Genomic DNA, 41862 nt, shown 5'->3' with positions numbered 1-41862 from the left:
CTTTCGTGCGTTTGGGCCCGCTCCCAATCCACAGCAACCGCACGACAGAACCGCTCGACATGCGCGGTAATGTCCGCGGGGCGCGCCTGACTTGACAAAGGAACTGATCACCCACTTGAGGTGCCCAAAAGCGCCACGCCGCCAGACAACGGCCACCACCATCGCCGAACGTCACGGCGGCCGCACCACGGCCGTTTAAAAGCTATAGGCGAGCCCCAGCGCCCCCAGCCACTGGCCGCGAGACCCGGCCTGCGCGACGATCGGACTATCGCCGATGCTGCCGGTCATCGTCCCGTACGTGCCAAGCGCGACGAGTTGGACGCCGTGCAGGAGATTGCCGCGCAGCGTCCGAAAGCCGATCAGGCCTATGGTCCAGCTTTTCATCCCTCCCTTCGCATCATAGACGGGCAGGCCGCTTCGGATACTGTCGGCGGGTGAGATGCTGTAATAGGTTCGGGCATAGCGATCTTCGGCGATGTCGGCCGATGCCGTAAAGGCCACCGCCGCATGAAGCGAGAGCGGCGTGAAATAGGTCAGGCTCGGCTGCCAGACCCCCGCTTCATGCACGCCGGAGACGTCATGCCGATAAGACAGCGCCATGGTGAGCTTGTCATAGGAGCTGGTCACGACCCCCGTCTTCTGAACCCCGACATAGCCGCCCATTTCGACGGCGAGGCCAGTGCTCCGAGTGCCCGCACACGAGGATCGTGAATAGCGCCCATGGCGCTGCGATTGAAATTGATCTGGGCAAACGGCCCCACTTGTACCTGCCAGACCGGCCCGGTTCGATCGCGCAGTAGATTGAGGCTGGCCTGGTTGCCGGCGACGACGAAGCTGTGCCCCTTGACCGATCCGATCGCGGCGGGCGCGACGACCGGGCGGTAATGATCCGAACCCTCATAGTCGGGAACGACCGCCAACCCCGCACCGATTGCGACGATGTCGCGATCGAGGGGGTCGGTGTCCTGACGGGACTGGCCTGTGACGGGTGCGGGGAACAGGCAGGCGGTCAGCCATGCCGTCGCGCTAAAGACAGGAAATTTCGCCACAGGAAGAACCTTTCGATCAGCCGCCGAGGGCGACGTGCAGCTGGATGCGGGCGAGCGCGCCAGCGATGGTCTGGCGGAGCAGCGCCCGCTCGGCGGCGGTCTGTGCGGCTTGCGCCTCGATCAACGGCCCGGCGGCGATGTCGCCACGCCGATATCGAGCCTCGATCGCGGCCACGGTTTGCGTTTGGGAAAGGCTGTCGATCGTCGCCAGCGCCCGCCGTCGGTCGAGCGTCCGCACCATGGCCAGCGCATCGTCCACCTCGCGCCAGGCATCGCGCACCGTTTTCTGATAGGTAAGGGCGGCGCTGCGCTCTTCGGATCGACGGAGCGACAATTGGCGTTGCAGCCGCCCACCCGCAAAGATCGGGATCGACAGCACGGGGCCGACGCCGGTGGTACGCGAATCCCACCCGAAATCGGCCAGGTTCAACACGTCGATGCCGAAGAGGCCGGAGAGGTTGAGGCTGGGATAGAAATCGGCCTGCGCGGCGCCGATTGCGGCAGTTGCCGCGTGCAGCGCGGCCTCCGCGGCCAGAATGTCCGGTCGGCGGCGGGCGAGATCGCTGGGAATGCCGGGCGCGGGGGCGGCCAGCATCGGCATGGCGGACCGATCGGTCGCGTCGAGAGGTGGCGTATCCGGGTTGCGGCCGACCAGCACCGTCAAGGCGCGGGCGGTGCGCGCGATATCGGCGTCGAGCGTCAGCAGCGCATCCTGTCTCGCCCGCCGCTCCCGATCCGCCGCGCGGACGTCGATGCCGGTGGCGAGGCCGCGCGCCTGGAGTGCGGTGGCGATGGCGAGCATCCGGTCGCCCAGCGCCTGCTCGCGGAGCGCAAGCCTGCGCTCCTCCCCCAGCCCGCGCCATTGCCAATAGGTCTGCGCGACCGCCGCCTCGACCGACAGCCGCGCACCCTGGGTGGCGGCGTCCGCTTGCGCGGCCCCGGCGGTGGCGGCCTCCACCTCGCGCCGGGTTTTGCCCCACAGGTCGATCGCCCAGCTGGCGCTGATATCGGCCTGGTAGAGATCGAACGCATAGCCCTGGGGAACCGCGGCGTCAGCGGCATTCGGCGACTGGCCCAGCAGCGGCGCCAGGACGCCGGCCAGTCCGGCGGTGCCGATGCGGTTGCGACTATAGCCGAGCTGTGCGCCCACCTGTGGCAGGCTGTCGGCAGACTTAGCATTGCGGGCGATCCGCGCCGCGACCAGCCGCTCCTCGGCGATGCGCAGGTCGAGATTGGCGGCGCGCGCCTGATCCTCCAGCCGGTCGAGCAGCGGGTCGCCGAAGCTGCGCCACCAAGGCGCATCGGGCTGGGCCGGTGCTGCGACGCTCCCCTGCCACCGCGCGGGCAGGTCGGCGACGGGCGGATGGAAATCCGGGCCGACCGTGCAGCCGCCCAACAGCAGCAGCGCGGCCAAGCCCGCGCCGACAGTGCGGCGATCAATCATGCGCGGTCTCCTTGGCAGTATCCTCGCGGCCGAAGAGCAAAAGGTAGAAGGCGGGCAGCGCGACCAAAGTCAGGATGGTCGCGCCGATCAGTCCGCCGATCATCACGATCGCCATCGGCCCCCAGAAGATGTTGAAGCACAGGGGGATGAAGGCGAGCACGGCGGCCAGGGCGGTCAGTACCACCGGGCGGGCGCGGCCGATCGTTGCCTCGATCACCGCGGTACGCACCGTCATCCCCTCGGCCCGGTGCGTCTCCACCTGATCGACCAGGATGATGGTGTTGCGCATGATCATCCCGGCCAGCGCGATCAGCCCCAATAGCGCGACGAAGCCGAACGGCGCGCCCGTCAGCAGCAGCGCCGCCACCGCGCCGATGATCCCCAGCGGCGCGGTCGCCAGCACCAGCAGGGTTCGCGGCAGGCTCTGCAACTGGATCATTAGCAGCACGAGCATGATCCCGATCGTGACCGGCAGCAGGCGATAGATCGCGCGGTTGGCGTCGGCGGACAATTCGCCGTCGCCGCCCTCCGCGATGTCATATCCGGGCGGCAGCGCAGCGCGGATACCGGCGATGCGCGCAGCGGCGGCATCGACGATCTCGGCGGCCTGGACGTCGCCGATCATGTCGGCCTGCACCGTGATGGTCTGCGCGGCATTGCGCGTCCAGACGATCGGCTGTTCGGTGGTCGGCGACAGCGTCGCGACCTCGCTCAACGGCACCATGCCGTGCGGTGTCGATACGGGCATGTCGATCAGACCGCCCAGGTCGTGCCGATCCTCGGCCCGACCGCGCACCATGATGCCGATCCGCTTCGTCCCACGCAGCACCGCGCCGCCGGGCGCGCCCGACAAGGTGGCGGCAAGATCGCTCGCCACCTGCGCCCGGTCCACCCCCAGCGCCGCCGCACGCGCCGGATCGATCCGGTAGCGCGCGACCGGTGCGGCGATGCCCCAGTTGATCTGAACTGCCGTGGCCGATGGGATGGCGCGAAGTACCGCCGCGATCCGCTGTGCGATCGCGCGTAAGCGGGCGGGATCGGGGCCGGTCACCCGGTATTGGACCGGCGATCCCAGGCTCGGCCCCAGCGACAGGCGACGCACATGCAGGCTGGCGCCCGGAATGCCCGGCATCCGCTCCAGCTTATCGATCAACGCATCGCGCGCCGCCAGATCGTGGGCCACCAGCATCACCGTCGCGGTCGCGGGATTGGGCAAGGCCGGACCATAGGGAAGATAGAAGCGCGGCGCCCCGCGACCGACGAAGCTGTCCATGCTGCGGATAAGCGGGTCGCCGTGCAGCAGATGTTCCAGCCGCCGGGTCGCCGCCGCGGTCGCCTCGATCGAGCTGCCCGGCCGCATCGCGAGGTCGACCATCACCTCGGGCCGGTCGGAATAGGGAAAGAATTGCTGCCGCACGAGTGTCGCGCCGAGCAGGCCGACCGCCAGCAGCGCGATCGTGATGCCTGCGACCAGCCAACACCGGTTCACCGCCCACTCGATCGCGGCGCGCAGTCGCCGGTATAGCCCGGACGGCCCGGCGGCATGGCCATGCCCCCGCGCCATGTCCGGCAACAGCTTGACGCCCAGGAACGGGGTGAAGACCACGGCGACGATCCAGCTGACCAGCAGCGCCGATCCCGTCACCCAAAAGATGCCGCCCGCATATTCACTGGTCGTCGACTGGGCGAGACCAACCGGCAGGAACCCGACGACGGTGATCAGTGTGCCGGTCAGCATCGGAAAGGCGGTGTGCGTCCAGGCATAGGCTGCGGCCTGATGCCGATCGACGCCCTGCTCCATCTGGACCACCATCGCTTCGACGCTGATGATCGCATCGTCGACCAGCAGGCCGAGCGAGAGGATCAGCGCGCCGAGCGAAATCCGCTCCAGCCCGATTCCCGCCACCCCCATGTGCAAAGCGACGATCGCCAGCGTCAGCGGCACCGATAGCGCCACGACGATCCCCGTCCGCCAGCCGAGCGTGACGAAGGCGACGATCAGCACGACGGTCAGCGCGCAGAAGAATTTGATGAGGAAGGTGTTCACCGCCTCGCGGATATTGGCGCTCTGGTCCTCGACCTGCGTCAGCCGCGCACCGGCGGGCAGCGTGCGCCGAACCTGCTCGGCGGCCGCGCGGATTGCCTTGCCGAAGCCCAGTCCGTCCGCGCTCGGCCGCATCGACACCGCCAGGATGACCGCCGACTGACCGTCGTGGCGCACCACCGCCTCGGGCGGTTCGGCAAAGCCCCGCGCGACCGTCGCCATATCACCCAAACGCATCGCGCCGGACGGCGTCGGGATCGACGCGCTTTCCAGATCGCGAACATCGTCCACCTCGCCGTCCAGCCGGACGGGCGTCTGCATCGCACCCTGTACGCCGCCCGCCGGGGCGATCGCCTGACGCTGCGCCAGTGCCTGGGCCAAGCGACCGGGCGACAGGCCCACGCCGGCCAGCCGCCGCGGGTCGACATCGACGAACAGCCGCTGCGGCAGTTCGCCGATGATCTCGGCCTTGCCCGCTCCGGGTACGCGCAGCATCGTATCGCGCGCCTGCTCCGCCAGCCGTACCAGCCGGGCATTGTCCGCGCCGGTCAGGGCAAAGACGTACCCATAGACGTCGGCATTGTCCTCACTCGCCGCCAGCGACGCGCCACCCGGCAACGCGGGCTCGATGTCCTTCAGCTTGCGCCGGACCTGTTGCCAGACATCCTTGATCTGTCCCGGAGGGGCTGCATCCTTCAGCTCGACGGTGATGACGCAGGCTCCGTCGAGACAATAGGTCTGGAGATAGTCGAGATAGTCGATTCCGCGCAGCGTGCGCTCGACCGGATCGGCGACCTGCGCCTGCATCTGCGCCGGGCTCGCGCCGTCCCAGCGGGCGGACACGATCATTTCCTTCAGCGTGAAGCCGGGATCTTCGTTGCGCCCCAGCGCCAGGAACTGCGCCGCGCCCGCTACGAAGAGCAGCGCGATCAGGAAACCCACCAGGGCGGGGTGTCGGATCGCCCAGCGGGAGAGGTTGAGCCCGTCCATGGCTTAGTGGAACCCCGGCTCGATACCGGCATCGACCACGCTCTGTCCGTCGACCAGCGTGTCGGCGGCGGTAGCGACGATCGACTGGCCGTCGCGAAGACCCGTGACCAGCGCATCGCGCCCCAGCCATGCCGCGATCCGCACCGGCTGACGCCGGATGTGGCTGTCGGGCTGCAGCGTCCAGACATAGGGGCGCCTGTCCGCGTCGCCGATGGCGGACAGGGGGACGCGGACCTGCTGGTCCGGCGTGGGCGTGCGCAGGGTAAGCGTGACGATGCTGTTGTAGGGCGGCGGCGATCCCGTGCCGCTCAGGACGAAGCGGGCATCGCGCAGATGCGATGTCGGATCGCCCTCCGGCGCGAGGCGGCGCAGCCGGGCGGTGAACGTGCCCGCGCCGCCCGGCATGCCGACATCGGCCATCATCCCGGACGTCAGGCGCAGATCGGCCGGCGCGTGAATCTCCGCCTCCGGCGCGCCGCTGGCGAGTTTCAGCACCGCCCCGCCCGCCTCGACGACGCTGCCCGGCTCGGCGATGCGCGCGGTGATGACCCCATCCTGCGGCGCGACCAGTACCGCGTCCGACAGCATGTCGCGGCTGCGCCGAACGACCGCCGCGGCAGCGGCGACCTTCGCGGCCGCCGCCCGGGCGGCCAGTGCCCGCTGGCGGACCTCGGCACTCGACAAGGCGCCGACGCCGTCCAGTCCGCGCGACCGGTCGGCTGCATCCTGCGCTGTCCGCGCATCGGCGGTGGCTGCGGCGAGCTCGGCCTCGGCCTGCGCCGCTCCGGCGTCGGCGTCGGCCTTGCCCAGGCGCCCCAGCACCTGACCGGCGCGCACCGTATCGCCGACCTGAACGGTGAGCGTCAGCAGCCTTCCGGGCCGTTTGAACGCAAGCATGGTCTCGCGATAAGGGCGCACGACGCCGCTAAACTGGCGCAGCGCGCCGCCTGCGGCATGGACGGGCACGACATCGACGATCGCCGTATTGCGATCGGGCTGCTGCGACGGTGGCGACGCACAGGCGGACAGGGGTAACAGAAGCGCGACGAAGTAGCGGTGGCGAGCGAACGGCATGATGGCCCCTTGAAAGCGAATGGGGGGCGCCATGACCCGCGAGGCGCGCCGCGCCTCCCGGATTTCCGATTTCGACCGATCGATTTCGAAATCGATCAGTCCGACAGGGGCGGAGTCTCCAGATGCCGGCGACGGTAGGCGCTGGGCGTCTCGCCGAGCCGCGCCTTGAAGCTGCGGTTGAAGACCGCCAAGCTGCCGAACCCTGCGTCCATCGCAATGGTCAGGATCGGGACGTCCGCCTGTTCGGGATCGGCCAGCGCGGCGCAGACCTCGGCCACGCGCAATCCGTTCAGATAGTCGCTGATGTTGCGATGCCCGAAACGGCCATTCACCAATCGGCGGACGCGATATTCGGGCACGTCGAGCCGCGCGGCGATGGCGCCGATGGTCAGCTCGGGCTCACGGTACAGGCGGTCCTGCATCATCGCCCTATCGAGCGCACGGGCGAGCGGCTCGTCCTGCTCCTGCGGCGGGGACGGATCGGTGGCGATCACCAGGGGCAGCGTGCTGTCGGGCGCAGCGGATGCGAACATGTCCCGATGCCGCAGGCCGAACAGCAGCAGCGCGAGACCGAACGTCCCCGTCACCATGCCGATCGCGCTCGCGATACCGGCCATGGCAAAGCGGCCGAAGGCGCGCCCAGCGACCTCCGCGCCGATCGTCCAGAGCACGACGATCGTGACGATGACGACGAACGCCACGCGCGCGCGCCGCCGCGCCTCCACCAGATCGGTCGCGCGGTTCTGCCAGGCATGGCGCAGCGCATCGACGGTAAGCGCGATGCCCGCGACATATAGAATCCCATCGAGCGGATGGAGCGGTGCATGCGTCCCCCGCTCGCCGCCGATCACGGCCGCGCTGACGCCGAGATACCCCAGCGCCATGGCCAGTTCGGCAACGCCCGGGCGGAAATCGTCCTCGAACCACGAACGGGCAAACAGCCAGAACAGCGGCAAACTCGCCGATCCGGCGAGTTGCAGCAGTGTGACGAGCGCCGGCCTAAGCTGGACGAACGGCAAAGCGGCCGCTTCCGTCAGTAACGCGGCGCATGCCAGGGCCGCGCCGTAGCGACCGGCGCGGGTCGGCGCTTCGCTGAGGAACAGCGCGACCGCCAGTGCGAGCAACGTGGCGATGCCGCCGTGCAGCCAGGCTTCGATGCTCAGCACGCGGGTCTTTCTGCGGTGGCGCCGATCGCGTGCGACGGCACGCTGTCGGTCGGGTGAAAGGTGGGAGGCAGGGTCTTCCGCGCCGGCCTATTGCGGCGATCCCGGCTTGCCAAGCTGCAAGCGGTGGTCGGGCGGGACTGTCGATTACCCATTGCACCGCGATGCAGGGCGCGGCGCGATCTTGTGGCGGCGTTACGGCTTTTCGATCGTGCCTTGTCGTATCCCAGGACGAGAGGTCGCGGGGTTGGGGAGTAATGCGCATGGCGCGGGGAGTGCGATGGGTGGCGCTGGTGTCGGTGCTGGTCTGCACGGCGTCGGTGTACGCCGGGCCCGCCTTCGCTGCGGCGTCGTCCGGGTGTCGGAGCCACACGACGCTGGCGCCATGGGGGCGTTATCCGATGCGACGCTGGACGCCGATCCGGCCTGTCCGCCAGCCCGCGACGATCGACGATGACGGCAGCAAGCGCGAGGGGCTGGCGATCGGTGCGCCGTTCCGCGCGCGCATGGTGCAGGCCTATGGCGTCGACGACGGCGAGGCGCGCCGGATCGTGGAGATGGTGACCGCGGAGGGCTGCTATCGCGCGTTCCGGGCGGATTCGTTCGTGGCTGCCGACCAGGCCGTCATCGCCGCCGAAGTCGCGCGGCATCCCTCCACCCCCGATCCCAACCGCTATGCGACCGTGCTGGAGCCCGGGCAGGTGGAGCCCGGCGACATTGAGGCGGGCAGGATCGCCAAGTACGAGACTCAGCATTTCGTCTTCTGGTACGGCACGAACACCAAGGGCGACAGCTATGCCTATGCACGCGACACCGGGCAGGACTGGCGCACCGTCCTGACCCGCGCGGGGGCGTGGGCGGAGCAGGTGTGGCATCTGAGCCGCGATCTGACGGGCGCACCGATGCCCTATGCCGACCGTCCGGCCGGCGAGCGCCGACGCATCGCGGTCTACATCTCCGGCACCGGTCGCCCCCATGTCGCGGACGGCGACCTGATGTCGGGCACGCCGGTGGCCTCGCCCGCCATCTGGATCGCCGCGAGCATGCTCAATTATGGGTCCAAGACGTTCGCGCATGAATTCGGCCATGTCCTGCAATTCTACTCGGGCGGCCTGCGCGACAGTCCGAGCGCGGGGGCGATCTGGGAAGCGGGCGGCAACTGGCTCGGAAACCTGCTCGTGCCGGGTTCGACGACGTGGATCGGGAGTTACGGCAACCGCCAATATGTGGGGCCTTTGTGGCCCGATGCGCGCTACGGTGCGTTTCCGTTCCTCAACCTGCTGTTCGAAGATCCGCGCACGCGACCGCTCGTCTGGGCGGGGTGGACCCGTAATGCGCGGACCGCCGCGGGGGCGTCTACCGAGGATTTCGTGCCGACCATCCTGCGGCTCGGCACGGCATCGGGCGCCTATCCGAAGGGCCTGCGCTCCTTCGCGGACGACATGGGATGGTATGGCGCGCGGCTCGTCACGCTCGACTTCATGAACCAGCGCGCGCTGCTGGACGCCGTTGCGCAGTCGCGGTTCGTCTTCGGCGGGACGCGCTTTGCCGCCTTGGTTCCGGGCGACCGGCCGGGCCGTTTCGTGCCGCAGTCCGACCAAGTGCTGCACCAGTTCGGCACGGACATCATTCCGCTGACCCCGACCGGCCATCGCGACACCGTGTCCGTACGCCTGACCGGCGCCACGACCGCCAAGGACTCGGCATGGCGTTTCGCGCTGGTGGCGGTGCGGGGTGAGACGGATGCATCCTATTCCCGGCTCGGTGCGGTCGAGGGGACCGGTAGCGCCACCGTCTCCTATCGCATCCCCAAGGATGCGCGCCTGTATCTGGCGGTGACGGCGACGCCGGGCGTGTATGAATCGCTTGGCTGGCAGAAGCCCGGATCGACGGAGGGCGCGCGCTTTCCCTATGCCGTCGATATCAGTGGCGCGACGCCGCGGCTGAAGGGCGAGGTCGATTGCCGGATGCCGCAAATGACGCTGAAGGGGCCGCCGCCCGCCTGCTGACGCGGAGCCCTGCGCCTTTTATTGGGCAGGGGGCGCCGTGGTGTCGGACGTGTACACGACGGTGTCGTCGGTCACCACGGCCGTTCTGTCGTAGCGACGTCCGCCCGCACCCGTGTCGTGTGCGGTCACGGTCACCCGGTTCGGCGTGGGCTGCGGCGCGGTGAACAGCGAGAAGCTGGGGGCGAAGGTCGTCAGCGTCTGTGCCGTGCGGCCGTTGTCGGGGCCATCGCCGCTGATCGTGCGCTCGCTGGCCTGCGCGATCTGCGTGCCGTTTTTCACCCCATAGAGCGGTGGCTGTACGCCGATGTCGATGGCCAGCGTGTCGCGTTCGGCGATGCGGCGCCGCGATGGCGTCGCGCCGCGCGTCGTGACGGTCATCGTCTGGCGCGCCACATAGCGCTTGCTCGACACGCCGGTGTCGCGGGTGTTGGTCAGCCGCTGGTTGAGGTCATAGGCGACGCGGGTGACCACGCGACCGTGAGGGGTGTCGACATAGCCCTCGACACGGTCGGCGCGCGTGGCGACCGTCTCCACCGTGCCGATCGCGCCCGGCCCTCGTGGCGCGCGAAGCTGTCGTGTGACGATGCGCGCGGGGGCGAGCGTGTTGGCGGTCAGCGCTCCGGTCACCACCGGACGGGTGGGATCGACCGTCCCGATCAGCGTGCCCGACACGCGGAAGAACGTGCCGGCGGTCGGCATCGCAAGTGCGATCACATGCGGCTGGCCGTCGTTGAGCAGCGCGGCGAACGGCGTGAGGTCGACCCGGGCGGGCGGCAGGTTCAGCGCGCGCAGGGCGGGCACGCGTCGCCACAGGCCGGGATTGATGCCGCCGGTGAAGATGTCGGGCTGGACGGAGCGGACGCCCGCCAGCCGTCCGTCGATCCGTACCTCCACCTCGCGATACGGTGCGTCGCAGGGCGGCGGCCCGAAGATGTTGCGCTGGGCGAGATTGCCGGGCGCACAATCGTACCAGAATTCCTCGCGTTCCTGCCCGATGGCGAACAGGTCGATGGCCAGGCTCGTCAGGTTGCGCGGGAAACGGATCGTGCGTGACACCATCGGCTTTTGCGTGTCGAGCCGCGACAGTCCCGCTGTCACCGGCAGGACTACGCCGTCCGGCCGGGGCGCTTCCCCGGCGTAGAAGACCAGACGGGCGCCCCAATGGACATGCGCGTCATGATCCTTGTCGAGATAGTTGACCAGGATCGCCCGGCCTTCGGTCGGCGTGCGAAGCAGCGCGGCATAATCGGTCACGTCGCGGGCGACCTGCCAATGCGGGGCATAGGTCTCGCCGGGCTCCATCGTCGTGCCGAGGAAGAGGGTGGCACCGCCCAGCGTCAGGTCGGCGGAGCGATCGAATTGCGTACCCGTGGTGACGTCGAAGTCCGCCTCCAGCACCACCTTGCGCCACGGGCCGGGACAGTCGGCGGGCGGGCGGTAGGCCAGTGGCAAGGGTTCGTCGCCCTGGAACTCGCGCCGGTCGAACAGGGTGACGGTGCAGGATGGACCGCTGGGGCGGGGCAGCGGCGGGCTCAGGTCGACGACGGCGTTGCCGATCGGTCGTGGCGCGGTCTGGCCAGCGGCGGGTGCGCCGATGCTGGCTGATAGCCCGGCGGCGAGCAGCGCCCGCCCCATGGTGCCGCAAAGGCGGACGCGCGGCATATGATCGATGTCCATGGCCTGTCCCAGGTCAAAAGAGGAGCGCGTCCGCGCCGATGGCCGCCCGGGGCGAGGCAGGATCGGCCCCGCCCCGGTGCGCCTCAATGCTTGGCCAACACCTCAGCCGGGGTCACCACCTCGACCGGCAGGCCCAGTCCTTCCAGCTGCGGGCGGATCGTCTTGGCATCGCCCACGACGGTCCAGACCCATTTGGCAGGCTGCAGATACTGTCGCATCGCAGCGTTCGCGTCCCGCAGCGCTACCGCGCGGATGCGCGCGTCGAAGGTGCTGAAGAAGTCGTCCGGCCAGCCGTTGCGCTGGAGCATGGCGGCGGCGGCCATCACCTGCCCGCCGAAGCGGAACGAGGCGACGTTCTTGCGCAGCGTGTTGGCGACGGCCTCGTCGAACTCCTCCTGCGTGATCGGCCGGTCGGTGACGATCGCGTTCAGCTCCTTCTGCACCTCCTTGATCGCAGGGCCGACCTTGTCCGGCTGCAACTGCACCTCGACCTGATAGCTCGACCCCAAATCGTTGACGTCGAAATTGCCCGACGCGCCGTAGGTCCAGTGCTTGTCCTCGCGCAGGTTCATGTTGATGCGCGAGGTGAACTCGCCGCCCAGCGCGATGTTGGCGAGACGCGGTGCGACGCCCTCATAGCTGCGCGGCATGTCGACCAGTTGCCCGCCCCCCAGGAACGCCTGGACCTGGCCGGGCATGTCGACCAGCACGATCTTGGGCGGTCCGGTGACGAGCGCAGGACGCGGGTCCAGCGCGACCGGGGCGGGGCCGCGCCCCTGCACGCTCCAATGGCCCAGCGTCGCGTTCAGCTTCGGCAGGAGCGTGGCGAGCGGCTCGTTCGAGACGATGACCAGCTTGGCCTCTTCGGGGCGAATCCAGCGACGGAAGGCCGCCTCCAGATCGGGGCGGGTGATGGCGTCGACCTCGGCCACGCTGGGCACCTGCGATGCCTTGGCGAGCAGCGTCCCGGGCGCGAGCGCTTGCGTGAAGGCCGTGCCCAACAACGTGCCGGGGCTGGTCGGCGCGGCCGTGACGCGCGACAATTCCTGCCGCCGATATTCCTCCAGCCGATCCTGCGGAAAGTCGGGACGGGTCAGCATCAGCATCATCGTGTCGAGCGTCGTGTCCAGGCTGGCGCTGGGCGCCGCGAACGAGACGCCGGAATCGGTGTTCTGCGCGCTGCCGTAGATCGCCGCGCCGGTCCGTTTGCGCAGCTGCTTGAACCAATGGTCGTCATGGCCGCCCGCACCTTCGTCCAGCATCTGGAACATCGCGCGGATCGTGCCGGGCTTGCCGGCGGGATCGTCGACGCTGCCCACGTCGAACGACAGCTCGGCGGTGGTGAAGGGGACGGCGTCGTGCTGGACGTAGAGGACGGGAATACCGTTCGCCAGCTTGGCGTGCTGCACCGGGGGGAAGCGGGCGGCCTGGGGCTCGCCGACGCCGGGGATGGGGCCGCGCGTGCCGCTTTGCGGGGCGACGACGGCGGTCTTGGGTGCGTCGGGCACCTCGGTCCCCGCGACGCTTTCGTCGCCCGCCGCGGTCATGCGCGGTCCCGGGACGATCATGCCGCGATAGCCCGGACGGCCCAGCCACTTGCGCGCATCGGCCATGACCTTTGCCGGGGTCAGGGCGAGATACGCCATGAGGTCGTCCTTATATTTGGCGGGCGAGCCGAGTACCGAATTGGCCTGCATCAACAGGCCGCCGCGCGCCTCGATCGTCTCGTTGTTTCGGACCGCCGGAATGATCCGCGTCGCCTTGTAGCGCTCCAGCGCATCGGCGGACGGCGTGCTGTGCAGGAAGGCGGCGATCGCGTCGTCCAGCGCCTTTGCCGCGACGTTCGGATCGACACCCTTCCGGACCGAGCCATAAATGGTGAATTCGCCGACGCCGCGATAGGTCGTGTTGTCGGCGCTGAGATTGTTGAACAGCTTGTCCTGACGCACCAGCTTGTCGAACAGCGGTGCGCCGTCGATGCCGGTCATCAGGCCCGATACCGCGTCGAGCGAAAAGTTTGCCGGGTCGCGCCCGCCGGGCACGGGCCAGGTCCGGGCGATCTGTGCCGTCGAGACGGGGCCGGTGAACGATTGGTTGATCGGCGCGGTCAGGACCGGCGGCTCGGCGGCGGGCGCGGTGATCGCGCGCCCGCGCGGGATGTCGCCGAAATAGCGCATCGCCTTTGCCTTGGCGGTCGCGAGATCGATGTCGCCCGCCAGCAGGAGCGTGGCGTTGTTCGGACCGTAATAATCCTTGAACCACTGATGCACGTCGGCGAGCGACGCCGCGTTCAGATCCTTCATCGATCCGATGACGCTGTGACCATAGGGGTGCGAGGCGGGATAGATCGCGCTGCGGCGGCTATAGCCCAGGATGCTGGCGGGGTTGTTGTCGTTGTTGCGCTTTTCGTTCTGGACGACGCCGCGCTGCTCGTCGAGCACGCCCTGGGTGATCGCACCGAGCAGATGCCCCATCCGGTCGCTTTCCACGAACAGCACGCGGTCCAGGCTGCCGGTCGGCACCGCCTCGTGATAGTTGGTGAAATCATAGCCGGTGCTGCCGTTGACGCCGATCGACCCGGCGTCGCGCAGATATTTGAAATAGTCGCCCGGTGCATTCTCGCTGCCGTTGAACATCAGATGTTCGAACAGATGGGCAAAGCCACTGCGCCCCGCGGGCTCGAAGGTGGAGCCGACGGCATAATTGATGCTGGTATAGACGATCGGCACGCTGTGATCGGTGAGGACGATGACCGTCAGGCCGTTGGGCAGCGTGAACGTCTGATAGGGAATGGTGAAGTCGCGGACCAGCTTGACGAGCTCCGCCGGGGTGGTGTCCGGGCGGGATGCCGTGGTCGTTGCGGCGTTCGCGGGGCGTCCGGCCAAGGCCGGGACGGGGGCCAGGACCAGGGCCGTACCGGCCATCCACATCATACGCAGGCTCATCGACTTATCCTTGATCGGTTGGGGAGGCGCTGGTCGAGCGAGGGTTCGGCACCGTGACACGGATGCGGAACCGTCGCGGGACAGGACAATCGGGGGTGGGAAGCCCGTAATGGCGAGGACCGTGTCTGGGGCGGCGTCCGGCCGCGCTGCGCCTGTCGACGGTCCGCCGCACCCCGTCGTTTCGACGGGATGCGGCGGCCGGGGTCAGAACGACTTGCTGACCCCCAGATAGAAGTTGCGCAGCCGCGGATCGCCGTACGGGCTGTAATAGAGCGGCGCCTGCGTCACATCGAGCGGCGGCATCTTGTTGAAGATGTTGTTGATGCCGAAGCGCACCGTCATCTTCTGCGGCAGGCGGTAGCTGATGTTCATATCGTGATACATCTGGCTGGCGACCTTCGCCGACCCCTGCGCGGCCACGACGTTGCGATCGAGCGTCAGGTAATAGCCGCTGAGATAGCGCGTCTGCCAGCCGAGGCTGAGCCGGTCCTTCGTCCATTGCAGCGACCCGCTGCCCCGGAAGCGCAGGGACCCGGATGCACTGGTGCCGGCCGCGAAACCGGCCGTGACGACGCCGGCGTAATTCTGCGCGGGCGTGTCGGCGAACGGCTGGATTACCAACTGATCGACATAGGTCGCACGGCCGACGGCCGACAGCTGACCGCCGAACAGGTTCGTGTCGTAGTTGAGCGTGAAGTCATAGGCCGAGGTGACCAGCGACGTCAGGTTGATTAGCGATATGTCCAGCGCGGTGATCGGCCCGACGGCAAAGCCCCCCGATGCCGGGCCGCGCGTGACGCGGTCGGGGTTGGATGTGATGAACTGGTTGAACTGCGACTGCACGGCACCGAAAAGCAGTAGCAGCGGATCGAAATACATGTCCCGCTTGTGGATGCGCGTCCAGTCGACCGAGAATCGCAGGCCGTCGATGAAATGCGGCTTCAGGATCAGGCCGGCCGTCCACGTCTTGGACGATTCCGGCCGAACGGCCGGATTGCCGCCCGAAAATCCCGAGATGACGCCAAGGCCGAACATCTGGGTGCCGATCAACTCGTTGTTACGCTGCGGATCGCGCATCTGAAGGGTGATCTGCGGGCGGGGGACCTTGACCAACTGGCTGAGCTGCGGCGGCAGATAGCCGGTCGTGTACGAGCCGCGCAGTGTGACGCCATCGATCGGCGACCAGAGCAGGCTGATGCTGGGATCGGTGTGCGCATTGGTGGTTGTCGACCGCTCGATGACGGTTCCTGCCGGCGGGCAGTTGTCGAAATAATTATATTGTTTCGCCTCGAACGGTGCCGTGCAGGATACCGGGTCCGACGTATCGGTGCCGTCGCCGCTATAGGATTCATGCCGCGCCGACAGGCGCAATTCCAGCAATCGGATCAGCGGCAGTTGATGCTTGTCGCCCAGGATCGGGAACACGACTTCGCCATAGACGGACTTGGTCGTCTGGTGCGCGGTGGGGGTGAAGGTGGTGACCGCGCCATCGTCGGTCAGCAGCGTGAGAAGGCGCGAATCCAGCCTCTGGGTGTTGATCTCGGCGTTGACGGTCAATTGCGGTTTGCCGCCCGGCAGCGAGACCGGCAGCGGCCCGGCGAGCCGTAGCGAGGGCGCGACGTTGCTCGATTTGCCGTCCTGCTGGCGCTGATAATAAGGCGTCTTGTCGTAGGTGAAGGGAAGCGGATAGGTCGAGGTATCGACCAGCGCGTTCAGAACCCCGGACTGGAGATCGCCGGAAGCGAAGGCGCTGATCGCCGGCGGGCTGTTCGCGACCGAAAAGTTGGACTTGGAATAGGAGACTTCGGCGACCGCCTGCCAGTCCGCCGGCAGCCGGATGATGGCTCCGCCCAGCGTGCGCAGCGTCGACGACACCTGCTTGATCGGGGCATCATAGGCGGGATTGGCCGGAAACGCGATCGCGAGATCCTGCGTGAACGGGTTGCTGGGGGCCGACGCGAACAGGAAGACCGAGTTGAGCGTGTTGGAGAAGGTGTTGACCGCCGAAGAATGTGACATGCCGATTTCGGCATAGGCGGTCAGCCAGCTGTTGAACGTGCGCCGCACCGCGACCGAACCGCTGTACTGATTCATCGGATAGAGCAGCGGCGCGCGGGCGCCGGTGCCGGCGGCGGTATTCGGCTGGTCAAGGTTAAAGGTGCCGAGCGACGAGAGCAGCGGAGCCAGGCCGGCCTTCGCGATCCCCGCATAGCCCTTGGGAATGGTCCCCAGGCCGCTCGACAGCGTCTGGCCGCCATATTGGGGCTTCAGCTGGAGCGGCGAGCCGTCCTGCGTCTTGAAGTTGACCAGCGAACCCTGCGGCGGATTGGTGAAGCCACCATAGAAAGAGCCGGGGTCGTTGGCGAGGATGTCATCCAGCCCACGGCGGCGCAGATTGTCGCGGTCGCCGTAGCGCAGCGCCAACTGCTTAGTCCAATTGCCGGTAAAGGTCAGGCGCGTGCGTCCTCCCTCCAGCGGCAGGCCGCCGGTGAGATCGATCGAGCCGCGACCCTGTTTGAAATCGCTGGTATTGTCGTAGTTCGCCGACAGTTCGGCGCCCTTGAAGTCGCGGCGCAGCACGATGTTGATGACGCCCCCCGACGCGCCGCTGCCGTAGATGCCAGAGGCCGACGAGGCGAGAACCTCGATCCGCTCCACCGCAGCGATCGGGATGCCGGTGATCGACGGCTGGGTGATGTCGCCATTGCCCAGGTTGATGCCGGGCTGGCGCCGCCCGTCGACCAGGATCAGCGTGTCGCGCAGGCCGATGCCGCGCAGGTTGATCGCGCTGACGCCGATCGGGCGGCGGGGATCGGCTGCGGTGCTGCCGCCGATCGCCTGATCGCCGACGGTGGGCGAGGTGTTGACGTTCAGCTGGTTGCGCAGGAACGTTTCGAGGTTGGGCGCGCCGCTGCGCTCGATCTCCTTGCGGCCGAGCACGATAAACGGCTGGCTATCGTCCTGCGTGCGTTCGATGCCGGTGTTGAGCGACCAATTGACCTTGCCGTTGACGAGGATGTCAGGCGTGGCGCTGGTGTCGACCTCGTCGCCGGCCAAAGGGCGGAGGGCGACCGCACCATCCTCCGTCGTGACGATCTTCAGACCGGTGTCGATCAGCAGGCCCTGCAACGCCAGCAACGGGGCATAATCGCCCTGGATGCCATTGGTCCGCTTGCGGCCGACATCGTCCATCCGATACACGATCTGGAGTTTGGTCACCTTGCTCCAGGCTTGCAGCGCCGCCGCCAAGCTCCCGGCCGGAATATCGAACCGCTGGGCGGCCCGTACACCCTGCGTGGTCTGCGCCGCGACATGGCCTGGCACAAAGGCCGTCAGCATGCTCGCCCCCAAGGCGATCGCCACACCCCTTCTCTTCATCTGATGCCCCCTTGTTGCGGTCGCTCCCATCACGCCGCTCGGCAAGATTGTCATTCGAAGGCAACGAACCCGTAACATCAGATTTCAAAAAAGTTTGCGATCGTGGAACTTTTCGCCAAAAGCGGTCGAAGCGGGGCTTGTCGCGTTTTTCCGTTAGGGTTTTGACGCGGCCGATTGTCATGACGGCCGAACCCCTTTGACCAAGGAGTGTCTCGGGCGGGCGATGGTAGACGACAGGCAGTTGGAGCGGTGGTTTTGCGAGGAGGTGCTTCCGCTGGAAGCGTCGCTGACCCGCTATCTGCGTCGTAACTGGCGGACGGCCGAGCAGATCATGGATATCCGGCAGGACATATACGAGGCGGCGCTGACGGGCGGGCGGCAGGAATTGCCGACCAACACCCCAGGCTATGTCTTCACGATCGCGCGCAATATCCTGGTCAATCGGGCGAAGCGCGAACGGATCGTGCAGTTCGAACATTATGCCGACATGGAAAGCGTCGACCAAGGCGTGGATCTGTCCGCAACCGACCGCCATCTGGATGCGCGCGACGCGCTGCGCCGGGCGCAGGAGGGGATCGAGCGGCTGCCTCCGCGCTGCCGCGAGGTCGTGCGTCTGCGCAAGATCGAAGGCTTGTCGACCCGCGAGGCGGCGGCGCGCATGGGCGTCGGCATCGATACGATCGAACGCCAATTGGTGCTCGGCATCCGTGCGATGGCCGATGCGATGCTGGGCGGTGCGGGCAAGATCCGTCGCAGCGGCGCGGCCGGCACCGGCAAGGCGCGCCGCCAATGAACCGCGCGACGATGATCGAAGAAACCGCCGCGCGTTGGATCGTCCGCCAGGAAAGCGGGGAATGGTCCGCCGAGGACGACGCCGCGCTGACCGCGTGGCTTGACGAGCAGATGGCGCACAAGGCCGCGTTCTGGCGGCTGCGCCACGGCTGGGCGGCGGCGGATCGCGTCGGGGCTTTGGGATTCCAGACCGCCGCCCCGCGATCGCGCGCGCGGCGCGGCTGGCAGGCTGTGCTGCGCGCCCGCCCTCGCGCGATCGGGGCGATCGCCGCCGCGCTCGCGGTGACGGTGGGGATCGGCACCACGGTGCTGCGATCGCCGGCGGGTTTTGGTCTGGGCCATGGTGCGCAGGACACGGCGTCGCCATCGCAGTCCGCGCCGGTGCGCGTACAGACGCCGGTCGGCGTTCGCCACGCGATTGCGCTGCGCGATGGCAGCCGGGTGGAACTGAACACCGCGACCGTCGTGCGCACCGCGGCCGCCGATCAGGGGCGCGAGGTCTGGCTGGATAAGGGCGAGGCCTATTTCGACATCGTCCACCGCCCCGACGATCCCTTCGTCGTGCATGCGGGGCCGCGGACGGTGACTGTCCTGGGCACGCGCTTCACGGTTCGCCGCGATGGGGACAAGGTGACGGTGGCGGTGCTGTCCGGCAGGGTGCGGATCGAGGATGCGACCGCGGGTGCGGGCACGCGCTCCGCCGTGATCGGGCAGGGCGACATCGCCTATGCCCAATCGCACGGCACGCTGGTGGCGCTGGCGGCACCGGCGCGGGTCGAAGCGATGACCGGATGGCGCGATGGCCTGCTGGTGTTCGACAACCAGCGGCTGGGGGACGCGGTGGCGGATTTCAACCGCTACACCAACCGCCCGATCCGTATCGCCGATCCTTCCACCGCCGACATCCGGATCGGCGGGACGTTCCAGATCGATAACAGTGCGGGGTTCCTCGATCTGCTCCACTCCGCGTACGGGCTGAAGGTGCGATCCGACGCGAACGGTACCCTCGTCGAGCCGTGACCGGCGCGCGCGGGGCGGGGGCGCCGGATGCCAGCGCGGCCAGTCGGCTTCGAGCGTCCGAGCTCGCTAAAACGTCGCCATCGCCCCTTCCACCATCGGCCGGACGGTCAGGTCCACGAACCGGTCGATATCCTCGCTGCGGCTGAGGTCGATGTCGAACTGGCCGGCGCCGATCGTTCGCGCCAGGCCGATGCACAGCGCGAAACAGCTATAGGCCAGCGGGCAGTTGCGATGCGCGGCGGCGGTGTCGCTGAGGTCGAACCCGCCCTCGCCATAGATCAGTTCGGCCATGCCGACGAACGCGCGCAGCGAGGCGGCGCGAAACCCCGGGTGGATCGTGCCCCGATCGGTGCGCCCGAACATGACCCGGACCAGCTCGGGCTGGGCAACGCCGAAGCGGACGTAGATCTGGGCGTGACTGATCAGCCGATCGACCTTCGTATCCTTGGTCGCGGCCGCGGCCTGCAACACGACCTCGAGCCGGTCGAACGCCTCGCGTGCGATGTCGAGCACGAGGAAGTCGATGCTGGGATAATGGTTGTAGAAATTGCCGGGCGTCACGCCGAGTTCGCGCGACAGGCGGCGCACCGTGACATGTTCCAGCGTTTCAGTGGCGAGGATATGTTCGGCGACCTTGCGCAGATCCTCGACGACGTTGCCTCGATGATAATTGGCGCGCGGCGCCGCCGGTTCGGGTGCGTTCTTCGAAGCCGCCATGGTGCCGGCTCTAGCCTTGGTGCGATACCCTGACAACCGACGTCGCCGGGACCGGCGCTCGGGCAACCATGGCACCGGCAGCGCTCCCCCCGGCGGGTGCCGTCACATCCGGTTGGTCCGCAACGGAGACTGTGGGGTGAGATCGGGATCGGCGGTCGGATGGCCGAGGAGATAGCCCTGCACCTTGTCGACCCCCAGCACGCGCAGGATATCGAGCTGCGCCTGCGTCTCCACCTGTTCCACCACGATCGGCGTGCCGACCGCACGGCACAGCTCGACGACGCCGATCAGCAACTGACCGGCGAGCGGACATTCGGCGATCGACTGAACGAGACCGCCGTCGATCTTGATCAGGTCGAACCGGATGTGTTTGAGGTATCCGATCGAGGCAAAGCCGGCGCCGAAATCGTCCAGCGCCACGCGGACGCCGAGCGCCTGCAATTCGGCGATGGTCCGTCGCGCCACCTCCAGGTCCCGCAGCAGCGCGGTTTCGGTGATTTCGACGATCAGGCGATCGAGCGGGAAGCCGTGGCGTTCGCAGGCGGCGGCGACCATGGCGCACAGATGCGGCCCGACCTCGCCCGCGGTGACGTTGAACGAAAGCGCGAGGTGCGACGGCCATTGCGTCGCCCTGGCGAGCGCGCGGGCGAAGAGATGGTCGGTGAAATGCGTCGCGACTCGTGCCCGGTCCGCGACCGCGAACAGCTCGTCGGGCGGCACGTTGCCCAGGTGCGGGTGCTGCCAGCGCATCAGCGCCTCGAACGCGACGACCTCGCCGGTGCCGGTGCGGACGATGGGCTGGAAATGCACGTCGAGCTGCGCGAGCGCGGTCGGATCCTGATAGGCGGTTTCGATGATGCGGCGCCGATCGCTTTGCTGCTGCAGACCGACGTGGAAGGTATAGGGCTGCGCCTGCTTGAGCGCCTTGCTCTCGTACAGCGCCAGATCGGCGCGATGCATCAGGTCGATCGGATCGCCGGGCCAGACGTCGCCCGTCGACAGGCCGATCGATCCGCGCGGCTGGATCACGTCGTCGCCGATCGTGATCGGCTGGTCGAATATCGCCGCGATCCGCTGCGCGGCCGCTGCGACCTCGGCCGCGTCGGCGGTGGGCAGCAGCACGGCGAACTCGTCACCGCCCAGCCGTGCGCATAGCGCCTGGGGCGGCACATGTTGCGCCAGGCGATCCGACACGCGTCGCAGCAGGACGTCGCCGACGCCATGGCCCAGGCGGTCGTTGACCGCCTTGAACCCGTCGAGGTCCATCAGCACGACGGTGGTGTCCAGCCGTTCGCCGGCCGGCCGCTGTGCTTCGTCCAGCCGGGCGAGGAAGGCGCGGCGGTTGGCGAGGCCGGTCAGCTGGTCGTTGAAGGCGAGGTGGGCGACTTCGCGTTCGCGCTCGATCGTCGTCGCATGTGCCTGCACGATGTCGTGGAATTGCTGGTGCTGGCGCTGCATCCAGGCGAACAGCAGCACGGCGATGACCGACAGGTTCGCCGCCGCCGCCATCAGCGCCGGATTGCCCGTCGCGATCATCGCGACGACCATCGGGACCGTTCCCGACCAGATCACGGCATAAGCGGCGCGGGGCAGCGAGACCATGCAGACCGCGCAGGCGATCGTCGACAGCGCCGCGAAGAACGGGATGAAGGCGGCGACATCCGCGCTGCGGGTATAGAGCACCCAGGCGCTCCACGCGGACAGGCTCAGGCCGAACAGCAAAGAGGTGCGGACCGTCGAGGCAAACATCCGCCGGGCCGCCGCCGCACCGGCATAATGGACGCGCCGCCATTTCAGGATGCGGACCACGCTGGAGCAAGCGAGGACGCATGAGGGCAGATAGGTGACGGGCGCGGCGCGCGCGGACGAGGTGATGAAGGTCAGGAAGGTGACGTTGATCAGCAGGATCAGGTGCAGGCTCGGCACCTGATGACGCAACGCCCGGAACTGCGCCGCGGCGAGCATTTCGTCCAGTTCGCTATCGGCGGGATCAGGCGCGTGTGACGTCGGCACGGTGCCGGACCATTGGAAGCGCGCGAGAGTCGCCACGACTCGCGACAACCGCCCCCGCACGGCCCGCGTCACGGGCGATGCGGGGGGCGAGGGCAGGGGCGCGATTGTAGCCATAACCGACTGATTAGCGGCTAAAAGTGAATCCCTTCCTCTGGTGGGCGGAGCCGCGGCATTATTTGTTGAAGAGTGGGGGCTGCGGCGACGGTCGTCGGGTCGAGGGGGGAAGGCGCGATCACCCCTGCGAGGTGCGGCGGTCGATCAGACCCGCGCGCGGAATGGCGTGAAGTCCGTACCCCGGTCGAACACGTCGACGCCCTCGGCCCGTTTCAGCGCGCCCACGACGACATAGGTCAGCGGCGTCAGCACCACCTCCCACGCCACTTTCAGCGCCCATTGCGTGAACAATACGGTGACGACCAGCTGGGGCGTGAAGCCCTCGGCGCCCAAGAAGGCGACGGGATAGAAGATCAGGCTGTCCACGCCTTCGCCCAAGATGGTCGAGCCGATCGTACGGGTCCACAGATGCTTGCCGCCGGTCCACACCTTCATCCGCGCCATGACATAGCTGTTGACGAACTCGCCCGCCCAGAAGGCGAGAACGCTCGCCAGCACGATCCGCGGCACCTGGCCGAAGATGACGGCATAGGCCGCCTGGTTGCCCCAGGACGGCGCCGGGGGCAGGGCGACGACCACCCAGCTCATGAACGCCATGAACACGACCGCCGCGGTGCCCGCCCAGATCACGCGGCGCGCGCGGGCATAGCCATAGACTTCGGTCAGCACGTCGCCGATCACGTAGCTGACCGGAAAGAACAGGATGCCGGCGCCGAACGGCCATGGTCCGATGCCGGGCAGCGTCACCTGCGCGACCTTGCCCGCGCCGATCACGTTCGACAGCAACAGGATCGCGACGAACGCCGCCATCACGAAATCATAATAGCGAAACGCCTGCCCCGGCAGCGCGCTCGCATCGACCGCCCGTTCGTGCCCCGTATCCATGGCGGCGCACTCTATGGCTTTTCCCGGCCCACGCAACGCGCTACCGGGGCTGCCTTGCGCGCCCGTAGTTCAACTGGATAGAGCACGAGCCTTCTAAGCTTGGAGTTGCAGGTTCGAATCCTGCCGGGCGCGCCATTTTAGAACAGACCTGCGAACCGGCAAGGCCGGCTTTACGCTTGAGGCGGTTACGGGCTGCTCGATGCGGCCCTGAGCTGCGGCTGTCCTAGCAAAACGCCGCCGCCGACTGCTCCGGCCATCCGCATCGCGGCTTGACATATATCAACACATGAACATATTAGGATGTGTTCATGTGTTGAAGGATGTATGACAGCGGACGAGAGCACACAGCTAGCCGAATTGTTCCGACTGTTGGGCGAACCGAACCGGCTGCGGCTGGTTGCGGCATGCCTCGACGGGCCGCGTACGGTCGGCGATCTGACGGCAGAGGTTGGCATCAGTCAGAGCCTGGTGTCGCAGCATCTTCGGCTGCTGCGCGCAGGGCGCTTGCTGAAGCAGGAGCGTAGCGGGCGGAACGTCTTCTACGATCTGCCCGACTGCCACGTGCGCACCATGCTCACCAACATGATGGACCACGTATTGGAACCCGAAGACCACATTCACGAGGAATAGGATCATGAGCGTCAACGTCGACATGGTGAAGTGCGCCTGCACGGACTGCGTTTGCATCGTCAGCCCGGAAGGCGCCGTGCAGGCCGAAGGCCGCGCCTATTGCAGCGACAATTGCGCCAACCACCACGCGCAGTCGGCCGGCTGCGACCACGCCGGTTGCCCCTGCCACGGCTGATTGGGAGAGGGGGCGGGTGGCCGCCCCCTTGACCCTCTTCCTGCGGTGATCGGCGCAGGCTTGGGAACAGCGTTAGAGTTCCAAAAATTCGATCATTCGAGGAAACAGTCCGCAATCCGGACGGCTGACGAGCGTCCCGCTCTCCCGACGACGCTGCTCTTTGGCATTTGGGCGGTGGTGAGCCCGTAACGGAATTACGCGCCGATCGTTTCCAGCACGCCTTCGAACAGGCGGCGGCCGTCGGTGCCGCCGTGCGCCGATTCGATCTTGCGTTCGGGGTGGGGCATCATGCCGAGCACGTTACCGGCAGCGTTGAGGATGCCGGCGATGTTGCGCGCGGAGCCGTTGACGGCCTCGCCATAGCGGAAGGCAACGCGGCCTTCGCCCTCGAGGCGGTCGAGCGTGTCGGCGTCGGCGAAATAATTGCCGTCGTGGTGCGCGACGGGCACGCGGATCGTCTCGCCCGCGTCATAACGGCTGGTGAAGGCCGATTGCGCATTCTCAACGATCAATGCGACGTCGCGGCAGACGAAGTTGAGGCCGGCGTTGCGCATCAGCGCGCCGGGCAGCAGGCCGGCTTCGGTCAGCACCTGAAAGCCGTTGCACACGCCGAGCACGGGCAGGCCTTTGCCCGCCTGTTCCACGACGGCCTGCATGATCGGCGAGCGAGCGGCGATCGCGCCGGAGCGCAGGTAATCCCCGTAAGAGAAGCCACCGGGCACGGCGACCAGGCCGACGCCATCGGGCAGTGCCGTGTCGGCGTGCCAGACCATCGCGGGCTTGGTGCCGGTCACCGCCTCCAGCGCGACGGCGAGGTCGCGGTCGCAGTTCGATCCCGGAAAGACGATGACGGCGGTCTTCATCTTAAACGCGCTCCACCCGGAAGTTCTCGATGACGGTGTTGGCGAGCAGCTGGCGGCACATGCCGTCGATCGCTTCGTCGGTCGTCGTATCGGCGACTTCGAGTTCGAACATCTTGCCGGCGCGCACGTCCTCGACGCCAGCGAAGCCGAGCGACCCGAGGGCATGATGGATGGCGCGGCCTTGGGGGTCTAGAACGCCGGGCTTAAGGGTCACGAAAATGCGGAGTTTCATCGGTTACTTGCCCCGGCGCTTGCGGTGGGAATCGAGGTCGAGCACGGCGCTGTCCTCGCCTTCGGGCATCAGGCCCAGACGGCGCGCGACCTCCTGATAGGCCTCCGCCTCGCCGCCCAGGTCGCGGCGGAAGCGATCCTTGTCGAGCTTCTCGTTCGATTCCATGTCCCACAGGCGGCAACCATCGGGGCTGATCTCGTCCGCCAGGATGATGCGGCCGTAGTCATTGTCCCAGATGCGGCCGAATTCGAGCTTGAAGTCGACCAGACGGATACCGATCCCGGCGAACAGGCCGGTCAGGAAGTCGTTCACGCGGATCGCGAGGTCGGCGATGTCGTGCATTTCGTCCTGGCTGGCCCAGCCGAACGCGGCGATATGTTCGTCGGAGATCATCGGATCGCCGAGCGCATCGTCCTTGTAATAATATTCGATGATCGTGCGGGGCAGCTTGGTGCCCTCTTCGATCCCGAGGCGCTTCGACAGCGAGCCCGCCGCGACGTTCCGCACGACGACCTCGATCGGGACGATCTCGACCTGACGGATCAACTGCTCGCGCATGTTGAGGCGGCGGATGAAGTGCGTCGGCACGCCAATCGCGTCGAGCAGCGTGAAGACATGCTCGGAGATGCGGTTGTTCAGCACGCCCTTGCCGCTGATCGTGCCCTTTTTCTGGGCGTTGAACGCGGTGGCATCGTCCTTGAAATACTGGATCAGCGTGCCGGGCTCGGGGCCCTCGTACAGGATCTTGGCCTTGCCCTCGTAGATCTGGCGGCGGCGAGCCATGCGCGACTTCCCCTGAAAGTAGGCAGCCCCGGCGGCGCGGGTGAGCCGCGCGCCGGGGCCGGAATGGGCGGGCCTATAGGGGAAGGGGGCGGGAGGTGCAATCGCGCAAGGGACGCCTCAGTCGTCCGCCTGCCGCCGCCAGCGCGCGACGGGCCTGCGCATCCGCCGCCACAGCAGCAGGCCGATGACGAAGACGATCGCCGGCGGGCCGAAGATCGCGACGATTCCGAGCAACACGGCGAGCGTGACCTGACCCGACGCGACCATGGTGTCGAGGGCACTGGTGAGCGGCGCGCTGGTGTCGAAGCCGCGGACGGCATCACCCGATTCATAGTCGAAGGTCATGGGCGTGCGGGCGAGGCTGGCGCGATTGTCCGCAGCGGTCGCGGCGGCATCGCGCGCGGCGGTCGCCGCGGCGGCGCGCTGGCGTTGCAGTTCGGCGCGTTCTTCCGCGCCCGCGCCGCTGCGGGCCAGTGCCGCGTCGGCGCGGGCGACCGCCGCGGCGGCTTCGGCCTGGGTGCCGCCGGCGCGTTCGATCGCTTCGGCGGCGTCGGTGCCGGTAATCTCGGCGCTGACCAGCGTACCCTTCGCGTCCTGTACGATGTCGATGCCACGCTTGCCGAAGGCACGGGCGATCGCAGGGTCGAGTTTGAAGTGTAGGCTGCCGCGAATGTCATTCTCGCCGACGACGCGATAGTCCATGCCGGTGATGCGGCAGCGTGCGATCCCCAGCTTTTCACAGGTGCTGGCATGCGCTTCCTGCACGGCGGCAATGGCGCGGGGCGGTAGGCGGAAGCCGTACCGATAATTGAATGCGACACCCGGCGCTGCGGTGACGGCGATGCCGGGGGCACCCGCGGTGTCGGACGCGGCGGGAGCGTCCGTATTGTCCGGGGCCTTGCTGCACCCCGCGAGCATGGCGATGGCGATACACACGGCTGTACCAGATGCGCGCATAGTGGCGATCCTCCCCCTCTGATGCGATACACCATCTGCCTGGTAGGATTTGCCGTCAAGATGGTCATGACATCGGCCCCATCATCGCCTAAGCGCCGCCGATGTTGCCGCAGCGCGTCCACTTTCGATCATTGTATGTCGTGACGGCCTGTGCGTACCTGGCCGCCGCCAGTCCCGCGGCCGCGCAGCAGCAGGATGCGCAGCTGTGGACGCAGGTGAACACCAACGTGCCGCTGACCGACGAACTGCGCGTGACGCTGGAGCAGATTGCCCGGTTCAGCGATCGTCAGGATGGACTGTATCAGACCGAGTTCGGCGCGCTGCTGGGGCTGAAGGTGACGAAGCAGCTCGAACTCGGCTTCGGCTACCGCAAGGTCGGTGCGCATAACGGCAACACCGGCGCGAACGAGGATCGCATCCGCCAGCAGGTGGTGGGCACGTTCGGACCGGTGGTGACGCGGTTCCGGGTCGACGAACGCTTCAACCCGCGCGGGCCCGGCGTCGGCATCCGCATCCGGCCGCTGGTGCGCTACAATCACAAGTTGCGCCCCAAGGGCTGGGCGCTGTTCGTCAGCCACGAAAGCTTCTACCTGCCCAATTCCACCGGCTGGGGACAGCGCAGCGGGTATGAGCGCATGCGCAATATCGCCGGCGTCGTGGTGCCGATCGGCAAGCGGATGAGTATGGACGTCGGCTATCTCAACCAGTTTCGCCCCGGACGCACCAACGCGCGGGCGCAGATGGACCATGCGCTGACGATGCAGCTGACGATCAATCTGCGCGGCTTCGCCTTTCCGAACGTCAACGACTGATGACGCTGGTGCGCAGCGTGTCGTCCTGGGTGCGGCGGCGGGCGCGCGCGAGCGAGGCGGTGCTGATCGGGCTGGCGGTCGTGGTCGGCGGTGTCGCCGGACTGCTCAGCGTCGTACAGGGCGCGATCGCGCGGACGTTGCAGCATTGGCTGTTCGCGCTGCCGAACGGCGGGCGGCTGAGCGCGGCGGAGCATCTGGCGCCGCTCGCGCTGCTGGCGCTGCCGATGGGCGGCCTGGCGCTCGTCGGCTTTTCCTGGATGACGCGCGCGCGGACCCGACGGATGATCGACGCGGTCGAGGCGAATGCGCTGCATGGCGGGCGGATGTCGTTGACCGATAGCCTCGTCATCTCGGGACAGACGATCCTGTCCAACGGCTTCGGCGCCTCGGTGGGGCTGGAGGCGGCCTATGCGCAGCTGGGCGCGGTGATGGCATCGATCGCCGGCATGCGGCTGCGCCTGCGGCGCGGCGACCTGCGCGTGCTGGTGGGCGCGGGGACGGGCGCTGCGATTGCTGGCGCGTTCGGGGCACCGCTGGCGGGCGCCTTCTATGCGTTCGAGATCGTGATCGGGGCTTATACGCCCGCCGCCATCGCGCCGGTCGCGGCGGCATCGTTGTCGGGCGTGCTCGTGGCGCAGGCGTTCGGCGCGCAACCCTATCTGGTCAGCGCCAGCGCGGGCGAGGCGGTGGCGACGCATCATTACTTGATCTACGCCGGACTGGGCGCGATCGCCGCGCTGGTCGGCGTCGCGCTGATGCGCAGCGTCGCCGAGATGGAGGCGCTGACCCGGCGGCTGCCGATCCCGTCGGCGTGGCGACCGGTATTGGGCGGAGTGCTGCTGATCCCGCTCGCGCTGCTGACGCCGCAGGTGCTGTCGGCGGGGCATGGCGCGCTGCACCTCGACCTGGAATATGGTTTGCCGCTGACCTTCATCGCGGCGGTATTCGTGATGAAATGCGCAGGCTCGATCGTGTCGCTGGGCTTCGGCTTTCGCGGCGGCTTGTTCTTCGCGTCGCTGTTCCTCGGCAGTCTGCTGGGGCATCTGTTTGCCGGACTGCTGGCGCTCGCGGCGGGGCAGGCGGTGGTCGATCCGCAGAATGCCGCGCTCGTCGGCATGGCGGCGCTCGCCGTAGCCGTGGTGGGCGGGCCGATGACGATGGCGATGCTGGTGCTGGAGGCGACGCATGACGTGCCGCTTGCCGCGGCGAGCCTGGCCGCGGTGCTCGTCGCCTCGACGATCGTGCGCGAGACGTTCGGCTATTCCTTCTCGACCTGGCGGCTGCATTTGCGTGGCGAGACGATCAAGAGCGCGCGCGATGTCGGCTGGATGCGGACGCTGACCGCAGGGCGGATGATGCGCCGCGTGGAGCGGGCGACACCGGCAGATATCAGCGTTGCCGAGTTCCGGCGGACGTTTCCGCTCGGGTCGACCAGTCGCGTCGTACTGGCCGATGCCGACGATCGCTACGCCGGGATCGTGCAGACCGCGCGCGCCTATGGCGAGGAGGCGGCGGTCGACGCACCCGTCGGCAGTCTCGCGATCCATCGCGACCTCGCCTTGCCACCCGACGCGGACATCAAGGCGGTGATGGCGGCGTTCGACGCGGCAGGCGCGGACGAGCTGGCGGTGGTGGGCGAGGAGGCGCGGGTGCTCGGCATCCTCTCCGAACCGTATGTGCGCCGCCGCTATGCCGAGGAGCTCGACAAGGCGCAACGCGAGCTGTTTGGCGAGGATTGAGCGGCGCAGGCCGGCCCCCATGCGGTCCGCTTGCCGCCGATGGCAGCGCGGGTTACCTCTGATGCCGAAGGCAGGGGAGGGGACGATGGTATCCGGATCGTGGCGCGCGATCGTGAGTGTCGGGTTGGTGCTCAGCCTCGTCTGCGGCGCCGAAGCGCGGGACATACCCGTGCCCGGATCCAAACCGACCACGATCGTGCCGGATACGCTGCCCTTCGCTTTTGCCGGGGACCCGACGATCCGGCAGCGTGTCGGTCGCGACGAGCCCTTCGTCGAGGGGGACATCGCCTATGGCTATCAGGGCCATCTGGTGACCCCGCTGTTACGTGGGAAGGACGTTGTCGCGCCTGCCGGGGCACCGGCCTATGGCGTGCCGATGATGACGCCCAGCGGACAGCTGCATCTCGTTTGGTGCGCGGTCACCCGCAAACCCGACAAGCCGCGCCGGGATGCGGTGTGCATGTTTGATCCGGGGCTCGGCTCGAGCGCGAACGACAGTCTGATGATGACATCTGCCTTCGTCTTCGACCACGATCTGCATGGCGGCGGGGAGATCGCGCCGGGCGACTTCGACCTGGGTGGCACGGCGCATGTCCGATATTTCATCCAGAACCTGGGTAAGATCGCGCGGGTCAAGGCGCAGATCACGATCGGCGACGTCGTCGTCAATCAATGGGGCTATGTATTCGGCGATATCCTGCGCGGCAGCCAGCCTGACGAGCGTCTGTTCTCGGTGGGCGGCGGGACGATCGGCGTCATGCCCGATCCCGCGGCAAAGGATCGCTACGTCGTGCGCATCGTGACGTCGCCCAAGGCGGGCGGGGCGGTCCCGCTCGCCGAAGTGCGCAACGATGCGCACGCGACGGGGCATTAGGTCACGACGTTTCGCGTCGCATAGGCGGGGTCGCGCCAGCTTTCGTCGGCGATCACCTGGGCGAGGGTTTCGCCGGCCTGCCACACGTCTTCGTGGCTGAGGTATAGCGGCGTCAGGCCTAGCCGCAGCACGTCGGGTGCGCGGAAGTCGCCGATGACGCCGCGGGCGATCAGCGCCTGCGTCAGTTCGTAGGCGTGGGGCGCACGGAAGCTGATGTGACTGCCGCGTTTCGCCGGGTCGGTAAGGCTGACGCATTCCAGGCCTGCGGCGGTGCCGGCGGCGTGGAGGATGTCGAACAGCGCGGCGCTCTTCGCTGCGACCGCCTGCTGGTCGATGTCGGCCCATAGGCCGAGCGCGGCCTCCAGGCTGGCCATGGCGAGGATCGAGGGCGTGCCGACCAGCCAGCGGCGCATCCCCTCGGCCGGGCGATAGGCGTCTTGGAAGGCGAAGGGCTCGGCATGGCCCATCCAGCCGCTGACCGGGTTGGCGAGCGCGGCCTGCAGGCGCTCGGCGACGTAGAGGAAGGCGGGGGCACCGGGGCCGCCGTTCAGATATTTGTAGGTGCAGCCGACCGCGAGGTCGACATGCGCGGCGGTGACGTCGAGCGGGACGGCGCCGACGCTGTGGCTGAAGTCCCAGAGCATCAGCGCGCCGGCGGCATGGGCGCGCGCGGTCCAGTCGCCGAGGTCGAAGCGATCGGCGGTCTTGTAGTGGACGTGGGTGAGGAGGAGCAGCGCGGTATCGTCGTCGAGCGCGTCGGCAAGCTGGTCACGCGCCACCACCTTGAGGCGCGCGCCGGCGACGCAGCCGACCGCGCCTTCGGCGATATGCAGGTCGGTGGGGAAGTTACCGGCTTCGCTCACCACGGTGCGGCGCTTGGGATCGTGGCGCAGCGCGGCGACGATCGCCTTGAACAGGTGGGTCGAGGTGGTGTCGCCGACGATCACCTCGTGCGGCTGTGCGCCGATCAGCGGGGCGATCAGGCCACCGAGGCGCTGCGGCGCGTCGATCCAGCCCTCGTTCCAGCTGCGGATCAGCCGTTCGCCCCATTGCCGCTGCACTGTGTCGGCGAGCGCGGGAGTGACGGCGCGGGGCAGAACGCCAAGCGAATTGCCGTCGAGGTAGATCACGCCCTCCGGCAGCGCGAAGGCGTCGCGGTAGCGGGCGAGCGGATCGGCGGCGTCGAGGGCGCGGGCCTGGTCGCGGGTCATGCGGGTTCCTTTGCGAGGGCGGCGAGGATGAGCGCGCGGGTGGCGGCCCAGGCAGCGGTGCCGGGGGCGATCAGCGCGACATGCCCGGTGTCGGGGATGGTGTGGAGGTCGACGGGGTCGCCCGCGGCTTGCGCCTGCGCCACATAGTCGGTGGCGAGGCGATAGGGGACGATCACGTCCTCGCGCCCGTTGACGAGGATTTGCCGCACGCCGATCGGCAGCAGCGGGGGGATCGACGTATCGGCGAACGGGTGCGGGCGGTTACCGACCAGTTGCGCGATGACGTCCGTGCCGCAGCCGTTATCCGGGCTGGCGGCGACGGCGGCGAGGTCGGGCAGGCCGCCGAGGCTGATGACCTTTGCGATCGGCAGCGGATCGGTGCTGGAAAGCGGGCTGTCTGCCGGCAGGCGGTGCCGCGCGGCGAGCCAGAGCGCGAGGTGGCCGCCAGCCGAATGGCCGACCGCGATCATGCGGGTGAGGTCGAGCGCATGGGCCCGCGCCTCCTCGCGCAGTTGGTCGGCGGCGGCGGCAACGTCGCGGAACGTGCCGGGATAACCGCCGCCCTCGCGATCGACGCCGCGATAGTCGATGTTCCACACCGCGACGCCCGCCTCGCGCAGGTCGGCGGCGACCCAGTCCATCAGGCGACGGTCGGCGATCTCCGTCTGCCAGCAGCCGCCATGAACCATCAGGACGACGGGATGTGGACCGTCCGCGGCGGGGCGCCACAGGTCGATCACCTGCAGCGAGTCCGCGCCGTAAGGGATTGTCGCATCAGGCGTCTGGCGCGGGCGGTCGGTCAGGTCGGGCCAGGTGAGGGCGGCATCGTAGGAAGCTGGCATCGACCGGGCGCTACCGCATCACTTGCCTCCGCGCCACCCGCCCTGCCGATCCGGTTGGATCGTGGGCCGTCCCCTGCTATCGTTCCCGATATGGCCACCGATTTTCAGGACTCTCCGGTGGGCGTGCTCGACGCGCCCTTCGATACCGCGCTGTCGGACCGCTACCTCGTCTATGCGCTGTCGACGATCACCGCGCGCTCGCTGCCCGACGTGCGCGACGGCCTGAAGCCGGTGCATCGGCGGTTGCTGTGGGCGATGCGGCTGCTGAAGCTCGATCCCGCGCAAGGCTATAAGAAATGCGCGCGCGTCGTCGGCGACGTGATCGGCAAGTATCACCCGCACGGCGACCAGTCGGTCTATGACGCGATGGTCCGCCTCGCCCAGGATTTCGCGCTGCGGTATCCTTTGGTCGACGGGCAGGGCAATTTCGGCAACATCGATGGCGATAACGCCGCCGCCTATCGATACACCGAGGCGCGGCTGACGCAGGTCGCGATCGACCTGATGGACGGGCTGGACGAAGACGCCGTCGCCTATCGCCCGACCTATAATGGCGAGGAGCAGGAGCCCGAACTGTTTCCGGGCCTGTTCCCCAATCTGCTCGCCAATGGCGCCGCCGGGATCGCGGTCGGCATGGCGACCAGCATCCCGCCGCACAACGCCGCCGAGCTGCTGGATGCGGCCATGATGCTGGTCGACAAGCCCGATTGCCCCGACGCCGCGGTGCTCGACTATGTGAAGGGGCCGGACTTTCCGACCGGCGGCATCGTCGTCGATCCGCCAGCGGTGATCGCGGAGAGCTACGCCACGGGACGCGGCAGTTTCCGTGTCCGTGCGCGCTGGGACATCGAGCGCGAGAAGGGCGGCGGCTGGCAGATCGTCGTCAGCCAGATCCCTTATGGCGTGCAGAAGGGCAAGTTGATCGAACAGATCGCCGGTCTGATCAACGACAAGAAATTCCCGATCCTGGCCGACGTGCGCGACGAATCGGATGCCGAGATCCGCGTCGTGCTCGAGCCGCGCAGCCGCACCGTCGACCCGCAGGTGCTGATGGACGGGCTGTTCCGCTTTTCGGACCTCGAAACGCGCATCAGCCTCAATCTCAACGTGCTCGACAAGGAGCGGACGCCGCGCGTCATGTCGCTGGGCGGGGCGCTGAAGGCGTGGGTGGAGCATCAGTTCGTCGTGCTCGATCGGCGCACGCGGCATCGGCTGGGCAAGATCGCCGACCGGATCGAACTGCTTGACGGCTATCTGATCGCCTATCTCAACCTCGACCGGGTGATCGAGATCATCCGCACCGAGGACGAGCCGAAACAGGTGATGATCGCGGAATTCAGCCTGACCGACCGGCAGGCCGAGGCGATCCTCAACATGCGGCTGCGCAGTCTGCGGCGGCTGGAGGAGTTCGAAATCCGCGGCGAGCGCGACAAGCTCGACAAGGAGCGGGCCGAGCTGGAAGGGCTGCTCGCCGATCCCGCCAAGCAGAAGCGGCGGATGAAGCGCGACCTGAAGAAGATCCGCGATCGCTACGGCCCGGATACGGCGCTGGGCGCGCGGCGGACGGGCATCGAGGAAGCGGCGCCGACGCGTGACATCCCGCTGGAAGCGATGATCGAGCGTGAGCCGATCACCGTCATCCTGTCGCAGCGCGGCTGGATCCGCGCGATGAAGGGACATGTCGACCTTGCCGCCTCAGATACGCTGAAGTTCAAGGAAGGGGACGGCCCCGCCTTCGCCTTCCACGCGCAGACGACGGACAAATTGTTGCTCGCGGCGGAGAATGGGCGGTTCTACACGCTGGCGGCCGACAAATTGCCGGGCGGTCGCGGCTTCGGCGAGCCGGTGCGCGCGATGATCGACCTCGACGGGTCGGTCGGCGTGGCGGCCTTCCTCAATGCGCGCGCGCAGGAGCAATTGCTGATCGCGGCGACCGACGGGCGCGGCTTCCGCGTGCCGGTGGCGGACGTGATCGCCGAGACGCGCAAGGGCAAGACAGTGATGACGCCGCGCGTCGGGCAGAAACTGCTGGTCGTGCGGCCGGTGGTGCCCAACGCGGATTACATCGCGGCGATCGGCGACAACCGGAAGTTCCTGGTCTTCCCGATCGCCGAGCTGCCGGTGATGACGCGCGGGCAGGGGGTGCAGATCCAGCGCTTCCGCGAAGGCAGCCTGTCCGACGCGACGACCTTCGTCTTCGCCGAGGGCATGAGCTGGCCGATGGGCGGCGACACGGGACGCACCCGGACGGAAAGCGACCTGTCGCTGTGGCGCACCGCGCGCGGTGCCGCGGGGCGGACACCGCCGACCGGCTTCCCCCGCGACAATCGCTTCGGGGGCTGAAGGGGGCGTTCCCCCACCGTATCGTCATTGCAGCGTAGCGAAGCCATCTAAGGCGTCTTGGTCCTGCTCTGGATTGCTTCGCTGCGCTCGCAATGACGGAGTTGATGAGGCGAACCCCGCTCATTCCGCTGAACGATTGATGAACAGTGGAAGCGCTGCTGTCATTACCGGCAAATAAAAGGACTGTGCTAAAAATAGCACTTCCATTCGAGCAAGGTAAGGCGTTGAAAGTCGGTGGGTTTTTCAGGCATAATAATGGACTGCAACACTGACGTAATCTGCTCGTCATCTAGTGAAAAATTTGTAATTTGAGCGATGTTACAGCGCTGTGACAGCGCTCGCGTCAGGAAAACAAAAGGGATCCTGTCGTGTTCACCAAAACCCTGCTCTCCACCACGAGCCTGTCGGCGTGCCTGATCTCCGCTGCGATGATCGCCACGCCTGCCCTGGCCCAGACCACCGATGCCACCGCCTCCACGCCTGCGCAGGCGGCGCCCACGCCGACGTCCTCCGGCGCAAAAAGTGACGACATCGTCGTCACCGGATCGCGCATTCGGCGCCCCTCGATCGACAATGCCCAGCCGACCAACGTCATCGATTCGAAGCTGCTCGACGATCGCGGCTATGCCAATGTCGCCGATGCGATCAACCAGCTGCCGGGTTTTGCGGTGCCGGACAGCTCGTCGCTGGGCAACCAAGGCAACGGGTTCGGCGTCGGCCAGAGCTTCGTCAACCTGTACGGCCTGGGCTCGCAGCGCACGCTGACGCTGGTCAACGGCCGGCGCTTCGTTGGTGCGAATGCCTCGACCGTCTTTTCGTCGGCGGGCGGCGGCGGGCAGGTCGACCTGAACACGATCCCGACCAAACTCATCGAGCGCGTCGACACCGTGTCGATCGGCGGCGCCCCCATCTATGGTTCGGACGCGATCGCCGGTACGGTCAACATCATCCTGAAGCACGATTACGAAGGCATCGACCTCGACGGGCAGGCGGGGATCAGCCAGCGCGGTGACCTCGGCAACCAGCGCGTCCGTGCGCTGGTCGGCAAGAACTTCGCGGGCGGTCGCGGCAACATCACCGTCGATGCGGAATATAATCACGACGACGGCCTGCTTGGCAGCCAGCGCAGCGTGATCGCCCAGCAGTCGGGCTTCATTACGCCGTTCGATCCGAGCAATCCGACACAGCCGCTGGCGAATGCGCCCTATCAGAAGGTGCTCGTGCAGAACGTGCGCACCTTCCTGGGTGAGCCGGGCGGCAATCCCTATTTCCTCGATCGCGGTACGCTGGGGAAGACGCGCAGCATCACAGACGCCAACGGCAACCTGCTGCGCTTCGCGCCCGACGGCACGCTGGTGCCGTTCAACACCGGGCAGGTGACGACCGATCCGACGACGTTCCTCGGCGGCGATGCGCTCGACATGGCGAACATCACCAATCTGCGCGTCAACGACAATCGCTTCAACGCGACGGCGCTGCTCAACTACCAGCTGACCGACTCGGTGAAGGCCTATGGTGAGGCTTGGTATTCGCGCAGCAACGCGACCAACCTCGCCGGCCAGCCGGTCTATAACACCGCCTTCTTCCGCCAGGCGGCACCGGGCGCCTTCGACATCAACGGCAACTACATCATGAAGGTGGGCAACCCCTTCCTGAACCCGCAGGCCAAGGCGATCATCGTCCAGAACCTGCTGGCGAACGGCCTGCCGGCGAGCGACAACGACGTCTTCTATCTGGGCCGGGCAAATACGGACCTCGTCACCGGCGTGTCGCGGCTGGAGCAGGACATGTACCGCTTCGTCGGCGGCTTCACCGGCGACTTCCAGGCGCTGGGCCACAAATGGACCTGGGATGCCTCGGCCAATTACGGGCGGACGAGCGGCACGTCGCTGATCCCCAGCCTGGTCGAGCCGAATCTGCGCCGCGCGCTGAACGTGGGCACCGATGCCAATGGCAATATCGTCTGCGCGGCGTTCAATCCCGATCCCAATGATCCCACGGCGCCGCCCAACACGCCGCAATATAACGGCACGATTTCGCAGACCTGCGCACCGCTCAATCTGTTCGGTAACGGAGCGCCGACGCAGGCCGCCCGCGATTACGTGACGACGATGGCACGGACTCAATCGATCACCAGCCAGCGCGACTTCCTGGCGACGCTGACGGGGGCGCTGGCGACGCTGCCCGGGGGCGATCTGGGCGTGTCGGTAGGGTATGAGAACCGGCGCGAATATTCGCGCTTCTCGCCGGATGCCTATTACACGCAGGCGCTGGGCCGTTCGATCCCGATCCTAGGTGTCGAAGGCAGCTACGTCACCAACGAGGTGTTCGGGGAAATGCGCGCGCCGCTGATCGGGCCGAACCAGCATATCCCGCTGGTCCATGAGTTGGAGGTGAATGCGGCGGGCCGCTACGTCCACAATTCGGCCAATGGTGGTGCCTTCACCTGGACGGCGGGCGGACGCTGGGCGCCGGTGGCAGGCTTCGCGATCCGCGGCAATTACACTCGCGCGATCCGGGCACCGTCGATCACCGAGCTGTTCGCGGCGAACCAGCCTGCCTATGACGGCGGCTACGATCCGTGCGATCAGAGCAATGTGAGCGCCGGACCCAATCCGGCAGTGCGGGCGAAGAACTGCGCGGCGGCGGGCGTTCCGGCGAACTTCAGCTCGCTGATCAATTCGGCGACCGTGCCGGTCACGATTATTGGCAACCGCAACCTGCAGAACGAAAAGTCGTCGTCCTGGACCGTCGGCGGCGTATTCGATCCCGCTTTCCTGCACGGGCTGACGCTGTCGGCGGATTATATCAGCATCGATCTGCGCAACGTCATCACCGCCTCGTCGGCGACGTCGGTGTTGAAGGGGTGCTACGACTCGACCAGCTATCCGAACAACTTCTACTGTGGGCTGATCACCCGCGGCACCGGTCCGGACAATCTGGGGCAGGTGACGGCGCTGCAGGAGCCGTACGTCAACCAGGGCGCGCTGGTGTTCCGGGCGATCGAGGCGACCCTGGCCTATCCGATGACGCTGCCGGGTTCGATCGGTCGGCTGACGGTGCAGGCGAGCTATCAGCACGTCATCAAGCAATATGCCGTCATCAGCGCCGACAGCGGTATCCAGAACGAACGCGGGCAGCTGAGCCTCGGCAATTTCGTCGACCGGGCCAACCTGAACGCGACGCTCGACAGCGGCAACGTAGCCTGGTTCAACCAGATCCTGTACACCGGACCGGCCGTGTTCGATCCGACCGAGCAGCCCGGAACGCGCGACGTGATGGGGGTGGGCAGCTATGTGATGTGGAATACGGGCGTCGTGATCCACGCCACGCCGCGCTTCGATTTCCGCATCAACGTCAACAACGTCACCGATCGCAATATTCCCTATGCGGCGGCGGCAACGACGGGCGGGTCTTCGGCGGCGAACGTGTATTATGACGCGCTGGCGGGACGCTCGTTCCTGTTCGGCGCGGCGATCCACCTGTAAACGGCGTGCGCGGCCCTCGCCCGATCGGGCGGGGGCCGCGTAAACGTCTGGCCGACTTTCAGATCGCTTTAACGAACGCCGGTTATGGACGGGACTATGGCTACCGCCTCGTCCGATCTGGTGCCCCCGTTTTCCGCCGCGCAGGAGATGCTCGAGCGGGATCTCGAGCTGATTCCGATCCCCGCGGTGCAGGTGGCGCGCGAGGGCGATGCCTTTGGCTTCCTCTCGATGAACCGGGCCTACCGACTCGCGGGACTGGGCGTGGTGGCGGATCGGTCGCCGATGCTCGCGCTGCTGGCGAGTCGGATCGACGCGTTCCTTCGATCGACCGAGATGCGCACCGATTTCGACTGGTCGATCGGGCAGGTGATCGATTCGCGCTATTACCGCGTGACCTTCGCACGGCCGACGCCGGCGCTGCGCGATCGATGCCAGATTTCCTTCATCGACCTGACGGCGCAGGTCCACACCGAACGCTCGCTACGCCGTGAGATGACCACGGATAGCCTGACCGGCCTGCCCAATCGCGAAGGGTTCGGCGATGCGATCGAGACGGCGCAGAAGGATCAGGGGCGGTGTGCGGTGCTGGTCATCGACCTGGACCGATTCGGGCGGCTGAATGCGTGCCTTGGCGGCCTTGCCGGTGATGAGCTGCTCATTACCGTTGCGCGCCGGATCAAGGGGGCGCTGCGCGCGCGTGACGTGCTGGCGCGGATCGGTGGCGACGAATTCGGGATCCTGATGGGGATCGACGACGATCAGGCGGAGGCGACCTGGCTCGCAGAGCGTATCCAGCGCGTGCTGACGGCGCCGTTCCGCCTGAGCGATTACGAGATCGGCATCGAATGTTCGGTCGGCATCGCGCATGCCGACGAGAGCGTCGAAGATGCCGAGGAGCTGATCCGCAACGCGCAATTCGCCGCCAAGCGCGCCAAGTCGGGGTTGCAGGTCGAAAGCTATCAGACCCAGGCCTTTACGCAGGCACGCGAGCAGTTCGCGATGGAGACCGCGCTGCGTCGCGCGATCGAGGAGCGCCAGCTACGCCTCGCCTTCCAGCCGATCTGCGACCTGTCGAGCGGTGCGATCGTCTCGTTCGAGGCGCTGGCGCGCTGGCGCGACCCGCACGGCGTCGAGCATGATCCGGGTGCCTTCATCCCGGTCGCCGAGGAATCGGGGCTGATCGTGCCGCTGGGGCGCTGGGCGATCGAGGAAGCGGCGCGCACGCTGCGCTGGTGGGACGAGGAATGCGGCGGCTCGTGCGGCATGCGCCTCGCGGTCAACCTGTCGGCGATCCAGATGCAGCGCGACGATATCGCTCCTGTCGTCGAGGCGGCGTTGATCCGCCACGATCTGACGGGCGACCGCCTCGTGCTGGAACTGACCGAGAGCGCGATCGTCAGCGATCCCGATCGTATCGCGGGGATCATGCACGCGCTGAAATCGCTCGGGTGTACGCTGGCGATGGACGATTTCGGCACGGGCTATTCGAACCTCGCCTACCTCCAGAAGCTGCCGATCGACATTTTGAAGATCGACCGCAGCTTCGTGACGGGCATGCTGACCGACCGCGACAAGATCGCGATCGTCCGCGCTGTGCTCAGCCTGGCGCAGGCGCTCGGCATGCGCACGACCGCGGAGGGCATCGAGAGCAACGATCTGGCGCAGACGCTCGCGGCGCTGGGTTGCACCTATGGCCAGGGTTATCTTTACGCGCGTCCGCTCGAGGCCGTCGATGCGCTGTCGACGATCCGGGCGGCGAGGGCGTCCTCGACCGCCGCATCGGCGATCTGATCGACGCGATCGGCTGGGGGAAAGCCCTCGGCGATCCAGCGCGTTTCGATGGCGCGCAAGACTGCGGCGACCTGCGGTCCTTTCGACAGCCCCCGTGCCACCAACGCACCGCCACCGATCGGCAAAGCGGGTGACGTCCACTCGTGCAACGCCGACACGTCTTCGCCGGCCAGCAACAGGCGGTCGATCGCGCTCGCCATGCCGACGCGATAGGCGAGCGCGCGGGGCCCTTCGTCGCCCGGACCCTGCGTTGCCGCGCAAAGGCGCTTGCGGTCGGCGTTCGACAGCTTGAGGCGCGCGCCGACGCTTTCCGCCGCGGCGGGCGGGATCAGCGTCGCCAGTCGGCGGATCGCATCAGGCGCGATGCCAGCCGCCGCCTCGCGCTCCGCCAGTTCGGCAAGCGGCGCGGCATCGACGATCTCGGGCAGGACCGCGCGGAAGATGCCGTGGTCGATCATGAGCGCGACGACGCGCACCGCCTGCGCCGCAACGAGCAGCTTGAGCAGTTCGGACGCGATCCGTTCGCGCGACAACGCCATCAGGTCGTTGGCGCGGGCGCTGCAGGCCGCAAGGCCCTCCGCGTCGGGCGTGTCGCCGAAGCGGGCGTGGAAGCGGAAGAAGCGCAGGATGCGCAGATGATCCTCGGCGATGCGGCGATAGGGATCGCCGATGAAGCGCACGACGCGAGCCTCCAGATCGGCGAGGCCGCCGACCGAATCGAACACTGCGCCCGTAACGGGATCGGCGTAGAGTGCGTTCATCGTGAAGTCGCGGCGTGCGGCATCTTCGTCCCACGCGTCCGTGAACGCGACGACCGCGTGGCGCCCGTCGGTGCTGACGTCATGACGCAGCGTCGTCACCTCGATCGGGCCGGACGGGAGGACGGCGGTGACGGTGCCATGGGCGATGCCGGTGGGGACGGCGCGGATACCGGCGGCCTTCAGGCGGGCAAGCACATCGTCGGGCAACAGCCGCGTCGCGAGATCGACGTCGGCAGGGTCGAGTCCCAATAGCGTATCGCGCACCACGCCGCCGACGAGCCGGGTCTGGTCCGGACCGCCCAACGCCTCGATCAGCGCCGCAAAGCCTTCGCGCGCCGCAAGCCGGTCGAGGTTCAGGGTCACGCCCATGCGAGCTGCCGTGACAGATTGACCAGCATCGCTGCGGTCGCGCCCCAGATCCGGCGATCCTGCCAGCGGATTTCGTAAAAATGCCGCGTCTGTCCGCGCCATTCGGCGCTCGCCTCCACCTGCTGCGCCGGGTCGAGCAGATGATGGAGCGGGACTTCGAAGACGCTGGCGACCTCCGCCTCGCTCGGCACCAGCGGCACGTCGGCGGGGACGACGCCGAGCACTGGCGTGACGGCGAAGCCGGTGACGGTGCGATAGGGCGCGATGCTGCCGACGACGTGAACGAGGCCGCGGGGCAGCGCGACCTCCTCTTCCGCCTCGCGCAGCGCGGCGGTCACCGGGTCTTCGCCCGGATCGAGGCGGCCGCCGGGGAAGGCGACCTGGCCTGCGTGATTGCGGAGCGTGTCGGTGCGCTGGGTGAGGATCACGCCGGGGCGGGGGCGGTCGGTCACCGCGATCAGGACCGCGGCGGGCGTCAGATCGGCGTCGCTGCGCGTTTCGAGATCGCGATGATCGCCCGTCAGCAGCGCAGGCTGCGCGGCCCGCCCCGTGTCGAGGGCGGCAGCCAGCCGCGCGGCGAGGCTCACGCGGTCATGTCCAGCGGGAAGAAGGCGCCATCGCTCCAGACGCCAGGGCGTTCCGGGTCAGCAAGCGCGCGCTCGGCGAGGTCGTAATAGA

Annotated in this window: 32 protein-coding genes and 1 tRNA gene (1 of these 33 cut by a window edge); 12 read left to right on the top strand and 21 right to left on the bottom strand. The window is 67.6% G+C overall.

What is annotated here, in order from left to right:
• Positions 1–195 precede the first annotated feature (195 nt).
• The 6 genes from GGR47_RS14735 to GGR47_RS14710 all read right to left on the bottom strand — a co-directional run bounded on the left by GGR47_RS14735 (position 196) and on the right by GGR47_RS14710 (position 7767).
• Positions 196–663 carry a MipA/OmpV family protein gene (locus tag GGR47_RS14735; protein ID WP_147036725.1) on the bottom strand — a complete coding sequence of 156 codons (468 nt, stop codon included), beginning with the start codon at positions 661–663 and terminating at the stop codon, positions 196–198.
• Positions 624–1049, bottom strand: a complete 426-nt coding sequence (locus tag GGR47_RS14730) for a MipA/OmpV family protein (RefSeq protein ID WP_167509768.1) — start codon at positions 1047–1049, stop codon at positions 624–626. Before GGR47_RS14730 ends, GGR47_RS14735 begins: the two co-directional genes overlap by 40 nt.
• A 16-nt stretch (positions 1050–1065) precedes the next feature.
• Positions 1066–2493: an efflux transporter outer membrane subunit gene (locus tag GGR47_RS14725; protein ID WP_147036727.1), complete on the bottom strand. Its 1428-nt coding sequence runs from the start codon at positions 2491–2493 to the stop codon at positions 1066–1068.
• Entirely contained in the window at positions 2486–5527 is a 3042-nt protein-coding gene (locus tag GGR47_RS14720) for an efflux RND transporter permease subunit (protein ID WP_147036728.1), read from the bottom strand. The genes GGR47_RS14725 and GGR47_RS14720 overlap by 8 nt, the downstream gene beginning before the upstream one ends.
• 3 nt (positions 5528–5530) lie before the next feature.
• Positions 5531–6601, bottom strand: coding sequence for an efflux RND transporter periplasmic adaptor subunit (locus GGR47_RS14715; RefSeq protein WP_244305162.1), 1071 nt, complete (start codon positions 6599–6601; stop codon positions 5531–5533).
• Positions 6602–6696: 95 nt separating this feature from the next.
• A complete protein-coding gene (locus GGR47_RS14710) occupies positions 6697–7767 on the bottom strand; it encodes an AraC family transcriptional regulator (RefSeq protein WP_147036730.1) in 1071 nt (356 codons plus the stop codon).
• 260 nt (positions 7768–8027) lie between these two features.
• Here GGR47_RS14710 and GGR47_RS14705 point away from each other — a divergent pair, with 260 nt between their 5' ends.
• Positions 8028–9773: a DUF6055 domain-containing protein gene (locus GGR47_RS14705; protein ID WP_221204811.1), complete on the top strand. Its 1746-nt coding sequence runs from the start codon at positions 8028–8030 to the stop codon at positions 9771–9773.
• 18 nt (positions 9774–9791) lie between these two features.
• Here GGR47_RS14705 and GGR47_RS14700 read toward each other — a convergent pair whose 3' ends face one another.
• The 3 genes from GGR47_RS14700 to GGR47_RS14690 form a co-directional block, all read right to left on the bottom strand.
• Positions 9792–11450 carry a peptide-N4-asparagine amidase gene (locus tag GGR47_RS14700; protein WP_147036731.1) on the bottom strand — a complete coding sequence of 553 codons (1659 nt, stop codon included), beginning with the start codon at positions 11448–11450 and terminating at the stop codon, positions 9792–9794.
• Between the two features lie 83 nt (positions 11451–11533).
• A complete protein-coding gene (locus GGR47_RS14695) occupies positions 11534–14395 on the bottom strand; it encodes a M16 family metallopeptidase (RefSeq protein WP_147036732.1) in 2862 nt (953 codons plus the stop codon).
• Between the two features lie 204 nt (positions 14396–14599).
• A complete protein-coding gene (locus GGR47_RS14690; protein WP_244305164.1) occupies positions 14600–17773 on the bottom strand; it encodes a TonB-dependent receptor in 3174 nt (1057 codons plus the stop codon).
• Positions 17774–17996: 223 nt separating this feature from the next.
• Here GGR47_RS14690 and GGR47_RS14685 point away from each other — a divergent pair, with 223 nt between their 5' ends.
• On the top strand, positions 17997–18566 hold the full coding sequence (locus GGR47_RS14685; protein WP_244305166.1) for an RNA polymerase sigma factor: 570 nt from the start codon (positions 17997–17999) through the stop codon (positions 18564–18566).
• On the top strand, positions 18563–19585 hold the full coding sequence (locus tag GGR47_RS14680; protein WP_183949577.1) for a FecR family protein: 1023 nt from the start codon (positions 18563–18565) through the stop codon (positions 19583–19585). The genes GGR47_RS14685 and GGR47_RS14680 overlap by 4 nt, the downstream gene beginning before the upstream one ends.
• Before the next feature lie 66 nt (positions 19586–19651).
• Here the strand turns inward: GGR47_RS14680 and GGR47_RS14675 are convergent, their stop codons facing one another.
• The 3 genes from GGR47_RS14675 to GGR47_RS14665 form a co-directional block, all read right to left on the bottom strand.
• Positions 19652–20302 carry a TetR/AcrR family transcriptional regulator gene (locus GGR47_RS14675; protein ID WP_147037231.1) on the bottom strand — a complete coding sequence of 217 codons (651 nt, stop codon included), beginning with the start codon at positions 20300–20302 and terminating at the stop codon, positions 19652–19654.
• A 102-nt stretch (positions 20303–20404) separates the two neighbouring features.
• Entirely contained in the window at positions 20405–22351 is a 1947-nt protein-coding gene (locus GGR47_RS14670; protein WP_338112060.1) for a putative bifunctional diguanylate cyclase/phosphodiesterase, read from the bottom strand.
• 222 nt (positions 22352–22573) lie between these two features.
• The gene (locus GGR47_RS14665; protein WP_063685662.1) at positions 22574–23314 is read right to left on the bottom strand and encodes a queuosine precursor transporter; all 741 of its coding nucleotides are present in this window, start codon (positions 23312–23314) and stop codon (positions 22574–22576) included.
• A gap of 58 nt (positions 23315–23372) precedes the next feature.
• Here GGR47_RS14665 and GGR47_RS14660 point away from each other — a divergent pair.
• The 3 genes from GGR47_RS14660 to GGR47_RS14650 all read left to right on the top strand — a co-directional run bounded on the left by GGR47_RS14660 (position 23373) and on the right by GGR47_RS14650 (position 24119).
• Positions 23373–23449 (top strand) — tRNA-Arg (locus tag GGR47_RS14660).
• 222 nt (positions 23450–23671) lie between these two features.
• Positions 23672–23944, top strand: a complete 273-nt coding sequence (locus tag GGR47_RS14655) for an ArsR/SmtB family transcription factor (protein WP_231292033.1) — start codon at positions 23672–23674, stop codon at positions 23942–23944.
• Positions 23945–23948: 4 nt separating this feature from the next.
• Entirely contained in the window at positions 23949–24119 is a 171-nt protein-coding gene (locus GGR47_RS14650) for a metallothionein (RefSeq protein WP_017979425.1), read from the top strand.
• A 194-nt stretch (positions 24120–24313) separates the two neighbouring features.
• On the opposite strand, the gene purQ is transcribed toward GGR47_RS14650, so the two are convergent.
• The 4 genes from purQ to GGR47_RS14630 all read right to left on the bottom strand — a co-directional run bounded on the left by purQ (position 24314) and on the right by GGR47_RS14630 (position 26954).
• Complete coding sequence (gene purQ, locus GGR47_RS14645; protein WP_147037232.1) at positions 24314–24982, bottom strand: phosphoribosylformylglycinamidine synthase subunit PurQ; 669 nt, start codon at positions 24980–24982, stop codon at positions 24314–24316.
• A gap of 1 nt (position 24983) precedes the next feature.
• Positions 24984–25214, bottom strand: coding sequence for a phosphoribosylformylglycinamidine synthase subunit PurS (purS, locus tag GGR47_RS14640; RefSeq protein ID WP_017979423.1), 231 nt, complete (start codon positions 25212–25214; stop codon positions 24984–24986).
• A 3-nt stretch (positions 25215–25217) separates the two neighbouring features.
• On the bottom strand, positions 25218–25997 hold the full coding sequence (purC, locus tag GGR47_RS14635; RefSeq protein WP_043060658.1) for a phosphoribosylaminoimidazolesuccinocarboxamide synthase: 780 nt from the start codon (positions 25995–25997) through the stop codon (positions 25218–25220).
• 117 nt (positions 25998–26114) lie between these two features.
• Positions 26115–26954, bottom strand: coding sequence for a hypothetical protein (locus GGR47_RS14630; protein ID WP_183949576.1), 840 nt, complete (start codon positions 26952–26954; stop codon positions 26115–26117).
• A gap of 101 nt (positions 26955–27055) precedes the next feature.
• Here GGR47_RS14630 and GGR47_RS14625 point away from each other — a divergent pair, with 101 nt between their 5' ends.
• The 3 genes from GGR47_RS14625 to GGR47_RS14615 all read left to right on the top strand — a co-directional run bounded on the left by GGR47_RS14625 (position 27056) and on the right by GGR47_RS14615 (position 30379).
• A complete protein-coding gene (locus tag GGR47_RS14625; RefSeq protein WP_147036357.1) occupies positions 27056–27766 on the top strand; it encodes a DUF2490 domain-containing protein in 711 nt (236 codons plus the stop codon).
• The gene (locus GGR47_RS14620) at positions 27766–29505 is read left to right on the top strand and encodes a chloride channel protein (RefSeq protein ID WP_147036358.1); all 1740 of its coding nucleotides are present in this window, start codon (positions 27766–27768) and stop codon (positions 29503–29505) included. The genes GGR47_RS14625 and GGR47_RS14620 overlap by 1 nt, the downstream gene beginning before the upstream one ends.
• A gap of 85 nt (positions 29506–29590) precedes the next feature.
• Positions 29591–30379: a hypothetical protein gene (locus tag GGR47_RS14615; protein WP_147036359.1), complete on the top strand. Its 789-nt coding sequence runs from the start codon at positions 29591–29593 to the stop codon at positions 30377–30379.
• Here the strand turns inward: GGR47_RS14615 and kynU are convergent.
• Complete coding sequence (gene kynU, locus GGR47_RS14610; protein WP_147036360.1) at positions 30376–31590, bottom strand: kynureninase; 1215 nt, start codon at positions 31588–31590, stop codon at positions 30376–30378. The two genes, GGR47_RS14615 and kynU, sit on opposite strands and share 4 nt — an antisense overlap.
• Positions 31587–32432, bottom strand: coding sequence for an alpha/beta hydrolase (locus GGR47_RS14605; RefSeq protein ID WP_147036361.1), 846 nt, complete (start codon positions 32430–32432; stop codon positions 31587–31589). Before GGR47_RS14605 ends, kynU begins: the two co-directional genes overlap by 4 nt.
• A 90-nt stretch (positions 32433–32522) precedes the next feature.
• Between GGR47_RS14605 and parC the strand changes: the two genes are divergently transcribed.
• The 3 genes from parC to GGR47_RS14590 all read left to right on the top strand — a co-directional run bounded on the left by parC (position 32523) and on the right by GGR47_RS14590 (position 40054).
• Positions 32523–34775 (top strand): DNA topoisomerase IV subunit A, encoded by a 2253-nt coding sequence (gene parC / locus GGR47_RS14600; protein ID WP_147036362.1) that lies wholly within the window; start codon positions 32523–32525, stop codon positions 34773–34775.
• Positions 34776–35143: 368 nt separating this feature from the next.
• Positions 35144–38263 carry a TonB-dependent receptor domain-containing protein gene (locus tag GGR47_RS14595; protein ID WP_147036363.1) on the top strand — a complete coding sequence of 1040 codons (3120 nt, stop codon included), beginning with the start codon at positions 35144–35146 and terminating at the stop codon, positions 38261–38263.
• Between the two features lie 96 nt (positions 38264–38359).
• Positions 38360–40054, top strand: a complete 1695-nt coding sequence (locus tag GGR47_RS14590) for a putative bifunctional diguanylate cyclase/phosphodiesterase (protein ID WP_147036364.1) — start codon at positions 38360–38362, stop codon at positions 40052–40054.
• Here the strand turns inward: GGR47_RS14590 and GGR47_RS14585 are convergent.
• The 3 genes in view from GGR47_RS14585 to GGR47_RS14575 are tightly spaced (each overlapping or abutting the next) and all read right to left on the bottom strand, a layout consistent with a single transcriptional unit that may run on beyond the window.
• A complete protein-coding gene (locus tag GGR47_RS14585; protein ID WP_147036365.1) occupies positions 39970–41184 on the bottom strand; it encodes a CCA tRNA nucleotidyltransferase in 1215 nt (404 codons plus the stop codon). The two genes, GGR47_RS14590 and GGR47_RS14585, sit on opposite strands and share 85 nt — an antisense overlap.
• Positions 41175–41771 (bottom strand): CoA pyrophosphatase, encoded by a 597-nt coding sequence (locus tag GGR47_RS14580; RefSeq protein WP_147036366.1) that lies wholly within the window; start codon positions 41769–41771, stop codon positions 41175–41177. Before GGR47_RS14580 ends, GGR47_RS14585 begins: the two co-directional genes overlap by 10 nt.
• A protein-coding gene (locus tag GGR47_RS14575; protein ID WP_167509746.1) for a DUF1285 domain-containing protein crosses the window boundary here: on the bottom strand, positions 41768–41862 show its 3' end. 469 nt of this gene lie beyond the right edge of the window; 95 of the gene's 564 nt are visible here — the last part of the coding sequence; the start codon falls outside the window, past its right edge; its stop codon occupies positions 41768–41770. Before GGR47_RS14575 ends, GGR47_RS14580 begins: the two co-directional genes overlap by 4 nt.

Source organism: Sphingomonas aquatilis, from assembly GCF_014196115.1.
In the GTDB taxonomy this organism is placed as follows: domain Bacteria; phylum Pseudomonadota; class Alphaproteobacteria; order Sphingomonadales; family Sphingomonadaceae; genus Sphingomonas; species Sphingomonas aquatilis.
This window is presented reverse-complemented; position numbering and strand designations above follow the sequence as displayed.

Coding starts and splice junctions, on each gene's coding strand:
- GGR47_RS14735 (WP_147036725.1), bottom strand. CDS start 663: ATGGGCGGCTATGTCGGGGTTCAGAAGACGGGGGTCGTGACCAGCTCC.
- GGR47_RS14725 (WP_147036727.1), bottom strand. CDS start 2,493: ATGATTGATCGCCGCACTGTCGGCGCGGGCTTGGCCGCGCTGCTGCTG.
- GGR47_RS14720 (WP_147036728.1), bottom strand. CDS start 5,527: ATGGACGGGCTCAACCTCTCCCGCTGGGCGATCCGACACCCCGCCCTG.
- GGR47_RS14715 (WP_244305162.1), bottom strand. CDS start 6,601: ATGCCGTTCGCTCGCCACCGCTACTTCGTCGCGCTTCTGTTACCCCTG.
- GGR47_RS14705 (WP_221204811.1), top strand. CDS start 8,028: ATGGCGCGGGGAGTGCGATGGGTGGCGCTGGTGTCGGTGCTGGTCTGC.
- GGR47_RS14700 (WP_147036731.1), bottom strand. CDS start 11,450: ATGGACATCGATCATATGCCGCGCGTCCGCCTTTGCGGCACCATGGGG.
- GGR47_RS14695 (WP_147036732.1), bottom strand. CDS start 14,395: ATGAGCCTGCGTATGATGTGGATGGCCGGTACGGCCCTGGTCCTGGCC.
- GGR47_RS14690 (WP_244305164.1), bottom strand. CDS start 17,773: ATGAAGAGAAGGGGTGTGGCGATCGCCTTGGGGGCGAGCATGCTGACG.
- GGR47_RS14685 (WP_244305166.1), top strand. CDS start 17,997: ATGGTAGACGACAGGCAGTTGGAGCGGTGGTTTTGCGAGGAGGTGCTT.
- GGR47_RS14680 (WP_183949577.1), top strand. CDS start 18,563: ATGAACCGCGCGACGATGATCGAAGAAACCGCCGCGCGTTGGATCGTC.
- GGR47_RS14675 (WP_147037231.1), bottom strand. CDS start 20,302: ATGGCGGCTTCGAAGAACGCACCCGAACCGGCGGCGCCGCGCGCCAAT.
- GGR47_RS14665 (WP_063685662.1), bottom strand. CDS start 23,314: ATGGATACGGGGCACGAACGGGCGGTCGATGCGAGCGCGCTGCCGGGG.
- GGR47_RS14650 (WP_017979425.1), top strand. CDS start 23,949: ATGAGCGTCAACGTCGACATGGTGAAGTGCGCCTGCACGGACTGCGTT.
- purQ (WP_147037232.1), bottom strand. CDS start 24,982: ATGAAGACCGCCGTCATCGTCTTTCCGGGATCGAACTGCGACCGCGAC.
- purS (WP_017979423.1), bottom strand. CDS start 25,214: ATGAAACTCCGCATTTTCGTGACCCTTAAGCCCGGCGTTCTAGACCCC.
- purC (WP_043060658.1), bottom strand. CDS start 25,997: ATGGCTCGCCGCCGCCAGATCTACGAGGGCAAGGCCAAGATCCTGTAC.
- GGR47_RS14630 (WP_183949576.1), bottom strand. CDS start 26,954: ATGCGCGCATCTGGTACAGCCGTGTGTATCGCCATCGCCATGCTCGCG.
- GGR47_RS14625 (WP_147036357.1), top strand. CDS start 27,056: ATGTTGCCGCAGCGCGTCCACTTTCGATCATTGTATGTCGTGACGGCC.
- GGR47_RS14620 (WP_147036358.1), top strand. CDS start 27,766: ATGACGCTGGTGCGCAGCGTGTCGTCCTGGGTGCGGCGGCGGGCGCGC.
- GGR47_RS14615 (WP_147036359.1), top strand. CDS start 29,591: ATGGTATCCGGATCGTGGCGCGCGATCGTGAGTGTCGGGTTGGTGCTC.
- kynU (WP_147036360.1), bottom strand. CDS start 31,590: ATGACCCGCGACCAGGCCCGCGCCCTCGACGCCGCCGATCCGCTCGCC.
- GGR47_RS14605 (WP_147036361.1), bottom strand. CDS start 32,432: ATGCCAGCTTCCTACGATGCCGCCCTCACCTGGCCCGACCTGACCGAC.
- parC (WP_147036362.1), top strand. CDS start 32,523: ATGGCCACCGATTTTCAGGACTCTCCGGTGGGCGTGCTCGACGCGCCC.
- GGR47_RS14590 (WP_147036364.1), top strand. CDS start 38,360: ATGGCTACCGCCTCGTCCGATCTGGTGCCCCCGTTTTCCGCCGCGCAG.
- GGR47_RS14585 (WP_147036365.1), bottom strand. CDS start 41,184: ATGGGCGTGACCCTGAACCTCGACCGGCTTGCGGCGCGCGAAGGCTTT.